At 40.8% G+C, this 57,671-nt stretch carries 47 protein-coding genes (1 of these 47 running past the window's edge); 15 read left to right on the forward strand and 32 right to left on the reverse strand.

The features are described 5' to 3' along the window. The coding region (locus BM192_RS21075) for an ISAon1 family transposase N-terminal region protein (RefSeq protein ID WP_074964110.1) at positions 1-275 on the reverse strand (275 nt) is incomplete at its 3' end. 120 nt (positions 276-395) lie between these two features. On the opposite strand from BM192_RS21075, the gene BM192_RS19585 reads away from it, so the two are divergent. The 7 genes from BM192_RS19585 (at position 396) to BM192_RS19615 (ending at position 10,791) form a co-directional block, all read left to right on the forward strand. Beyond that, positions 396-1,256 carry an HD domain-containing protein gene (locus tag BM192_RS19585; RefSeq protein WP_037443036.1) on the forward strand — a complete coding sequence of 287 codons (861 nt, stop codon included), beginning with the start codon at positions 396-398 and terminating at the stop codon, positions 1,254-1,256. 375 nt (positions 1,257-1,631) lie between these two features. Next, on the forward strand, positions 1,632-2,459 hold the full coding sequence (locus BM192_RS19590; protein WP_037443034.1) for a siderophore-interacting protein: 828 nt from the start codon (positions 1,632-1,634) through the stop codon (positions 2,457-2,459). A gap of 220 nt (positions 2,460-2,679) precedes the next feature. Next, entirely contained in the window at positions 2,680-3,240 is a 561-nt protein-coding gene (locus tag BM192_RS19595) for a sigma-70 family RNA polymerase sigma factor (protein WP_074964111.1), read from the forward strand. Between the two features lie 23 nt (positions 3,241-3,263). Beyond that, positions 3,264-4,418 (forward strand): FecR family protein, encoded by a 1,155-nt coding sequence (locus tag BM192_RS19600; RefSeq protein ID WP_051760112.1) that lies wholly within the window; start codon positions 3,264-3,266, stop codon positions 4,416-4,418. A 76-nt stretch (positions 4,419-4,494) separates the two neighbouring features. After that, positions 4,495-8,019 carry a TonB-dependent receptor gene (locus BM192_RS19605; RefSeq protein ID WP_234797592.1) on the forward strand — a complete coding sequence of 1,175 codons (3,525 nt, stop codon included), beginning with the start codon at positions 4,495-4,497 and terminating at the stop codon, positions 8,017-8,019. Positions 8,020-8,047: 28 nt separating this feature from the next. Beyond that, positions 8,048-9,820: a RagB/SusD family nutrient uptake outer membrane protein gene (locus BM192_RS19610; RefSeq protein WP_037443055.1), complete on the forward strand. Its 1,773-nt coding sequence runs from the start codon at positions 8,048-8,050 to the stop codon at positions 9,818-9,820. A gap of 32 nt (positions 9,821-9,852) precedes the next feature. Further along, entirely contained in the window at positions 9,853-10,791 is a 939-nt protein-coding gene (locus tag BM192_RS19615) for an endonuclease/exonuclease/phosphatase family protein (protein WP_316931013.1), read from the forward strand. Between the two features lie 58 nt (positions 10,792-10,849). On the opposite strand, the gene BM192_RS19620 is transcribed toward BM192_RS19615, so the two are convergent. The 4 genes from BM192_RS19620 to recJ are packed head-to-tail and all read right to left on the reverse strand — an operon-like array spanning position 10,850 to position 16,088. Next, positions 10,850-12,070 (reverse strand): GAF domain-containing sensor histidine kinase, encoded by a 1,221-nt coding sequence (locus BM192_RS19620; protein ID WP_037443030.1) that lies wholly within the window; start codon positions 12,068-12,070, stop codon positions 10,850-10,852. Between the two features lie 40 nt (positions 12,071-12,110). Continuing rightward, the gene (locus BM192_RS19625) at positions 12,111-13,625 is read right to left on the reverse strand and encodes a GH3 auxin-responsive promoter family protein (RefSeq protein WP_037443026.1); all 1,515 of its coding nucleotides are present in this window, start codon (positions 13,623-13,625) and stop codon (positions 12,111-12,113) included. A gap of 16 nt (positions 13,626-13,641) precedes the next feature. Continuing rightward, on the reverse strand, positions 13,642-14,376 hold the full coding sequence (gene lptB, locus BM192_RS19630; RefSeq protein WP_037443024.1) for an LPS export ABC transporter ATP-binding protein: 735 nt from the start codon (positions 14,374-14,376) through the stop codon (positions 13,642-13,644). Positions 14,377-14,381: 5 nt separating this feature from the next. Then, positions 14,382-16,088: a single-stranded-DNA-specific exonuclease RecJ gene (recJ, locus tag BM192_RS19635; protein WP_037443022.1), complete on the reverse strand. Its 1,707-nt coding sequence runs from the start codon at positions 16,086-16,088 to the stop codon at positions 14,382-14,384. Between the two features lie 180 nt (positions 16,089-16,268). Here recJ and BM192_RS19640 point away from each other — a divergent pair, with 180 nt between their 5' ends. Then, entirely contained in the window at positions 16,269-17,036 is a 768-nt protein-coding gene (locus BM192_RS19640) for an MBL fold metallo-hydrolase (RefSeq protein WP_037443020.1), read from the forward strand. A gap of 9 nt (positions 17,037-17,045) precedes the next feature. Here the strand turns inward: BM192_RS19640 and BM192_RS19645 are convergent, their stop codons facing one another. The 4 genes from BM192_RS19645 to ahcY form a co-directional block, all read right to left on the reverse strand. Then, positions 17,046-17,441: a response regulator gene (locus tag BM192_RS19645; RefSeq protein ID WP_234797593.1), complete on the reverse strand. Its 396-nt coding sequence runs from the start codon at positions 17,439-17,441 to the stop codon at positions 17,046-17,048. A gap of 137 nt (positions 17,442-17,578) precedes the next feature. After that, positions 17,579-20,464, reverse strand: coding sequence for an aminomethyl-transferring glycine dehydrogenase (gene gcvP, locus BM192_RS19650; RefSeq protein WP_037443018.1), 2,886 nt, complete (start codon positions 20,462-20,464; stop codon positions 17,579-17,581). Between the two features lie 72 nt (positions 20,465-20,536). Further along, positions 20,537-21,256: a pyridoxine 5'-phosphate synthase gene (locus BM192_RS19655; RefSeq protein ID WP_037443016.1), complete on the reverse strand. Its 720-nt coding sequence runs from the start codon at positions 21,254-21,256 to the stop codon at positions 20,537-20,539. A 359-nt stretch (positions 21,257-21,615) separates the two neighbouring features. Beyond that, positions 21,616-22,932 carry an adenosylhomocysteinase gene (gene ahcY / locus BM192_RS19660; RefSeq protein WP_037443014.1) on the reverse strand — a complete coding sequence of 439 codons (1,317 nt, stop codon included), beginning with the start codon at positions 22,930-22,932 and terminating at the stop codon, positions 21,616-21,618. Between the two features lie 171 nt (positions 22,933-23,103). Between ahcY and BM192_RS19665 the strand changes: the two genes are divergently transcribed. Both BM192_RS19665 and BM192_RS19670 read left to right on the forward strand, forming a co-directional pair. Continuing rightward, complete coding sequence (locus tag BM192_RS19665) at positions 23,104-23,670, forward strand: hypothetical protein (RefSeq protein WP_037443012.1); 567 nt, start codon at positions 23,104-23,106, stop codon at positions 23,668-23,670. A gap of 186 nt (positions 23,671-23,856) precedes the next feature. After that, entirely contained in the window at positions 23,857-24,267 is a 411-nt protein-coding gene (locus tag BM192_RS19670) for a BrxA/BrxB family bacilliredoxin (RefSeq protein WP_037443010.1), read from the forward strand. A gap of 117 nt (positions 24,268-24,384) precedes the next feature. Here the strand turns inward: BM192_RS19670 and cdaA are convergent, their stop codons facing one another. Together cdaA and folP are read right to left on the reverse strand one after the other, a co-directional pair. Further along, a complete protein-coding gene (gene cdaA / locus BM192_RS19675; protein ID WP_037443008.1) occupies positions 24,385-25,176 on the reverse strand; it encodes a diadenylate cyclase CdaA in 792 nt (263 codons plus the stop codon). Between the two features lie 29 nt (positions 25,177-25,205). Next, positions 25,206-26,063, reverse strand: a complete 858-nt coding sequence (gene folP, locus BM192_RS19680) for a dihydropteroate synthase (RefSeq protein WP_081857540.1) — start codon at positions 26,061-26,063, stop codon at positions 25,206-25,208. Between the two features lie 56 nt (positions 26,064-26,119). Here folP and BM192_RS19685 point away from each other — a divergent pair, with 56 nt between their 5' ends. Genes BM192_RS19685 through BM192_RS19695 form a run of 3 tightly spaced genes read left to right on the forward strand, consistent with a single transcriptional unit; the run spans position 26,120 to position 28,360 of the window. Then, the gene (locus BM192_RS19685) at positions 26,120-26,662 is read left to right on the forward strand and encodes a DUF1599 domain-containing protein (RefSeq protein ID WP_157282907.1); all 543 of its coding nucleotides are present in this window, start codon (positions 26,120-26,122) and stop codon (positions 26,660-26,662) included. Between the two features lie 28 nt (positions 26,663-26,690). Continuing rightward, on the forward strand, positions 26,691-27,842 hold the full coding sequence (locus BM192_RS19690; RefSeq protein ID WP_037443002.1) for a BT_3928 family protein: 1,152 nt from the start codon (positions 26,691-26,693) through the stop codon (positions 27,840-27,842). Positions 27,843-27,853: 11 nt separating this feature from the next. Continuing rightward, positions 27,854-28,360, forward strand: a complete 507-nt coding sequence (locus BM192_RS19695; protein ID WP_037443000.1) for a shikimate kinase — start codon at positions 27,854-27,856, stop codon at positions 28,358-28,360. Here BM192_RS19695 and BM192_RS19700 read toward each other — a convergent pair. The 15 genes from BM192_RS19700 to BM192_RS19770 form a co-directional block, all read right to left on the reverse strand. After that, positions 28,357-28,755 carry an acyl-CoA thioesterase gene (locus BM192_RS19700; RefSeq protein WP_037442999.1) on the reverse strand — a complete coding sequence of 133 codons (399 nt, stop codon included), beginning with the start codon at positions 28,753-28,755 and terminating at the stop codon, positions 28,357-28,359. The two genes, BM192_RS19695 and BM192_RS19700, sit on opposite strands and share 4 nt — an antisense overlap. Before the next feature lie 64 nt (positions 28,756-28,819). Next, positions 28,820-29,665 (reverse strand): tRNA pseudouridine synthase A, encoded by an 846-nt coding sequence (locus tag BM192_RS19705; RefSeq protein WP_234797594.1) that lies wholly within the window; start codon positions 29,663-29,665, stop codon positions 28,820-28,822. Beyond that, the gene (locus BM192_RS19710; protein ID WP_037442997.1) at positions 29,634-31,598 is read right to left on the reverse strand and encodes a beta-N-acetylhexosaminidase; all 1,965 of its coding nucleotides are present in this window, start codon (positions 31,596-31,598) and stop codon (positions 29,634-29,636) included. Before BM192_RS19710 ends, BM192_RS19705 begins: the two co-directional genes overlap by 32 nt. Positions 31,599-31,652: 54 nt before the next feature. Next, the gene (gene dacB, locus BM192_RS19715) at positions 31,653-33,065 is read right to left on the reverse strand and encodes a D-alanyl-D-alanine carboxypeptidase/D-alanyl-D-alanine endopeptidase (RefSeq protein ID WP_037442995.1); all 1,413 of its coding nucleotides are present in this window, start codon (positions 33,063-33,065) and stop codon (positions 31,653-31,655) included. A 110-nt stretch (positions 33,066-33,175) separates the two neighbouring features. Continuing rightward, positions 33,176-34,168 (reverse strand): aspartate-semialdehyde dehydrogenase, encoded by a 993-nt coding sequence (locus BM192_RS19720; protein WP_037442994.1) that lies wholly within the window; start codon positions 34,166-34,168, stop codon positions 33,176-33,178. Positions 34,169-34,479: 311 nt separating this feature from the next. Then, on the reverse strand, positions 34,480-35,349 hold the full coding sequence (locus tag BM192_RS19725) for a sugar phosphate isomerase/epimerase family protein (protein WP_037442992.1): 870 nt from the start codon (positions 35,347-35,349) through the stop codon (positions 34,480-34,482). A 9-nt stretch (positions 35,350-35,358) separates the two neighbouring features. Continuing rightward, positions 35,359-36,243, reverse strand: a complete 885-nt coding sequence (locus tag BM192_RS19730) for a hydroxypyruvate isomerase family protein (protein ID WP_037442990.1) — start codon at positions 36,241-36,243, stop codon at positions 35,359-35,361. A 1-nt stretch (position 36,244) separates the two neighbouring features. Further along, on the reverse strand, positions 36,245-37,486 hold the full coding sequence (locus BM192_RS19735; RefSeq protein WP_037443042.1) for a nucleoside permease: 1,242 nt from the start codon (positions 37,484-37,486) through the stop codon (positions 36,245-36,247). Between the two features lie 28 nt (positions 37,487-37,514). Next, positions 37,515-38,216 carry a 3-keto-disaccharide hydrolase gene (locus BM192_RS19740; RefSeq protein WP_037442989.1) on the reverse strand — a complete coding sequence of 234 codons (702 nt, stop codon included), beginning with the start codon at positions 38,214-38,216 and terminating at the stop codon, positions 37,515-37,517. 12 nt (positions 38,217-38,228) lie between these two features. Then, complete coding sequence (locus BM192_RS19745) at positions 38,229-39,686, reverse strand: Gfo/Idh/MocA family protein (protein WP_037442987.1); 1,458 nt, start codon at positions 39,684-39,686, stop codon at positions 38,229-38,231. Between the two features lie 37 nt (positions 39,687-39,723). Then, entirely contained in the window at positions 39,724-40,122 is a 399-nt protein-coding gene (locus BM192_RS19750) for a c-type cytochrome (protein WP_037443040.1), read from the reverse strand. Between the two features lie 113 nt (positions 40,123-40,235). Beyond that, positions 40,236-41,297 (reverse strand): sugar phosphate isomerase/epimerase family protein, encoded by a 1,062-nt coding sequence (locus BM192_RS19755; protein ID WP_037442985.1) that lies wholly within the window; start codon positions 41,295-41,297, stop codon positions 40,236-40,238. A 4-nt stretch (positions 41,298-41,301) separates the two neighbouring features. After that, the gene (locus BM192_RS19760) at positions 41,302-42,462 is read right to left on the reverse strand and encodes a Gfo/Idh/MocA family protein (protein WP_037442983.1); all 1,161 of its coding nucleotides are present in this window, start codon (positions 42,460-42,462) and stop codon (positions 41,302-41,304) included. Further along, the gene (locus BM192_RS19765; RefSeq protein ID WP_037442980.1) at positions 42,462-44,162 is read right to left on the reverse strand and encodes a GMC oxidoreductase; all 1,701 of its coding nucleotides are present in this window, start codon (positions 44,160-44,162) and stop codon (positions 42,462-42,464) included. Before BM192_RS19765 ends, BM192_RS19760 begins: the two co-directional genes overlap by 1 nt. Positions 44,163-44,181: 19 nt before the next feature. Further along, the gene (locus BM192_RS19770) at positions 44,182-44,790 is read right to left on the reverse strand and encodes a gluconate 2-dehydrogenase subunit 3 family protein (protein WP_037442978.1); all 609 of its coding nucleotides are present in this window, start codon (positions 44,788-44,790) and stop codon (positions 44,182-44,184) included. A gap of 277 nt (positions 44,791-45,067) precedes the next feature. Here BM192_RS19770 and BM192_RS19775 point away from each other — a divergent pair, with 277 nt between their 5' ends. Together BM192_RS19775 and BM192_RS19780 are read left to right on the forward strand one after the other, a co-directional pair. Further along, positions 45,068-46,015 carry an NAD-dependent epimerase/dehydratase family protein gene (locus tag BM192_RS19775; protein WP_037442976.1) on the forward strand — a complete coding sequence of 316 codons (948 nt, stop codon included), beginning with the start codon at positions 45,068-45,070 and terminating at the stop codon, positions 46,013-46,015. A gap of 17 nt (positions 46,016-46,032) precedes the next feature. After that, positions 46,033-46,758: a YebC/PmpR family DNA-binding transcriptional regulator gene (locus BM192_RS19780; RefSeq protein ID WP_037442974.1), complete on the forward strand. Its 726-nt coding sequence runs from the start codon at positions 46,033-46,035 to the stop codon at positions 46,756-46,758. 292 nt (positions 46,759-47,050) lie between these two features. Here the strand turns inward: BM192_RS19780 and BM192_RS19785 are convergent, their stop codons facing one another. The 6 genes from BM192_RS19785 to bglX form a co-directional block, all read right to left on the reverse strand. Then, the gene (locus BM192_RS19785) at positions 47,051-48,403 is read right to left on the reverse strand and encodes a serine hydrolase domain-containing protein (protein WP_074964112.1); all 1,353 of its coding nucleotides are present in this window, start codon (positions 48,401-48,403) and stop codon (positions 47,051-47,053) included. Between the two features lie 773 nt (positions 48,404-49,176). After that, positions 49,177-49,968 (reverse strand): carboxylesterase family protein, encoded by a 792-nt coding sequence (locus BM192_RS19795; RefSeq protein ID WP_074964114.1) that lies wholly within the window; start codon positions 49,966-49,968, stop codon positions 49,177-49,179. An 82-nt stretch (positions 49,969-50,050) separates the two neighbouring features. Further along, positions 50,051-51,766: a RagB/SusD family nutrient uptake outer membrane protein gene (locus BM192_RS19800; RefSeq protein ID WP_037437912.1), complete on the reverse strand. Its 1,716-nt coding sequence runs from the start codon at positions 51,764-51,766 to the stop codon at positions 50,051-50,053. 122 nt (positions 51,767-51,888) lie between these two features. After that, positions 51,889-54,078, reverse strand: coding sequence for a SusC/RagA family TonB-linked outer membrane protein (locus BM192_RS19805; protein ID WP_212611589.1), 2,190 nt, complete (start codon positions 54,076-54,078; stop codon positions 51,889-51,891). Then, a complete protein-coding gene (locus tag BM192_RS21080; protein WP_212611590.1) occupies positions 54,075-55,106 on the reverse strand; it encodes a TonB-dependent receptor plug domain-containing protein in 1,032 nt (343 codons plus the stop codon). The genes BM192_RS19805 and BM192_RS21080 overlap by 4 nt, the downstream gene beginning before the upstream one ends. Positions 55,107-55,470: 364 nt before the next feature. Beyond that, positions 55,471-57,671, reverse strand: partial view of a beta-glucosidase BglX gene (bglX, locus tag BM192_RS19810; protein WP_037437909.1) — the 3' portion only. Its footprint extends 94 nt past the window's final position; the window shows 2,201 of its 2,295 coding nt (coding positions 95-2,295); its start codon lies off the right edge, out of view; the stop codon is at positions 55,471-55,473.

Genomic DNA, 57,671 nt, shown 5'->3' on the forward strand with positions numbered 1-57,671 from the left:
TAAGCAACCTTGTTTGTGCTGGTATTTAGCCAGCGTCGACGTTTGATATGAAGAAATACCTTGTGGCCTCGAATGGGGAAATCCTGTACGGTGATGGTGGAAAAAAAACCTTTAGATAGTAATTTCTCTCCATCAGGCACATTTGGAGTAGTATTAACTTCCTGCAAGTCCAAATGAAAAACGTCTTCTTCTTTCCGAACTCCCTTAAGTTCAAAAAAGTCAAGAATAAAATCTGGTAATAGTAAGCTTATTAAAGAATGGTAACCGTCCTGCATCAAGTAAGAAATCTAAAGCAACAAAGCTAAAAATATAAGAACTGATCCACAAGTTTTTGACTTGATCCGTAAAAATCGATCTTTCATCACCACCATTTTTGGAAGCATTATATTTGTATTATGATGACAAGCGATATTTTTTACGGTAATTTCGAACTTGAACCTATATTAGGTGATCTCATAAATTCAGCACCAGTTCAAAGATTAAAAAATGTTCATCAGGGAGGTGCCACTTTTTTGGTCTCTCCAAATGCTGGTCACAGTAGGTATGAACATTCTATAGGAGTTATGCTTCTTGTGAGGACACTAGGGGGTAATCTGAAAGAACAGGTCGCCGGCCTCTTACACGATGTTTCCCATACCGCTTTTTCCCATGTTATCGATTATGTGCTGAAACAGAAGGGAGAAGATTATCATGAACAAATTTTCGAAGAAGTAATTGCAAAATCCACTATACCGTCCATCCTCTCTAATTATGGATTCAGCACTTCTGTGCTCGAAGACCCCGGGCATACCTTGCTTGATATGCCTCTTCCTGCTCTGTGTGCAGACAGGATAGATTATACTATCAGGGATTTATATCATTTTGGTCTTATCGACATTGTTGAAATACATAACTTTTTAAATGAGCTTGGTGTTCAGGACGGCAAGATCGGTGTGAAGAGCGAAAAAGCAGCTTCATGGATTACCGGTAAATATCTTCAGCTCAATAATGAATATTTCAGAAAGCCAGAACATATATTTGCCAATACCAGGGTTTCTAAATTGATCGCTCTAGGACTGGATAAAGGCGTTATCGTTTTGTCTGATCTCTGGAGAGATGATCCTGCAGTTTTATCGATGATAAAGTCCGATCCGCATCTGAACGTAGAACTTGAAAAAATAAAAGGCCTTGATGGATTCAAAAGTTTTTCGGACTCTGGGTCCGGGATTGTATTCAAAGAAAGGACACTCGAACCGATGCTCATTAATGCTACCTAAAATCTTCAAGAAGAAAATTTGAATCCTGGAAAAGAGGATAAATAACAGATCGTAGTATTTCAAATGATAATTTACGCTGGTAATAGTCATAATTTTCCTCCGTGCTGTTTCGTATTGATAATCAACTCAATTGTAGTTTTATTGTCATAGAATCAGTTAATTCATTTAGAACCTTTCTAAATAAGAATATTTTTACAAGATTTGCTCTCGTTAAAAGGTGATACAAAATTTATGCGTTTACATTATGCAGAAGGGTTTACCCAGCCCTGGCATCCATAGGCCATAAGAAACAAGCCCTGTTTACCCATGCCGAAAGGGCATGGGTAACGCAGGCACTATTAGTCTGGATTTCCCGGGCTAAAAAAATAGAGAACGATGAGTGAACAACAAAGTAAACCAGCGGTTATTCAGGCTGAATTGATCTTAAAATATAAAAAATATATAAATCCGCATTACATCAGAGTGACGCTGACAGGCGATGACGTGCCTAAATTTGCAGAAGTAACTGTTGGCGTAAATAATAAAATATTTATACCTCCTGCAGGAGTTGAACAAGTATATTTTCCAGAGTTCGATTATGAGAAAGGCACATGGAACCATCCACCAGAAGCTTTAAGGCCGATTGTACGTACTTATACGCACCGGGGGATCGATCTTGAGCGTAAAGAAATGATCATCGATTTTGTTGCGCATGGTGATCAGGGGCCAGCATCTGCCTGGGCTATAAATGCCCGGCCTGGAGACAAACTGGGGGTTGCCATGAAAGCAAAAACGAGTCATCTGTTTCCTGAGGCCGACTGGTATTTGCTGGTTGCAGATGCGACAGGCATACCTGTAATAGCTGCCATTCTTGAACAATTGCCGGCTACAGCTTCTGGAGTAGTTTTTATCGAAGTTCATGACAAAGCCGAAGAACAAGACTTGAGTACGAAAGCAGACATGCAGATTAACTGGCTGCATCATCCGAATCCAGGTGAAAATACAGTGCTTTACGATGCTGTACGTGAACTAATATTACCTGAACTTCCAACAACACGTTTCGGATATGTTGCGGCAGAGTACAATGCCGTTAGAGATGTCCGCCAATATCTGAGAAAGGAAAGGGGCTGGACTTTAAATGAGTTATATGCCTATGCATATTGGACTTATGGTATCACTGAAGACGGATCTGTTCAGTCACGTCAACAGGAGCAAAAGAGTTAACAGGGTTAAAGATAATTAATTATAACTTTTTAATCTGCAGTTGCGAGGGAATTCTACCTCTCGGCTGCAGATTTTTTTTGTACCAAAATACTTACATATATCCTGTTCTTCAGCTCTTTCACAGGTTTGCATATGCTGGTTTAATGTTATATGTTTGAAATGCAACCAGCTGTAGTTATTCTTTGCACCGGTAAGACACCTATTAAATCAACCAAATATTTTGAATTCTGAATACTTTAACGAGTCGGAAGCTGAGCGTTCACTAGATCAGTTTAGTGCAGCAGATAAAGCTGACCTTAAAGTTTTCTTTTTTAAATATTATAAGTTACTCTGTGTACAGGCGTTTTATCTGTTGGATGATGAAATGGAAGCCGAAGATCTGGTACAGGATCTCATTATAAATTTCTGGCAAGAAAATAGATTCAGACAAATACAAACCAATTTTAAGGCTTATTTACAACAGGCGGTGTATCGCAGGTGTCTTCACGTAATAGACAAACGTAAAGTACGGCTGTCCAGAATGGACGATTATGCGCACAATTATTTAAATCGGGAATATTATCAGGACGGTATAGAGCGTAAAGAACTGGCAATGATTCTGGATTCTGCTTTGAATGAGTTACCACAACAGAGATTTGAAGTGTTTAAACTGGTTTGTATGGAAAATAAAAAATATCAGGATGCAGCAAATGAATTGGGAATTTCTATCAACTCCGTAAAAACGCATCTTAAATTAGCCATTAAGGGGTTACGGAAAAGACTGTTTTTTCTCAAAAATTGAAAATAATATGGTTATAAAAAGATATGTCGGAGGATAAAAGAGATCTTGAGCTTTTATTTATAGAGAAATTTCTCGGAACTCTTTCCGTTGAGATGGATCAGTATGCAAATGACCTGATCGCATCTTCTGAAGAGGCTGCGGAGCTTTGGGAACAAGTACAGGTTAAATTAGGATCTTCGTCGTCCAGCCATCGCATAGCACAATTCGATCCGCAATCGCGCTGGGAAAAATTCGAATCAAGAATTGAAGAAAATAGACATAGTAAACCAAAAAAGCGACGACTCCGGGTTTTTATTCCTTATCTGTCAGCGGCAGCGCTTGTACTCCTTATCCCATTTGTCTGGCTGTATTTTATCAAAAAAGAATCGGGTGACCAGGTTCCTGTACTAGCTGATACGGTGTTGCCTGCAAAACAAGGCGTACTCTTAAGTATGGAAGATGGTCAGGTGCTAAAATTGGATAAGGGAACTATGGATATGAACCTGAATCAGGCCCGAATAAAAGTCGAAGACGGTAAACTTAGTTATGTGCCTTCGGATATGGCAATTGCGGAACGGATAACCACACTCTCTGTTCCAGCGGGACAAGATTATAAAATTGAGCTCTCAGATGGAACTGAAATTTGGATGAATGCTTCTTCGTCTTTAAAATTCCCCCTCCGGTTTAACGGTAAGCAACGGGAAGTAACTCTGGTTGGAGAAGCATACTTTAAAGTTCAAAAAGACGCGAACAGGCCTTTTGTAGTTCATACAGAAGGGAATCAGGTGATTGTGATGGGTACCTCTTTTAATATCAATGCATATAATAAGGAGGATTATGTTGCTTCATTGGTGGAAGGGAAGATTAAGGCTGTGAAAGGTAATCAGCAAATTATGCTTGTTCCTGGTAAACAAGTAATTATGGAAAACAACCAGATGAAAGAGCAGCCCTTCGATCAAAGCCATATTCTATCCTGGATGGACGGACTTTATTATTTTAATGATAAGCCGTTGGTTGAACTTAGTGCTGTAATCGAGCGCTGGTTTAATGTAAAAGTGATAGTTAGCCAAGCTATTAAAGGCAAACGCTTTACCGGCGCCTTCGAGAAGAATAAGCCGCTAAATGAAGTGATGACTAACCTGAGATTATCAGGTGATGTGAAATCAAACCTCAAAGCAGGTGTCCTTTATCTGAACTAATTTTTTTTATTTCGTTTCCTCTTCACCCGTTCTTTCCTATTTCCGGTCTTATAATAAACCAATATAGACCAGATTTATGAAGAAACTCAAACTAAACACCGGGCCGCGGTACATGTTGCTGCTGCTGTTTTTACTCATCTTATCTTCTGCAACCCGCAGCCAGGGGAAAGATAAGATTACCCTTGTAAATGATCATATCCGGTTGACGGATGTATTTTCGATCATCAAAAAACAGTCTGGGTACACTGTTTTTTATAACAATGAAATTTTGAATGATAAAGAGACGGTCCGTGCAAATTTTAAAGGCGCAGACTTGGATCAGGTTATGAATCAGGTGCTTTCTGGAAAAGAACTCAGCTGGGTAAAACAAAACCAATTTATCATTATTAAAAAAAAAGAGCCGGCAAAACAGGATAAAAATATAGCTATCCTGCCTTCAGGCATCATCAGTCAACAGCTTACTATTAGTGGTACAATCGTCGATGAAACAAATCAGACTTTGCCAGGAGTAAGTGTTAAAGTTAAAAATACAGCGACTGGAGCAATGAGTAATTCAGATGGAAAATATACCATCACCGCCGCACCTAATGCTGTTCTTGTTTTTTCTTTTATCGGATATATCAGTCAGGAGATTACGGTTGGCAGCCAGAAAACAGTTAATGTGAAGCTGGTTCCTGAAACATCAGACCTGAACGAAGTGATTGTCGTTGGATATGGTACTACACGTAAGGAAAATTTAACCGGTGCCGTTGACCAGGTGAGCGGGGAGGTTTTCGAAAACCGTCCGATCACCAATATCGCTCAAGGACTTCAGGGCGTAATTCCAAATTTAAACCTTACACCCGGTGATGGAAAACCAACTTCGTCGCCTTCATTTAATGTCAGAGGTACAACCTCTATCGGGCAGGGTGGAAGTGCACTGGTTTTAATTGATGGGGTAGAAGGTGATCCCTCTTTACTGAATCCAAATGATATCGCTAGCGTTTCTGTATTAAAAGATGCAGCTTCTTCCGCAATTTACGGTGCGAGGGGTGCTTTCGGTGTCGTGTTAATTACTACTAAGAACCCAGTAAAAGACAAAATAAGTATCACCTATTCGAATACTTTTTCAACTAAAAAACCGACTACTGTTCCGGATATGGTAACCGATGGTTTTCAGTGGGCCACCATGTTTAATGAAGCGTTCTCCGCGTGGGATAACTATTCCACGACGCCGCAAAATGTAAACAAGACTCTTCGTTTTTCACCTGAATACCTGAAGGAACTCGAACGCAGATCTAACGATCCAAGCTTACCTAAAGTAGACATCAACCCGAATACGGGCGAGTATGTGTATTATGGAAGTACGGACTGGTATCATGAGCTCTATAAGGACCGTACCTCCTCCATGGAGCATAATCTTTCGTTATCTGGTAGCAGTGAAAAAGCTAGTTTTTACCTGACCGGAAGGATGCTGAATCAAAATGGGATCTTCCGTTATAATTCCGATGATTATAAAATGTATAATATCCGGGCTAAGGGATCTATTCAACTAACACCGTGGTTGTCCCTGAATAATAATACAGATTTCTCTAACGTACAATATCACAATCCACTGAATGTTGGAGAATCCGGCGGTATCTGGAGAAATATGGCTGATGAGGCCCATCCGCTCTCTCCACTATTAAATCCCGACGGATCGCTTTCACACTCTTCCGCATATACTGTCGGAGATTTCTACTACGGCAAAAATGGAATTAATACTAATAAGAGACAAATTAGAAGTACAACCGGACTTGCTGCTTCTTTCTTCGATAATAAATTCCGTGTAAAAAGTGATTTCACCCTGCAGTATAAGGATGATAATGAAGAGCGTATCCGTGTCCCTGTTCCATACAGCAGAATTCCTGGTGTAAAGGAATATGTGGGGAACAATTATAACGACCTGCGCAATACACGCCGTGAGACGGAATATGTCGCTACCAATATTTATGGGGAGTACGAGAATACTTTCAAGGGTAAGCATTATTTCAAAGCGATGGCAGGCTACAACTACGAGTTGTCTACTTATAAACGTGTAATGGCACAGCGTAACGGGCTGATTTTTGAAGATGCTAAAGACTTGAATCTGGCACTTGGACAGTCTGTTCTGGCCGAGGGTGGTTATGAACGCTGGAATGTGATGGGTGGTTTCTACCGGTTGAACTATTCATATGATAACCGTTATTTACTGGAGGTAAACGGCAGGTATGATGGTTCGTCCAAATTCCCTTCTAATGAGAGATTTGCATTTTTTCCTTCTGTATCTGCAGGATGGCGGTTGTCTGAAGAACATTTCTGGAAAGTATCACCTGATATTATATCAAATGTTAAACTCAGGGCTTCTTATGGGGCGCTGGGCAATGGTAATATTGCATCTTATATGTTTCAGGAGCAACTGAAAATTAAACAATCTGACAGAATCCTTGAAGGAACCAGGCCTCAGCAGACAAGCAAGCCGGAAGTTATTCCTGCGGGGCTGACCTGGGAAACTTCCACAACAAATAATTATGGTTTAGATTTCTCTTTACTTAAAGGGCGTCTGAGTTTTACCGGAGATGCTTACGTGCGGAAAACTACAGATATGTTTACCATTGGGATGACTCTCCCAGGGGTATTTGGAGCTACTCCGCCTAAGGGGAATTATGCCGATCTGCGTACGACCGGTTGGGAAGTCTCCGTAGCCTGGAGAGATCAGTTTAATATTTCTGACAAGCCTTTCAGTTATAATATACAGGTTGCACTATCTGATTATAAAGCGAAGATATTAAAGTATAATAATCCTGAGCGCCGATTGAATGACTATTACACCGGGCAGCGTATAGGTGAGATCTGGGGTTATGAAACGGACGGCTTCTTTAAGTCGGCCGAAGATATTGCTAGTTCTCCAAAACAGAATATCTTCCGTTCTTCTTCCAGTGGAGTATGGTTACCTGGAGATATCAAGTTTAAAGACCTGAACAACGATGGTGTGATTGACGATGGCGACAATACCGTAGATTCTCATGGCGATAAAAAGATTATTGGAAATAGCGAGGCACGCTATCGCTTCGGAATTAATTTCGGTGCAGAATACAGTAATTTCTTTTTTAGTGCATTCTTCCAGGGTGTTGGTAAGCAGGATTGGTATCCGAGTGCGGAGTCAAATACTTTCTGGGGACAGTATAACCGGCCATATGGTGACGTCCCTAAATATCAGTTGGGAAATATTTGGTCTGAGACTAACCCGGATGCTTATTTTCCAAGATACAGATCAAGATTAGCTTCCAATTCACAGGGAACTCTCGTCGCGAAACAGACCAGATACTTGCAAAACCTGGCTTATATCAGATTAAAGAGTATCCAATTTGGTTATAATCTACCTAAAAGCTGGCTTACACGTGTTAAAGCCGGTTCAGCAAGGATCTTCGTTTCCGGAGAGAATTTATGGACGTATTCGCCTTTCTATAAGCTAACTAAAGATATTGATATTGAAAGTACGGGGAAATCTGACCGTGATCTGACTGGTGATGATAATTTCGGTGATGGTAATAATTATCCAATCCTGAAAAGCATGACTATTGGTCTATCAATTACTTTTTAATTCTTCAGGTAATTCAAATAAAAAAAACATGAAAAAAACATTCATACTATTATATATAGCACTGGTGGCCGTATCCTGTAAAAAGCTGGATCAGAAGCCGATGGATACGGCTACACCAGAGGCCGTATTTAACAATGAGAAAGGTTTGCAGTTATATTCTAATTCATTTTATAATATCTTGCCGGATGCCGGTGGAGTACAGCGTGGAGATGCAATGTCAGATTTTGCGGCCAGGCGGGAGCTTCCTGAATTTATAAGGCCTGGTGCATACAGCGCCAGACAAAGTACCGGATGGGATTGGGGAGACCTGCGTAATATTAATTATTTCATTGAAAAATGTAACGACCCTGCAGTTCCGGAAGTAACGCGTAAAAACTATATCGCGATTGCCCGTTTTTTCAGGGCCTGGTTTTATTTTGATAAGGTAAAACGTTTCGGAGATGTGCCCTGGATCAACAAAACTTTCCAGGTGAATGATCCCGACCTGTTTAAAGCACGTGATCCAAGAACACTGGTTATGGATTCCATTCGTCAGGATCTGGACTATGCAATCGTAAATCTGCTGAAATCAGATGATCCTACCCGTACAAGGATTACTAAATATGTTGCCTATGCTTTCAAGTCCCGGGTATGTTTGTTTGAAGGTACTTTTCGTAAATATCATACAAACTATAACCTGAGCACGACTGCCGATACCTGGTTACAATATGCAGCCGACGCTGCAAAGGAAGTAATGAATGGTGCAAATCTAAACATCAGTGAGGCTGGTGGCAAAGATGTAGCTTATCGTTCTTTATTTACAAGTAAAGCACCTGTAGCAACAGAGGTAATGCTTACTAATGTGTACGATGATGCGCAATCTCGCTATAATGACGCAAACTGGTACTGGACAAGTGCTACCTACGGTGATCGGGTAAGTTTGATCCGTACTTTCGTGAATACGTACCTGAATGTCGATGGTACGCCATTTACCAGTAAACAAGGTTATCAGACGATGTCGTTCCTGGAAGAGATAAAGAACAGAGACCTGCGATTGAAACAGACAATCCGTACACCAGGTTATAGCAGGATCAATGGAGGAGTTCGTGATGAACAACCGCCTTTGTTTTCTTATACTTTTACGGGCTATCATCCGATCAAATGGACATTAGATGATATGTATTATGATAGTGGCGAAAGAAATGATAATGTAATGCCAATTCTCAGATTTGCCGAAGTGTTGCTAAATTATGCGGAGGCGAAAGCTGAACTTGGCACACTCACTGATGCAGACTGGTCTAGTACTATTGGAAGACTGAGACAGCGGGCCGGTATTACAGGTGGGTTGAATAATATTCCGGTAATAGCAGATCCATATCTGAAAAGCACTTACTTCCCAAAGATTACCAGCCCGGCAGTTTTGGAGATTCGCAGAGAAAGAGGTATTGAACTTGTTTTTGAAGGTTTCCGTTTTTACGACCTGGTGAGATGGAAAACCGGGGAACTGATGGACCAGCAATGGAATGGGATTTATGTAACAGCTTTAGATCAATTGATGGATCTGAATGGAGATGGGAAACCAGATGTGTACTTTTACACCAGCAGGCCGGCTACTCAGGTACCGGGAGTAAGTTATGTTAATGTTGGAGCGACATCCGGTACGGCAGCTAATCCATACAGGTTAAGTGAAGGTAACAAAGGAGAAGTAAACTGGCTTTACAATGTAACCAGAAAGTGGGATGACAAATTCTATCTGTATCCGATACCTGAAGCTGACAGGTTAATGAACCCTGCTTTAGGACAGAACCCAGGCTGGAATTAAATTGGTCTGGCGTTAATTATTAATTTATAAAAATGAAAAGAATGACAAATCTGAAAAAACTACTGGCAATTGCAATGCTGCTTATTCTGCATTCAGTTGTGGTTTCGGCACAAACTTTTAATGTGGCTACTTATAACCTTCGAAATGATAATAAGGGCGACGTAGCACAGGGAGATGGTTGGGTTGACCGCAGGCTGCCGGTTGTTGCTGCTTTAATTCGTTTCCATGGTTTTGATGTTTTTGGAACACAGGAAGGTTTCTATCATCAGCTGACCGGATTGAAAAGCGCTTTGCCTGGATACGATTTTACTGGTGTTGGCCGTGATGATGGAAAACAGGGTGGTGAGCATTCTGCGATCTTTTATAATTCGAAGAAGTTTGATTTACTGGAGCATGGCGATTTCTGGTTGTCTCAGGATCCGACCAAACCTAATAAAGGTTGGGATGCTGTACTGCCAAGGATTTGTAGTTGGGCAAAATTGCAGGTAAAGGGAACTAAAAAATCCTTTTATTTCTTCAATATCCACTTTGATCACGTAGGTGTGGAGGCGAGAAAGGAAAGTGCAAAGCTGATTTTAAGCAAAGTTAAAGAAATGGCTAAGAATCATAGCGCAATTTTAACCGGAGACTTCAATGTAGACCAGCATAATGAAAGTTACCTGCTGTTAGATAATTCTGGTGTATTGAAAGACGCTTTTGAGAAAGCAGAATTCAAATATGCGGTGAATGGAACCTTTAATAATTTTAATCCAAACACCAAAACAGAGAGCAGAATTGACCATATCTTTTTGACTGATGATTTCGCTGTAAGTAAATACGGAATACTAACTGATACTTATCGTTCGCCAATCAAAGATAAAGAAGAAGAATACCGCTCAGGTAATTTCCCTAAAGAGGTATCGCTTAAGGATTACAGAGCAAGAATGCCGTCGGATCACTTCCCGGTTATGGTTACTGTATCGTTTAAGTAATTTGCCTAAAAACAAGAAAAGGTCTGTCATTGATAAAATGATAGACCTTTTCTTGTTTTTATTCTCCAGTTTGACTGATTGGAAAAGAGACAAAAAAGGAACTTCCTTTTCCTTTGCCCTCGCTTGTTGCCCATACATTGCCTTTATGACTTTCTGCAAGCATCTTTACAATAGACAAACCCAGGCCATAAGATTTTTCTCTCGCTGTGGGTGTGCTACTTAAGCGTGCAAATTTTATAAATAGCTTTTCCTGATCTGTTTCTGTCAGTCCCTGCCCCTGGTCACGGAATTCCAGAATGATTTGATTTTCTGACGAAACCTCTGCAGATATGTAAATTTTTGTTCCGGGATCCGAGTATTTTACAGCGTTGCCCAGCAGGTTGCTTAATATATCCATAATACGGATTTCATCTGCGGCTATAGCAACCTCAGGTATCGCAGGGGTAATGATTAATGTCTGGTTCTTTGAAGCAAGAGTTAATTCAAATGACTGGCGTAATTGATCCAGCAGGCCGCCAATCCAGATCTGTTCGTGAACCAGGCTGGTACCGGAGTTTTCACTTCTCGCATTTGTGAGTAACTGATCCAGGTTTTTCTCTATTCCTTTTGCGGCTTTTTCAATTCTGGAAGACATATCCTTAATCTTCTCCGGATCCATAACCCTGGTGCCCAGTAGCTGCGCATATAATGAAATCGACGTCACCGGATTCTTCATGTCGTGGGCCAGCCGGTGTAATCTATCGTCGTATGCTCTGACTATTTTACGGTTAACCAGCCTGGTATCCAGTTTTTCCATGACTACTTTGGAAAGAAGCTTCAGCATTTCAATTTGCGTATCACTTACGGTTTGCCGGGGCTGCTCACTAGCCACACAGACTGCACCCAGAATAAATCCGTCTGCTGTTTTAATCGGGGCAGCAGCATAGAAGCGAATGCCATCTTTTATATTGACATAAGGGGCTTTTAATAATTCAGGGAACTGGTGAGTATCGTGGAAAATTGCAACATCATTCGTAGAAATACAGAGCGCACAGAGGTCATTCTCCCTGGCGATGCGTTCCCCTTCCAGACTCCCGACCTTAGCTTTATAAAATACCTGGTCCTTGTCTACAAAAGTGACAAAGGCATCAGTCGTGTTAAAGATCTGGGCTGCCAGCTGGGCGATAGTATCAAAATCCGTTTCAGGAGGTGTATCCAGAATCTCATACTGATATAATATCTTTAGGCGTTGCGTATCATTGTCCGGGATCAGTTGCTCTGGTATTTGCTGTGTCTTCATAGATCTTGCTGTTATTTGCCTGCCTGTCCCGTATAAATATTTACAGATTCAGGAGGGGTAAAATTTCTTCGACATACTTTCTGTCATTGGCCAGTCGGGGCACTTTATGCTGTCCACCTAGTTTGCCTTTTGACTTCAGCCAATTATAGAACGTTTCTTTCGGTGCATTATGTACTTTTGGACGGCATAAAGCCATATTGTTAAATCTCTTGGCGTCGTAATCAGAATTTATTTCCCTCAAGGTCTGGTCTAATACATTGATGAATTTCTCAAAATCATCAGGTTGCTGGTCAAATTCTATAATCCATTCATGTCCGCCTGCATCTTTTCCACAAAAATAGATAGGGCAGGCAGTGTAATCTTTAAAGACAGCACCTGTTTCCCTGCAGGCTTTACTAATTGCCTGTTCGGCGTTATCAATGATTATTTCTTCTCCAAAGGCATTGATAAAATGTTTGGTTCTGCCCGTTATCTTAATTCGGAAAGGGGAGAGTGAAGTAAATTGAACAGTATCGCCAATCATGTATCGCCATAATCCGGCATTTGTGGAGATAACAATAGCATAGTTTTTAAAGAGCTCTACTTCATCAAGACCTAAAGTCGTTGGGTTTTCCTGCTCAAGTTTTTCCAGTGGAAGAAACTCATAAAAAATCCCATAATCCAGCATCAGCAACATCTCTTCCGACTGCACCTGATCCTGGATACCAAAGAAGCCTTCAGAAGCATTATACGTTTCCAGGTAATACATCTCATCACTTGGAATTAATTCCCTGAACTGATCTCTGTACGGGCCGAAATTTACAGCGCCATGAAAGTAAAGTTCCAGGTTGGGCCAAACTTCCAGCAGGTTGTTTTTACCGGTAATTTCCAAAATCTTTTTTGCGAGGACTATTGTCCAGGTCGGGACACCCGATATATTGGTTACATTTTCTTTAATTGTCGCCTCTGCCATTTTTTCCATTTTTTGCTCATAGTCATCCATGAGTGCGATGGAAATATTTGGTGTTCGATAATATTCTGCCCACATAGGCAGATTCTTAATTAACACAGCAGAGAGGTCACCATAAAATGAGTCTTCGCTCAGCTGGTTAATCTGGTGGCTCCCACCCAAAACAAGCGCTTTGCCGGTGAGAATCTGATTAGTAGGTTTATTATTGCAAAATATAGAAATGAGATCTTTTCCGCCTTTGAAGTGGCATTCTTCCAGTGCTTCTGTGGAAACGGGAATGAATTTGCTGCGGTCACTTGTTGTTCCGGAGGATTTAGCAAACCAGCGGATGTCCGAAGGCCACAGTAGATTCTGTTCTCCTTTTAACATTCTTTCGATATACGGCTTAAGCGTATCATAACTCTGCAGTGGAACTCTTTCCTTAAACTGAGCCGGATTTTCTATCGAACGGTAATCATATTTTTTACCCCATTCGGTATTCTCTGCACTGGAGATGAGCTGGTGAAACCATTCGTCCTGCACGTCTACCGGATATTTCATGAAAAGTTCGATCTGATGGACCCGCTTTTTCATATACCAGGTAAAAATTGAATTTACAATCGCCATTTTGCTTGGTTAAGAATTAAAGATTTTTACTGCGGAGTACGAAGTTCGAACCCAGATATACTTTTCTGACCATTTCATTCGCGGCAAGTACCTCAGGCGTTCCGGATTCCAATATTTTACCTTCAAACAACAGGTAGGCACGGTCTGTAATCGACAATGTTTCCTGTACATTATGGTCTGTAATGAGGATACCGATGTTTTTGTTTTTTAATTTTGCAACTATGGTCTGGATTTCTTCCACAGCAATCGGGTCGACCCCGGCAAACGGTTCATCCAGTAAAATGAAATTAGGACTTGCAGCCAGCGCTCTGGCAATTTCAGTTCGCCGGCGTTCTCCACCTGATAAAAGGTCTCCACGATTCCGGCGTACTTTGTGAAGACTGAACTCATCGATCAGCTCTTCTAGTTTTTCCTGGCGCTGTACACGGTCCATATCTGTCATTTCCAGGATAGCCATAATGTTGTCTTCAACTGAAAGCTTTCTGAAAACAGACGCCTCCTGAGCCAGATAACCAATGCCTTTTTGTGCCCTGCGGTACATGGCATCGTTTGTTATATCTTCATCGTCAAGAAAAATTGTTCCCTCATTTGGTTTGATGAGTCCTACTATCATATAAAATGAAGTAGTTTTCCCCGCACCATTCGGGCCTAATAAACCCACAATCTCTCCCTGACTTACATTGAACGAAACGTCGTTCACAACAGTTCGTTGCTTGTATTTTTTTATCAGATTCTCCGCTCTAAGATTCATCTATATTATGCTTGTAAAAGTCTTATTCCTTTAATATTCAGTTGCAAACGTTTCTGATCTTTCCAGACGTTTTCTTCTATCGTATAACAAATTGAAAATGGTCTGCCCTGTTGTAAAAGGGATTCCCATTCTGCCAGGCCAAACCCAATGCTCTCAAAAATAGCTGAATTTTGTTGTTTAATACTCAATTTCAGATGTTTTGTTCCTACAACGTATGGTTTTCCGACCAGAAATACTTCTTCGCTATGGAAAACCGGTGCAGGATTGAGTGGCCCGAAAGGGGCCATTTGTGCAAGTACACGTTGAAATTTACCATCGATTCTAGACAATTCAATAGCTGCATCTATTTGAATTTCCGGCGAAAGCATATCCTGCGTAATGGTTGCAGTGACATAATTTTCAAATCGTTCTGCGAATTCATGAATGTTTTCCGGTTTTATTGTCAATCCGGCGGCAAACTTATGTCCGCCGAACTGTTCCAGTAAGTCTGCACAACTTAGCAGTGCTTCGTACAGATCATAACCAGGAACCGATCTTGCCGAACCGGTAAGGAAACCATTTGAGAGCGTGAGAACAATGGTGGGTCTGTAATATTTTTCTGTAAGTCTTGAAGCAACAATACCGATGACACCTTTATTCCAGCGCTCGTTATAAACTACTGTTGTCTTTTTGCTGATCAGGAATGCAGATTCGTCAATCATAGCCAATGCTTCTGCGGTCATTTGCTGATCAGAAATTTTACGGTCAGCATTCTGCTGATTAATAAAATCACTTTGTGTTCTTGCGATTTCCTCTTCATCACATAAAAGCATTTTCACAGCCTGGTTTGCATGGTCCATCCTGCCTGCTGCATTAATACGCGGGGCTAGTGTAAAGACGACATCAGTTAAGGTGAAATCTTTATTTTTACCACAACTGTCCATCAATGCTTTCAAGCCTATGCAAGGGTTGGTGTTGAGCCGGATAAGTCCGTGAAAGGCCAGTATCCGGTTTTCCCCTGTCACTGGTACGATATCGGCGGCAATGGAAACCATAACAAGATCCAGATACCTGAGGTATAGGGCGGCATCCAGGTTATTTTTAATACACCATGCCTGTGCCAGCTTAAAGCCTATGCCGCAGCCTGCAAGTTCTTTGAAAGGATAGGAGCAGTCTTTTCTTTTTGGGTCCAGTACGGCCGCTGCATCCGGTAATTCGTCTCCCGGCAAGTGATGGTCACAGATAATAAAATCTATATCCAGACTGCTTGCATATTGAACTTTATCGTTTGCTTTAATTCCACAATCCAATGCAATAATAAGGGTGATTCCATTTTTTTTTGCATAATTTATTCCGGCCGTGGAAATGCCATATCCTTCCTTGTGGCGGTCGGGAATATAATACTCCATTTGGGAATAAAATTGCCTGAAAAAACTAAATGCTAAAGCGACTGAAGTCGTTCCGTCTACATCGTAATCACCGTATATCATTAGCTTCTCTCCGCTAAGAAATGCTTTTTCAATCCTGCTTATAGCAAGGTCCATATCTTTCATTAAAAATGGATCGTGCAGGGAATTAAGGTCTGGCCGGAAGAAGTCTTTTGCCTGCTGAAAAGTTTGTATATCCCGCGCTACCAGAATTTCGGCAAGGGCGGGATCTATATTAAGTTCACGGGCAAGCGTTAAACTGATTGATAGCTCATCAGGTTTAGCCTGCACCCATTTTTTATCCATGTTCAATTATATTTATTCTGGCTCTGTCACGGCTATGCAAGATCTGCTGCCTGAAACAGGGTTTTGTCTAATTATCCGGCCGATCAGGTATTCTGTCCTTTTCATTTAAACAGGTTCCCTATCTTTGTGATCAATTTGTAAATATATCATAAAATATTCTTTTGACTAATACATAAGCCCGTGCAAGTTTTTACATTATTTGAAGGTTCTTATTCTGTTGCAGCAGATAAGAAGTTTATTCCTTTTGACCCGCAAACAGACCAGGCTAAAGACCGGCCCGGTTCTCTTTTTATCCATGTTCAGCCGTTTTTGATTAAGCTGGGTTCCCATCTGTTACTGCTTGATACCGGCCTTGGTTATAGCAATGATGAGGGAAGAATGATCCTCCACGAAAATATAAAGAAAGTAGGTTTTGAACCCCAGGACGTTGATTATGTATTGATGTCCCATTTACATTTTGATCATTCAGGAGGAATGGTACACCGTACGCCTACTGGTATGGACCTTAGTTTTCCTAATGCTACTTATGTAATTAACCGGGGTGAATGGGAGTCTGCATTTTCCAAAACCTCCTCCTCCTATAGAACTGATATTTTTGATTTCGTACAGCGGAACGCTCAAATTCAATTTGTTGAAGACAGTGGCGATCTGACCTCTGAAATCAGTTATATACTTACCGGGGGGCATACACCCTTTCACCAGGCCTGGTTTTTCGATGATGGCCAGGATAAAGTGTTTTTCGGTGGTGATGTTTTACCTGAACCTGAAGAACTCGTTAAGAAGTTTATCGCTAAATATGACTATGACGGCCGCAGATCTATGGAGCTTCGGGAAGAATTTGGAAAGTCAGCGGCAGAAAATAACTGGCTTTGCCTGTTTTACCATGGCAAGAGCAAAACCACTGCCTTTGTAGAGCAGAATGAAGAGGGACACTTTAAGGTCGTTTAAAAACGATTCTTACACTTTTCCTTCAAATAGTTCTATAAGACGTTCAATAGAAAGGGGTTTAGAAATAAACCCTTTTACTGTTTTATAGGTTTTTGCTTTTTCAATATCATTTTCATAAACCGAAGAAGAAAGCATATACATATCGGAATCTTGTAAAATGCCGAGCTTCTCATAGACTTCCAGGAACTCCCAACCATTTAAAACTGGCATGTTGATATCAATGAGGATTAGATCTGGAAATGATATGTCATTTTGCTGCAGATCTTTTAGATAATCTATCGCCAGCTGACCATTTGTTTTTGCCACCATTTTCGCGTCATAGCCCGTCTTTTCTACAATTTTTTTAATAATGAAGATGTTGATATCGTCATCGTCAATGACCAGTAAATTAATTGGTGTACTCATCAATTTGTAGATTTTAATAATTATGGTTTATAATAAAGATATATAATAGAATGTCAATTCAATATTCATTTACGATTTTAACAGGCAAAAAAAAGACCACTTATTTAAGTGGTCTTTTTTTTGTTCGAAATATAGTATTATATAGCTGCGTCTTCTTCCATGTAACTTTCAATCGGAGGACATGCACAAACTAGTGATCTGTCTCCGAAGGAGTCATTTACACGGCCTACCGACGGCCAGAATTTATGTGCTGCTACATAAGGAAGCGGGAACGCTGCAACCTGTCTGCTGTATCCATGTGACCATTCGTCACCTGTTACTACTGCAGCCGTATGCGGTGCGTTTTTCAGTGGGTTATCTATACGGTCCAGCTGTCCTTGCTCAATAGCACTGATTTCACTTCTGATCGCAATCAGTGCATCACAGAAACGGTCAAGCTCATGTTTCGGCTCACTTTCAGTTGGTTCAACCATTAAAGTTCCAGCTACCGGGAATGAAACCGTTGGTGCGTGGAAACCATAATCCATAAGTCTTTTTGCGATATCAACCACTTCAATACCGTAATTTTTAAACTCGCGGCAATCCAGAATCATTTCGTGACCACAGCGGCCATTACTTCCAGAATACAGGACAGGATAGTGCTGTTCTAAACGTGCTTTAATATAATTTGCATTCAAAATAGCATAACGGGTAGCTTCTTTCAGGCCTTCTCCTCCCATCATTGCGATATAAGCATGTGAGATGATCAAAATAGATGCTGAACCCCATGGAGCAGATGACACAGCAGGGATTGATTTTCCTTTGTTAATATCAACTACAGCATGTCCCGGAAGATATTTAACCAGGTGTGCTGCCACGCCAATCGGACCCATACCAGGACCACCACCACCGTGCGGAATACAGAAAGTTTTGTGCAGGTTCAAGTGGCATACATCGGCGCCGATATTCGCAGGGCTGGTTAATCCAACCTGTGCATTCATATTCGCACCGTCCATATAAACCTGACCTCCATTTGCATGAATAACTTCGCAGATCTCTACGATACTTTCCTCAAATACACCGTGTGTAGAAGGGTAAGTAACCATGAAGCAGGAAAGATTATCTTTATGTTGTTCTGCTTTAGCCTTTAGGTCTTCTACATCGATATTACCCTGAGCGTCACATTTAACAATTACGATCTTCATACCGGCCATAGCTGCAGATGCAGGATTTGTACCATGGGCAGAAGAAGGTATCAGAGCAATATTACGCTGGAAATCACCACGGTCCTGATGATAAGCACGAATGACCATTAAACCTGCATATTCTCCCTGAGCGCCTGAATTAGGTTGCAAGCTCATTGCAGCAAATCCTGTGATTTCACTTAACCATCTGTCAAGTTCATTGAAAACACTGTAATAACCAGCTACCTGATCTGCGGGAGCGAATGGATGAATCTTAGAGAATTCTGCCCAGGTAACCGGAATCATCTCCGTAGTGGCATTCAGTTTCATTGTACAGGAACCCAATGCAATCATCGAGTGGCATAATGAAAGATCTTTTGCTTCCAGAGACTTGATGTAACGCAACATTTCATGTTCTGAATGATGCGAGTTAAATACCGGGTGAGTCAGGTATGCTGACTGACGCTGAAGTGCAGCAGGAATAACTGTTTCAATATGTTCTTCGGAAGCTAATTCTACACTGTCTGCAGCGATGCCTTTTACTTTCGAAAATATTTTGTTCAGTAATTTAATGTCTTCCAGTGATGTTGTTTCATCCAGGGAGATATAAGCTACTGTGCCTTTATAATATAAATTGATCTCGTTGTCGATACATTCTTTATGAATAGAGTCTTTCAGGTCACCCAGTTCAACCTGGATAGTATCAAAGTATACTTTATTCAATTGTGAATAACCGATTTGCGTTAAAGAATCTGATAATGCTACTGCCAGACCATGAGTTCTTTCTGCAATTAGCTTTAATCCTTTCGGGCCATGATATACCGCATAGAAACCAGCCATTATTGCCAGTAAAGCCTGAGCTGTACATATATTTGATGTCGCTTTATCTCTGCGGATATGCTGTTCGCGGGTTTGTAAAGCCATACGCAATGCATAATTATTTGCACTGTCAATAGTTACACCGATAATCCTTCCCGGAATAGAGCGTTTATATTCTTCCTTTGTTGCGAAAAATGCGGCATGAGGCCCACCGAAACCGATAGATACACCAAATCTTTGTGTTGTACCAACTACGATATCCGCTCCCCATTCTCCCGGAGGAGTCAGTAAGGTTAAACTCAGTAAGTCTGCTATTACAGTTAATTTTACCTGAGCATCATGAGCCTGAGTGGCAAAAGCAGTATAATCAAATACTTCACCATTTCCTGCAGGATACTGTACTATTGCACCAAAGTAGTCTGCTGTTGGGGTAAACGTTCTATGGTCACCGGTAACCAGTTCGATTCCAAACGGGTTCGCACGGGTTTTAAGAATGTCCATTGTTTGCGGGAAGATGAGTTCAGACACAAAGAATTTTCTTGCATCCTGATTTTTACGCAGACTAAACTGCATAAACATAGCTTCCGCAGCTGCTGTTCCTTCATCCAAAAGCGACGCATTCGCAATTTCCATTCCTGTTAGGTCAATGACCATAGTCTGGAAATTCAATAATGCTTGCAGACGTCCTTGAGCTACCTCCGCCTGGTAGGGTGTGTACTGCGTATACCATCCTGGGTTTTCCATTACATTTCTCAGAATTACTCCCGGGGTAATGGTATCATAATAACCTTGTCCGATATAAGATTTGAAAACCTTATTCAATGAAGCGGCTTGTTTGAGACTGGACAGATAATCTTTTTCAGATTTGGCTGCTGGCAGATTTAAAGGTTTTTTTAATCTGATTTTTGCCGGAACTGTTTGATCAATCAGTTCATCTACAGAACCCAGACCAAGGGTACTTAACATGGCGTCAGTATCTGCCAGGTCAGGGGCAATATGACGGTCTTTGAAGTCTTCTTTGTAATGAATGTTTAAGCTCATGGGGTGTAGCAATAAATTTGCGCAAAGGTACTAATTTTCATAGCTTTTTACTAATGGATAAGCCGCTTTGGTTTATACAGATAATTGTCTGGTGTACAATTGAATTGTGTTTTCCAGTCCAAGGTATATGGCATCACTAATCAGGGCATGACCGATGGAAACTTCCAGCAGGTTTGGTATGCTGGATGCGAAATACTTTAAATTTTCCAGATCCAGGTCGTGGCCGGCATTAATACCCAAGCCTAATTTATTGGCTGTATGCGCTGCCTGAATATAAGGAGCGATTGCTTTAACTTTGTCGCCTTTATAACCAGCTGCATAAGCTTCCGTATATAATTCAATACGGTCTGTCCCGGTTTGCTGTGCTGCTTCGATCATGTCCCTTACCGGGTCTACGAAAATGGAGACGCGTATGCCAGCTCCCTGAAAAAGGCTAACCATCTCTTTAAGATAAGTCTGATGCGTTACAGTGTCCCAACCATGATTAGAGGTTATTTGTCCCTCCGAATCTGGTACCAGTGTAACTTGTGCAGGAGCATTAGCCAGAACCAGATCTATAAATTTCTGCTCTCTGCAATTACCCTCTATATTTAGTTCTGTTGATATAACTGATTTTAAGTCAAATACATCCTGGTAACGGATATGTCTTTCATCTGGTCTTGGATGTACGGTGATTCCTTCTGCTCCAAATCTCTCACAATCCAGGGCAACCTTAATCAGGTCTGGATTATTTCCTCCTCTGCTATTACGTAAGGTGGCTATTTTATTGATGTTAACGGATAGTTTTGCCATAGACAAAGATAATTCATAATTCAGGAATGGGTATAATATTATTGTAAACAGGTGAAATTTGTAATTATCGCTATACGATAGGCTATGTTTCGTCATTGTCTCGAATCTTGTTCTATTTACCTCCAGTGTTCCTTCGTACTTCCTACAATTCCGATTGAAGGAAGTACGAAGGAAGTCCGAAGAAACAACGAACGAAGTGTGAAGGAAATGTTGACGAAACCAGCACAAGACTCTATTAACCTTTGGTTAATTTAACGGGGGCAATATAGGCGGGTCGTGTAAAGGCAAAACTGTTATATAAAAAAAAGGACGCAGCGAGAGCTGCGTCCTTTTATAGACTAAATCTTTTTCTGAGCAGATTAGTATCTGTATGCTTCAGCTTTAAACGGGCCGTCAACAGTGACACCGATATAATCGGCCTGGTGCTGATCAAGAACATCCAGCTCCACACCGATTTTAGCCAGGTGCAGACGGGCAACTTTTTCATCCAGGCTTTTTGGAAGAACATAAACTTTGTTCTCATATTTACCAGGGTTCATCCATAACTCCAGTTGTGCCAGAGTTTGGTTAGTGAATGATGCTGACATTACAAAGCTTGGATGACCTGTTGCACAACCTAAGTTAACCAGGCGGCCTTCAGCCAGTAAAATTACATCTTTACCATCTATGGTATATTTATCTACCTGTGGTTTGATTTCTACTTTTGTATCACCATAGTTCGTGTTTAACCAGGCTACGTCAATTTCATTATCAAAGTGACCGATGTTACAAACGATAGTTTTGTCTTTCATGGTTTTGAAGTGTTCGGCACGAACGATATCACAGTTACCTGTTGTGGTTACAACGATATCTGCTTCTTTTACCGCGTTAGCGAATTTCTTAACTTCATAACCTTCCATTGCCGCTTGTAAGGCACAGATAGGGTCAATTTCAGAAACGATAACCCTTACACCTTGTGAGCTTAAAGATTCTGCAGAACCTTTACCTACGTCACCATAACCCGCAACAACAGCAACTTTACCAGCTAACATTACATCTGTGGCACGACGGATCGCATCAACCAGTGACTCGCGGCAACCATATTTGTTGTCGAATTTAGATTTGGTTACCGAATCATTTACATTGATTGCAGGTAAATGAAGTGTACCATTTTTCATACGTTCATAAAGACGGTGAACACCAGTGGTAGTCTCTTCAGATAAACCTTTAATTGCAGCGATCAGTTCAGGGAAGCGATCGAATACCATATTAGTTAAGTCACCACCGTCATCAAGAATCATATTCAATGGCTGACGCTCCGGACCGAAATGTAAAGTTTGTTCAATACACCAGTCAAATTCTTCTTCGTTCAGACCTTTCCAGGCATATACCTGGATACCTGCTGCTGCTATTGCTGCTGCGGCATGATCTTGTGTAGAAAAGATATTGCAGGATGACCAGGTTACTTCGGCACCTAGTTCTACCAATGTTTCAATTAGCACTGCAGTCTGGATAGTCATGTGCAAACATCCGGCGATGCGTGCGCCTTTTAAAGGTTTGGATGGGCCAAATTCTTGACGTAAGGACATTAAGCCGGGCATTTCTGCTTCTGCTAGTCCAATTTCTTTACGGCCCCATTCTGCCAGTGAAATATCCTTTACTTTATATGGGATATAAGTGGTCTCTACTGATGACATATTGTTTTGTTTTAAATTGTTGATTATTAGATGTTTTAAATTAAATAAGAGTTGTGGTGCTTACTATTTCCCATCTTTAACAAAAACGATCTCTTTTATTTTTCAAAATTACACAATAGTTCAGCCAATTTCAAAAGGACGGAAAGAGGTTACATTAGGTTGAGAAACATTATGAAGTTAACCAAACCATCTATTGCAGCTATGGCTGTTATTTTATACTTTATCATAAGTTGCAACGAAACAGGTAATTTACAGGATACCAAACAGGAGAAATTAAAAAACAGCTATGCGAAAGACATAGTGAATACTTTTATTAAACAGTATATTAAATCAGATACAATCCGCATGTCTATGTCCTCAAACTTACCAATGTGGGGTCAATGTGCTAAGGAGACAAAAGATAAGTATAATCTTGACATTGATTTCGTAGACACATCTACATATCCGGACACTGTACTGTGGGATTCAAAAATAGTTCCACATGCGAAGCTTCTTACTATGAAAGAAGAAAAAGTTATATCGGGAGAGGATTCATACACTCACATTCAGGCAATTGATGATGAGAAAGATGCTTTTTATCGTTTTGGGCGGCCTGTTTTCTCTAAAGACATGAAATACGCTGCCATAGCAATATCGTTTTATTGTGGCATGCAATGCGGTAATGGTGCTATTTTTATTTACGAGCATACGAATAACGGCTGGGTTTTAAAAGAAGAAAGGTGCAACTATATCTCGTAGTAAAATAGTTCAGGAGGCTCAAAAAAGCTATTCTTCTGCAAAGGAGAATAGCTTTTTTTTTACCTGGAGATAAAACCAAAGTAATTTAAAGGTAAAAAACCCCGGGGGCAGGAATGAATGTTTTGATGCTATCAGGCAGGGGCTTACATTTGTATAAAAGAATACTCAAATTAAAGCTTAATATATATGTATCCAGAATATTTAGTAGAACCAATGCGTGCGGAATTAACGACTGCTGGTTTTGAAGAAATGAAAACTGCCGAAGATGTGGACAACGCCATTTCTGGAGCAGGAACAGTGTTTGTAGTGGTAAACTCTGTATGTGGTTGTGCGGCAGCAAATGCACGTCCTGCAGCCAGACTTGCAGCAGCAAATGAAAAACACCCGGATAAAATGATCACTGTTTTCGCTGGTATGGAAAAAGATGCAGTTGATCGTGCAAGAAGTTATATGATGCCTTTCCCGCCTTCTTCGCCAGCAATGGCTTTGTTTAAAGATGGTAAATTGGTTCATATGATCGAGCGTCATCAGATCGAAGGCCGTAATGCACAATTGATCGCCGATAACTTAATCGGAGCTTTTGATGAGCATTGCTAATCAAAAGCAGGCATACTGATTAGTTAACTAGTATAAAAAAGGCGGCTCATTTTGATGAGCCGCCTTTCCTTTTATAATGTGAATGCTTTTATACTGTGAATGTTTTTATACTGTGAATCAGAAATCTTTATTCAACAGCTTTTCCAACTCACCAAAAGATACGTTCATTCGTACGCGTCCCTGTTTAGCATAGGCGATTTCACCGGTCTCTTCAGAAACAATAACCGCTACAGCATCTGTACTTTCAGAGATCCCGATCCCGGCACGGTGCCTCAGACCGAATTGTGGTGGGAGCTTGTCGTTATCTGTTAGCGGGAGGATGCAGCTTGCATTCTTTATTTTGTTCTCAGAAATTACAACGGCACCATCATGAAGCGGGCTGTTCTTTTGAAAAATACTTTCCAGCAGCCGTTTAGATATCTTGGAGTCAATCACCTCACAGCTATTTGCGAACAGCTGATCATCGTAGTATTTAACAAAAACAATAAGGGCACCTGTTCTTGTCTTTTTCATGCTCTTGCAGGCATCAATAATGGGTTTAATCCGTACCAGATTGTCGCTTTCGGTATCTTTGCTTCCAAACAGATATCCCCACCAGGCTTTATTCTTCTGAAGAAATGTGTTTTTTCCGATCATCAGCAGGAATCTTCTGATCTCCGGCTGAAAGATTACGATGAGCGCAATGATACCTACGCTCATAAATTTATTGATAATCGTAGATAACAGCCGCATGTTCAATGCATCGACAACAAACCACAGAATAAGTATTATAAACATACCCAGCAGCAAGTTTACCGCAAGGGTGTTCTTAATCAGATTATAGGTGTAATATATCAGGAAAGCAACGAAAAGTACGTCGACAATATCCGTTACTGTGATCGTTAAAAAATCAAAGTCAAAGCCTTTCATAGCAGACAAGTTAGGTATTTTGGATTAAATTATGAGGCCTGCATTTTGCCGACCAGCTGGATACATTCCATTGCAGCACGTACATCATGTACCCTTAAAATTGAGGTCCCTTTTAATAATGCGATAGTATTTATTACCGTTGTGCCGTTAAGCGCTTCTTCTGCCTGTGTCCCCAGTAATTTATAAATCATAGATTTACGGGAAATGCCGGTTAATACCGGAAGTCCAAAAATATCCAGGTTGTGCATATAATTCAATAACTGATAATTATGATCCAGGGTTTTTGCGAATCCGAAACCAGGGTCAAGAATGATGTCCTGTACACCCAGTGCCTGCAATTCACTTATTTTCTGTGCAAAGTATCCGATTACGTCAAGTCCTACGTGCGCATATTCAGGTGCATTTTGCATATCCTGAGGGGTGCCCTTCATATGCATTAAAATATAGGGTACACCAAGTCCGGCAACTGTACTGAACATTTCTTTATCTAATGTCCCACCCGAAATGTCGTTAATCAGATGAGCACCTGCATGGATACTTTCAGCCGCAACCTTACTCCGGAATGTATCAATTGATAATCTTGCATGGGGAAACTCCCTGACGATCGCCTCAATGACAGGAATAATCCGCTTTAATTCTTCATCTGTACTGACATCAGCTGCTCCTGGTCTGGAAGAATATGCGCCCAGATCAATGAACCGGGCTCCTTCCAGCAGGCAGATTTCTACTCTTTTTAGCGCCGCATCCACGTTGCCGATTCTGCTTTCACCAAAAAATGAATCCGGCGTGAGGTTAAGGATTCCCATAACGCATGGAGTGCTCAGATCAAAGAGCTCACCTTTGATGTTTAGTGTTATTTTTCGGTTTAAAAACGTATCTTTAGCCATCATTTTGAACAAAAATACAGTATTTAAATAGCTTTAAACTAAATATTTTAATTGTTTTGGCCATCAACACCTCACAAGAATTCGACGCCGTAATCGCGGTATGCAGATCGCTTTTTTTACAGAAAACAAAAGACTACGGAACCGCCTGGCGGATACTGCGTGTGTCCTCACTTACTGATCAGTTATTTATCAAAGCTCAGCGCATTCGTACGCTCGAAGAGAAAAAGGTATCCAAAGTAGGCGAAGGAATTATTCCTGAATATATCGGCATTGTCAATTACTGTGTAATTGCTATGATACAATCAGATATGACCGCGGCCGATTCTTATGAACTGGACCCCGCAGATGTTGCTGCAAGATATGATCAGAAAATACAGCAGACGAAAGACCTGATGTTCGCGAAAAACCATGATTATGGAGAAGCCTGGCGCGATATGCGCATCAGCTCACTGACAGATTTAATCCTGATGAAGATACTTCGTGTAAAGCAGATTGAAGATAATCTGGGCGAAACATTGGTGTCCGAAGGTGTAAATGCAAATTACCAGGACATGCTGAACTATGCTGTTTTTGCGTTAATTAAAATGGATGTAAAATAGAACCGGCTCTTCCGGTAAATAACTTATTATGCAGAAAGCCGCACTTAACTATTCCAGAATATTCGTAGGGGTATTATTTATTTTTTCGGGACTCATCAAAGCTAATGACCCTCTTGGTTTTGGCTATAAGCTGCAGGAGTATTTTGATGTATTTCATATGCCCTGGTTATCTCCCTTTGCAACCGGTATTGCCATTTTTCTATGCATTCTGGAAATCGTTTTAGGTGCTTTATTATTATTTGGATTCTGGAGCAGGAAAGTCACGGCAGGTTTGCTTGGAATTATTATATTTTTTACCTTCTTAACGTTCGTCTCTGCAGCCTTTAAAGTCGTAACGTCCTGTGGTTGTTTCGGTGATGCCATACCATTGACACCATGGCAATCCTTTTCTAAGGATCTTGTCTTACTGGTATTGATTATTTATCTATTTATAAACAGGGACAAGATCCATGCAGTAACGGATAATCAAGGGAAACAAAGGCTCGGAGTAATAGGCGTAACGGCCTTGTCACTAATCTTTAGTATTTATACTTACACGTATTTGCCCGTTCTGGATTTTCTGCCTTATAAAGTAGGTCAAAGCCTCCCTGAAGCTATGAGGATTCCTGACGGTGCTCAACCCGATGAGTATGTAATTACCTATAAACTACATCATAAAGTTACCGGAGAAGATAAGGAGATGAGTGATAAAGACTATCTCAAAACCGAAATCTGGAAAGATAACAACTGGGAGATTGTTGGCGAACCAACACAGAAACTTATAAAAAAGGGTTATGAAGCCAAAATCAAAGATTTAATGATCAGTGATGCTTCTTCCACGGATTACACTAAAGAACTGCTGGAAAACCCATATTATAATCTGGTTATAGTAGCTTATTATTTGAAAGATTCTAACGAGCAAGCGATCCAGGAGATGAATGCCATAGCCGCACAGGCCGTAAAAGAATTTAACATCAGGACAGTTTTACTGACATCAAGCTCTGCTCAGGATGCAGACCAGTTCAGTAAGGAAAACAAGCTGACGGCAGAGGTGTTTTATGCCGACGCAGTGCCATTAAAAAGTATGGTCAGATCGAATCCGGGCTTAATGTTAATGAAGAATGGTGTTGTGATTAATAAATGGAGCCACGCCGGGCTGCCATCCTACGAGGCGCTTAAAACTAAATATTTCGAACAATAGTCTTTTCCGCTATGAGAATTTTTCTGATTGGTTTTATGGGCTGCGGTAAAAGCACCCTCGGCAGAAAACTGGCAACCAAACTAGGTTATGAATTAATAGACCTGGATCATCATCTGGAGAAAATTGCCGGCAGCAGCATCACTGCTTATTTTGCTGAACACGGAGAGGATTCTTTCCGCAGGCTAGAAAGTGAGACACTTAAAACCATGCATTATCCGGACAATTGTGTGATATCTACGGGTGGAGGTACACCCTGCTTCTACGATAATATGTCCTGGATGAATGAAAATGGAACAACTGTCTATATTCAGATGAATGCATTTTCATTAGCTAAAAGACTGGAAAACGGAATAACGAAAAGACCACTGCTCAGCGGCCTTTCTGAAGAAGAACTAATTCGCTTTATTGCGGGCAAACTGGAAGAGAGAAATCCTTACTACCAGCAGGCAGCGCATGTACTGAACGGAATTAGCCTCACAGCAGATTTAGTAATTGCAGCGCTCGAACCTGAGTGCTAATTATCTTCAGCTGCAAATTGTGCTTCGATAAACCTGATCTGTGTTTTTCCGTGTGCAACGGGAGTTCCATACTCATCGACGTTTACAAAGACCATTTTATCAATCGTAAGAATACTTTTTCTGGTGATCTTATTACGTACTTCACAGCGCATCGTTAAAGATGTGTTTCCGAAGGCCGTGGCGGTAATCCCCATTTCGATAATGTCACCCTGTTTAGCCGAGCTTACAAAGTTAATCTCAGAAATGTATTTGGTTACCACCCTCGGGTTACCTAATTGTACAATGGCATAGATTGCCGCTTCTTCATCTATCCAGCGTAATAAGCTCCCGCCGAACAAGCTGCCGTTTGGATTCAGGTCTTCTGGTTTGATCCATTTTCTGGTGTGGAAATTCATAATATTAATTTAAGACAAAAATAAGTCTTTAAATAATTTGAAATCTCAGATGTACGTCAATATATCAGATCGCTTTCCAGGTAATGTCCTGCTGTTTTTGCAATACCGCAGAAAAATCTACACGAGGTGCCAGATCCAGATAAGGATAGGTTACTTTAGACAGGTAAAGTCCCTGTGGATGCGCAGGTAGGATCAGTTCTGGGGTTTGTCTGGTTATCAGGTGGCTTTCAAACTCTTCCACCGACAACTGACCTTTTCCTATTTTCAGCAATTGTCCCATTATAATTCTGATCATTTTCCCTAAAAATCTGTTGGAAGAAATTCTGAATCTCATTTTTTCAGCCTTTTCATCAATAAGCAGGCTTGCAGAACGGACATAACACAAGGTATGCTCATACTTATCGGGACTGGTGCAAAACGCCCTGTAATCTTTATATTTGGGTAACAGATCCACTGCGGCTTTCATCTGATCCAGCCGAAGATCCTGCAGCAGGTAATAGGAGCTGAGTCCATTTAAGAAAGGGTCCTTGTATGTGTGCAGAAAATAATCATAGGAGCGCTGTACAGCATCAAACCTAGCGTGCGGAGTACCCTCCATCGGTATGATGTCATATACTGCGATATTCATAGGAAGGATCTTATTCAGCCTGAATATGAGGTCGAAATCCCATTGATCTTCCAAGTCGAAATGGAAGAAAAATTGACTGGCATGAACTTGCGCGTCAGTTCTGCCACACCCATTGATAAATACCGGTTTTTTAAAGATTTGCGTCAGTGCATTTTCAATCACACCCTGAACGTTCTGAACCTTTGCTTGTTTTTGCCAGCCATTATAGGTGAGCCCATTATAGCTGATATGTGCGAAATATCTCAATTCTTTATTTTTTACCTGCTCTTTTATTGAGTTCATCTGTAGAGATTGTTATCATCCGGCCTACAGGCTGTTTTCCTTTATAAGAGATGACGCGAAGTTGTACAGCATCTTTCGGAACCACAAGTTTTTCCGTATAACGCGGATAAAAATGATCCGGGTATGAATTATCAAAAGAGTAAAAAAGATCTAATCCGTCAATTTCAGTTTGTAGTTCAACCATTAATTGTCCGTCAGGAGTTCTGTTAGATTTGAATATCGGCTCAAAAACACTTGTTGCATATTTAGTTTCACCGATATCCATCCTTTTAAAATGCTGCTCCGTTTTGGCTATAAAATTAGACCAGTTCTTTTTAGCTTTTGGAGACCAAACTGATTCCGCAACTGCCAGTCCGCGCGGCCAGGTCATATATTCAGCATGACGCATGTTATATACCTGTTCTGTCCATAAATTGCCTTGACCACCAAGAATATATTTCGGATCTGCACCTGCTGGTACCGGGTCAAACTGGTAGGTTTTACTAAGCAGAACTGAGGAATACACCTTAGGCTCCACAATAGGATCTCCCTGCATCAGATCGAGGTATACAAAATCCTGAGGCGACATAACCACTTCATGCTTATTTCTCGATGCCCCAATTCCGTAACTGGCATTTCTCCAGCTCATAATTGCAGCGCTAGGTGGAATATTTCCATTCAGGACTTCATCCCAGCCCATAAATTTTTTACCCGTCGACTCCACGATCTGCTGTACTCTCTTTTCAAAGTATCCCTGTACCTGATGCATATCTTTAAGTCCTTCCTTCTGCATTAAAGCTTTAACTGCATCACTTTTTTGCCAAAAGTTTATCGGCGCTTCATCGCCACCCATATGGATATAAGGAAAAGGGAAAAGTGCGGCTACCTGGGTTATTACAGTGTCCAGAAAACTATAGACCTTTTCATTCGCAGGGCAAAGGGTATTATCGACCAAAGCGATGGGAGGAGCGCCCCGGGACCAATCCATAATCCTTTCACCAGATCTTACACGGTAATTTTCCGCGCCAGGAGTACAGGAGAGTTCTGGGTACGAAGCAATAATAGCGAGACTATGCCCCGGAACGTCAATCTCGGGCATAATTTCTACGAAACGTTCTTTAGCATAACTGATAAGTTCCCTGATATCGTCTTGTGTATAAAAACCGCCGTTTGTTCGGGGCTCGTCAGGTCCGGCAGGTGAGAAGGACCCGAAATTACCAGTTTTCTTTACATTCCATGCACCAACTTCTGTGAGTTTAGGCAGGCCTTTAATTTCAATCCTCCAACCCTCGTCATCGGTAAGGTGCAGGTGCAGGATGTTAAATTTATAGCGTACCATTCCATCGATATACTGCTTAACTTCAGCTTTTGTGAAAAAATGGCGGGCCACATCAAACATGAGCCCTCTCCACGCCACACGTGGATAATCGGTAATTTCAACAGCAGGAACTGTCCATTTTTTATCAGCTACCTCTTCTTTGCTTTCTATCTCTTTCGGAAAAAGCTGCAGCAGCGTCTGAACTCCGTAAAACAGGCCTGCATTTTTATTTGCCTTAATGACAATGTGCTGGGGTGTAACAGAAAGCTGATAGCCTTCATCTCCCAATTGACGGTTCTCGTGTGTATTTAATATAAGTTTGATAGACCCCGGCGTATTTCCAGATGATTCTGAAATATATTTCCCCGTTGGAACGGTGAGCCTGGTCTTTAAATAATCTACGATATTTTTGCTGTCGGCCGGAGCCTGAATTATAATTTGTTCGGGCAAAGTGAAATGGCCGTCAGCTTGTACCAGTGACACAGGTTCAGGAATTATAGCAAATTCTGGTGCTTTGGCTATAAACTTGCTGCTGCTGTCAACGGAATTGAAATTAGCATTTCCAAGTCCCATTTGCTGGCTATATGTAGTAGAATAAGTAAGTATACAGCAAATAAAAATTACGAATTTATGCATATCTAAGAAGGAAATTTGAACTTGTATTGAAGGTAAACGGCAGCAATTTATTAATTATTTGAGCGAGTTTAGTACGTTGAACAGTTTATTGTTAATACTACTGCCGCTGTAGTTGTTAATATTAATGACTATTACATAGCGTTTTCCTTTTCCGGCATCATAATATCCGGCAAACGCCGAGACATCTTTAATAGTCCCGCTTTTCAGCTTCATACCATTATTTACAGGAAGTGATTCATAAAAATCCGGAAACCAGCTTTCCTTTTGAGTTTGGTAGAGGACCTGGGCCATAGCTGATGCTGTAACCCTGTTAGCCGGCGACAGGCCACTGCCATCCAGTATATTTAATGCATTACGATCAATACCTTTTGTACTCCAGTAACGGATCACTTCTGCCGCACCATTTTCTGTTGTAGCCTCTTTACCTGCCTTCCATGCCAGTGTTTTTAGTAGGTTTTCGGCATAGAGATTAATGCTCTTTTTGTTTAACCAGTAAACTATCTCAGGCAGAGCAGGGGAATTAATAACCGCGAGTGTTTTGCCACCTACCGGAATCCTAAGGGTGTTTAATGCCATTAGCCGGTCAGTTGTAACTGAATTGGAAGATATGCCAATAAGCTTTAGCGTATCAGCAAGTCTGAAAGCTGCCTCGTACGCAGGGTCGGGTATAGCGGCCGAAACTCCGCTTTTTTTAATATCTGTGGCCCAGGTGCCCCGGAGATAGGCCGTTTGCGAATAGGGAGGTAGAAAAACATAAACATTGTCGCCGCTGCCAGCTTTCCCCGCTTTAAGTTCATTTACAATCTTGAGATAAGGCATTTCGGGACTCGTCCGGCTCAACAATACATTGCTTCCCGGTTTAAGCTTAATATCAAACTGATTTTCCCGCCAGCTCAGCGCAGAACTTCCTGCACCATAATAATTCCCCATGTCCTGCCATGTCCATCCGTCAGGCGTGCCCTGGGTGCCCCAAATACTGGCGTCACCTATAATCTGACCGTCAATTTTAGTTATTCCGGCGTTTTTAATCGCTTGTACCCAAGTTTCCAGTACAACTGTATTCTTCGATGACTGATAGCGGTCAGATCCCAGGGATGGATCACCGCCGCCACTGATTATTAAATTGCCAACTAGAATACCCTTTTCGTCAATTGATCCGGTATATTTGAGGATAGTCTGATAGCGGAAATCTTTGCCCAACAACGCAAATGCAGTAGCTGAGGTTATGGTCTTGAGTGTTGATGCCGTTGCTACCCCAATATTTTCGTTTCTACCATAGAGTTGCTTTCCTGTATTCCCATCTAATACGCAGATGGAACTTATCGCATACTTCGCCTGTGGATCAGAGCTTAATCGCTCGAATGCCTGCGCTAACCCAGTAGGTTCTGTCTGTGCAGATGCAGCTTCCGGGAAAGTAATCAGGTATTGTAAAAACAAGAAAAAAAGAAGTGATGTATTTTTAAACATGGTATGTATTTATTAGATAAACCTGGGGGATCGGTATCTGGTTATACAAAAAAATGTGGTGCCTTCGGGAACGAGTTCCTGATGACACCACATTTTTTGATTCTCTTTATTTAAATTAATCCTTTAGACAGGAGATATTCTGCAATTTGTACAGCATTGGTAGCCGCACCTTTACGTAGGTTATCGGCAACAATCCATAGATTTAATGTATTGTCCTGTGACTCATCTCTTCTGATACGTCCAACAAATACTTCATCTTTTTCATGTGCGTCTTTTGGCATTGGATATTTAAGATTCGCTATATCATCAACCACAATAATCCCTGCGGTGTTTTCCAGTGCAGTTCTTACTTCGGCAATATCAAAATCTTTTTCGAATTCAATATTTACTGATTCCGCATGTCCGCCCATAACCGGGATACGAACTGTGGTTGCAGTAACACGAATCTGATCATCACCCATGATTTTATTGGTTTCCTTGATCATTTTCATCTCCTCTTTAGTGTATCCGTTTTCTTCGAAAACATCAATCTGAGGAATAACATTCAAGTCAATCTGGTAAGGATATGCCATCGGTCCGTCTGTAATACCTTTACGCTCGTTCATCATCTGCTCAACGGCTTTAACGCCCGTTCCAGTTACTGATTGGTATGTTGAAACAACTACACGTTTAATTTTATAAAGATCATGCAGTGGCTTTAATGCAACAACCATTTGAATAGTCGAACAATTCGGGTTCGCAATAATCTTGTCATCTGCAGTTAATTCATCAGCATTAACTTCTGGAACAACTAATTTTTTTGAAGGGTCCATTCTCCATGCCGAAGAGTTATCAATAACAGTAGTTCCAACTTCAGCAAATAAAGGAGCATAGGTTAAAGAAGTACTTCCACCTGCTGAGAATAACGCCACGTCAGGTTTCATTGCAATTGCGGTTTCCAGGTTAACGACCTTGAATACCTTACCCTTAAAAGTGATTTCTTTACCAACACTCTTCTCTGATGCAACCGGAATTAATTCGGTTAGCGGGAAATTACGCTCTTCAAGCACTTTTAACATAACGGTGCCTACTAAACCAGTAGCACCTACAACTGCAATTTTCATGATCTGTATATTTGTTTTTTAATGGTTATGAAGCTGTTGGCGCTGCCGACGGTTTCATGATCTATATATTTGTTTTTTAATGGTTATGAAGTTGTTGGCGGGGCCAACAGTCTTTTTATTTGATTTTTTTAAAATGCGATACTCCCAAATATGGTGAAAAAATGCACATATTCAGCAGTTTGTAAATAATATTTCAGGAACTTTAACAGAAGTTGCTGTATTTAATTTTGGGAACAGCAGCGGGAAAGGAGGGGTTGGGGAGAAAATAACCTGCAGGCTAAAATAATAGCCTGCAGGTTAGAGAAAAAGAACTATAAAATTTCTTTTTTGATATAATCAGCACTTTGCTTAATACTTGCATACGGATCCATAGAAAAGTTTTCCTGTTCTACGATCAGATGTTTTAATCCAGCTAAGTTAGCGTGGCTGTATAACTTTTTAAAGTCAATAGTACCACTTCCAACTTCTGTGTTGATCGTATGGTCGGCCTTATCCATATCCTTAACATGCCACATTGGGAAACGACCTTTGTGATCAGTGAATAATTTAACAGGATCATTACCGGATCTTACTACCCAGTAGATATCCATTTCGAATTTAACAGCTTCAGGATCTGTTTCTTTTAGTAAGATCTCATATCCTGTTGTGTTACCTACAGGTGCAAATTCAAAATCGTGGTTGTGGTAAGCAATTTTAATTCCATTGGATTTAGCAATTGCTGCAGCTTCGTTTAATTTCTGAGCTGTTTTCTTCCATTGATCTTCTCCACCTCTAAGCGCATCACCTAAATAAGGAACAACAATATATTCACTGCCGATTGCACTGGCAGCTTCAATATCAGCTTTCAGATCTTCCTGATTTCCAGTCGCTATAAAGTTATCAAGGCCATAATGCCCGCTCGGAGCAGAAAGCCCATTTTCATCCAGTAAAGCCTTGAATTCCTTTGGTGTTAATCCCCAAAATTTGTCCTTCACTGAATAACCATATGTTTCAACCTCTTTATAGCCAGCTTGTGCAACTTTACCAATAACTCCACGTACATCTGCAGGCAGTTGTTCGCGTAGAGAATATAATTGTAAGCCAACCACTTTGGCCGGTGCAGCGCATGCATACGAAGGTAGGATCAATGCTCCCGCTGCAACAAGTCCTGCTTGTTTGAGAAAAGTTCTTCTTGAATTCATAATTATCTATTATTGGTCACAAATAGCGACTGCGTTCTTTAATGAGCGTAATCTGTCTTTTTGTTTCGGTATAAATTCCTGTGCAAGGTACCCCTTGAAACCGGTATCTAGTATAGCTTTGATAATTGCCGGGTAATACAATTCCTGCGTATCGTCAATTTCATTTCTGCCTGGAACACCGGCAGTATGATAATGTGCTATATACTGATGGTGTTTTTTTATGTTGCTGATTACATTTCCCTCATCAATCTGCATATGATATATGTCATAAAGCAGTTTAAAGTTTTCAGAACCTAGTCTTTTAGCGAGTTCAGCACCCCAGGCAGTCGTATCACATTGGTAGTCCTTATGGTCGACTTTACTGTTTAACAGCTCCATTACCAGTACTACTTTGTGTTTTTCAGCCAGTGGCATAATTTGCTTAAGACCATCTACACAGTTTTTTAACCCGGTTTCATCATCTTTTCCCCTGCGGTTCCCGCTAAAACAGATCAGATTTGTGTAACCTGCTTCAGCGACTAAAGGGATCATTTTAGTATAATTTGCGATCAATTGTTCGTGAAAAGCAGGATCGTTCCATCCGTCTACCAGGTTAATTTCTGCACCATTACACATGGGTGAATATAGGCCATGTTTTTTCAAAGTAGGCCATCCCTCAGGCCCTATCAGATCAACACCTTTTAATCCCATAGCTTTTACTGAAGCACAGAATTCGTCTAAAGGAATATCACTAAAACACCAGTGACAAACTGAATGGTTGATGTTTCCTTTCAATGAAGAAAAATCAGATTTATAATCTGATGCAAATGAAGGTAAAGCAGAGGAGACACCTAAAGCGGCAGTTCCTGCAATTACAGATTTGATCATATTTCTACGGCTTTGCGTATTTTCCATGTTAAGCAGCGTCTAATACAGATTCAGGTTTAGATTTATCGTTAAAGAAAACGGAAAATAACAAGAATACCACTAAAGCGATACCTGCAGGAATTATCCATACCATTTTCCAGTCGATAGAACCGTCAGCCAGTTTGTAACTGTCCGTAATCATGCCAGCTACTTCGAATCCAATCAGCATACCTACACCATAGGTCGCCAGTGTAATCAAACCCTGTGCAGCACTTTTGTATTTATCTCCGGCTCTTGAATTCGTGTAGATCTGTCCTGAGACAAAGAAAAAGTCATAACAAACACCGTGAAGAGCAATACCAATAAGCAGCATAAAGCTTAACTCTCCCGCATTACCGTAAGCAAATAATGCATACCGTACTGCCCAGGCTATCATACCAACCAGGATAGTAACTTTAAAGCCGAAACGTTTGAAGAATACCGGAATTAATAGCAAGAATAATGCTTCAGAAACCTGGCCAATTGCCATTTTTCCGGTGGGCTCGTTCACTCCAATACTAGAAAGGAAAGGGTGTGCATTCTGATAATAAAAAGCAAGAGGAATACAGATTAGGATCGCAGAGATAAAGAATACGGCGAAGTTTCTGTCTTTAAGTAAGCTTAAAGCATCCAGACCTAAAATATCAGAAAGCTTAATTTTCTCACCTTTAGCTACTTTTGGTGGTGTAGCAGGTAGCGCAAAGCTCATCAGACCCAACACCAGAGATGCTATACCAGCCATTAGGAATGTGTTTTTCAATAAGCCAGATTCCAGGCCTGTTTTCGAATCCCATAAGAACAGATAACTGATACATAATCCAGCAACGATCCAGCCGATAGTTCCCCAGAAACGGATAGTGGAGAATTCTTTCTCCGCATCTTTCATCTGGTTAAAGGAAACTGAGTTGACCAATGCGAGAGTTGGCATGAAGAGGATCATATAGCCTAATACATACGGGTAAAATACACTTACTTCTGTCGCATTATACATCTGGTACATTAAAACAGCACCAACTATATGCAGCACTCCAAGAATTTTCTCCGCATTAAAGAATCTGTCGGCAATTAACCCAATGATGAAAGGGGCAATAATAGCACCCCAGGATTGAGTAGAGAAAACTGCTGCAGTTTCAGAACCGCTTGCAGATAAGTTTTTATCCAAGAAAGTACCCAAAGTAACAAACCATGAGCCCCAGATAAAAAACTCCAGGAACATCATTGCGGATAACTTGACACGGGTAGTGGTGTTCATCATAAAGTGTTGTATGAATTTAAATAATTTATAATTCTTTGATCATAATATTACGGAACCAGACTTCATCGCCGTGATCCTGTAAAGAAATTTTACCTTTTTTAAATGTACCAAAACCTTCCCACTTCGCAAACTTACTTCCTTGAATTAAAGTTTTCCACGATTCGTCGAACTGAGTAGTTGAAACTGTTTTTACGCCGTTCAGTCTAAATTCAAGCGTTCCTTTATCGATGATAATTTCTGCAGTATTCCATTCACCCACTGGTTTTGCATTCTCAGAGCTGCTTACAATCAGGTCATAAAGGTCGCCAGCACGGTGTTTGACATTTTTGGCATCAGGATGTCCGTCATTGTCGATTACCTGCATTTCGGGACCTGTGCTATATGTTTGATTATATTTTCCAGGTTGTTCATGAATTTGGAACAGAATACCACTATTTGATTTTGGTGCTACTTTCCAGTCGATTTTCAGGTGGAAGTTTTCATATTCCTTATCAGTAACCAGATCACCATCGTCTTTTTGTTTAGCAGAAGGCACAAGGTGAATTGTACCATTATCAACCTGCCATCCTTTACCTACGAAAGTCTTTCCGTAAGTATGCCAGCCGGTCGTTGTTTTACCATCAAACAGGGGAGTAAATCCCTGTTTGATGTCGTTTGATTGATTTTTTGTTGTGCCACAGCCCATAACCGCTAAGATCATCAGCCCGGATAAGTATGAATATTTCATTATATTTTAAGATTAAACTCCTAATGACCAGCCTTTACGGTAGTCACGTTTTACAAATTGGTTAACAGCGTCAAAGTTGGTAACCTTCATTTGCTCATTATCCCATAATAATTTAATGTCACGACCTGGATAACTAGTTTTGCCCTGTGCATTTTTTACCTGCAGATCATTTGCACGAATTGCAAGATTTGCCATCAGTAAAGCTTCAGTAAGCGGACCTGCAATTTCGAAAGGAGAACTTAGTTCTTTCTTTCCATAACCAGCAATACAAGCTTCAACCCACTGCGCATAATGTCCATTTGCACCATCTTTTACTCTTGCGAATTTCTCCGGAACGCGGATATCTTTGTTGCGGCTTAATGGTAATAAACGTGGATCTGCACTATAAGTACTAGCCATCATCTTACCTTTTGTACCGATAAATAAAGTACCGTTTCCACCGTCGCCAAATACTTCATTTGCTTCCAGTTCTTCCGGTCTTGTAGGCTGAATACCACCGTCCATCCAGTGAACAGTAACATCACCTTTAGTTTTTTCAGTTTTAGGGAAAGTAAGCGTTACATGGCTTGACGGCGGGCAGCTGTCAGGGAAATAACCGCGTTTAAATTCATCAACATATACAGAGCCAACACTAGCCTGTACATCTTTTGCATATTTAAGACCTAGTGTACTGAATGGAGCTTCCAACAAATGACATCCCATATCGCCTAATGCACCGGTTCCGTAATCCCACCAACCTCTCCAGTTGAAAGGAACCAGTTTATCAACAAAATCTTTGTACGGTGCTGTATTTAGCCAAAGATCCCAATCCAGGGTAGATGGAATTTCTGCTTTATTTGCTGACCATGGAATACCCTGAGGCCAAACCGGTCTGTCAGTCCATGCATAAACTGTATGTACATCGCCGATAAGGCCAGCATCATACCATTCTTTCATTTGGCGTGGCCCATCGTTAGATGCACCTTGATTACCCATTTGAGTGACTACCTTAAACCTTTTAGCAAGCTCGGTGAGCTTCCTTGCTTCGTAGATATCGTGAGTAAGAGGTTTTTGTACATAAACATGTTTGTTTAACTGCATAGCTGCAGATGCAATTACCGCGTGACTGTGATCTGGTGTTGAAACACTAACAGCATCGAAGTTTTTATGTTCTTTGTCAAACATCTCACGATAGTCCTTGTAGAACTTAGCTTTCGGGAAGTTCTTTACAGAAGCAGCAGCACGTTTGGTATCTACATCGCATAAAAATCCAATATCAGCTTTTCCACTTTTGGCAAAAGCAGCAATATCAGATTGTCCTTTACCACCAGCACCTACACCTGCGACTATTAGTCTGTCACTTGGTGCTAAAAAGCCTTTTCCGCCCAGTACATGACGTGGAACAATCATAAATCCTGCACTGGCTACCGCCGCAGTTTTAAGAAAGGAACGTCTTCCTGAATCAGGTTTATTCTCAGTGTTTGTTTTCATATCTTTTTATATTTGGTTAGGGTAGGGATTGTTTAACTTATTTCTTCAATGACAAGATCCAGGTTACCATTTGTTTAGCATCATCTTTACTAACATTCGGGTGAGGAGTCATAGGAAGATCGCCCCATTTTCCCTTACTTCCATTGATTACAGATTCAGAAAGAATATCAATATTTTCATCATTTGACGCATACTTATCGGCAATATCTACATAAGCAGGGCCGATTACTTTTTGCGTTTTGTTATGGCAGCCGATGCAATCATTTTTTGCAATCAGTTTTTCTCCTGGCAAAACCGGGCCTGTTGTTTGCGCACTGACTGTAGCAGAAGGTTCTGCAGAAGTGCTTTGAGTAGTTTCTTTTGCGGAATCAGAGTTGCCGCCGCATGACGCTAAAGCCAGGCCGATAAAGCCAACAACTAATAATGTCTTTTTCATAATAGATTTTTTTATATTAAAGGTGTTAAGCTGTATACCAACATACAGTTTCAATTGTGTGTTTTAAAAAATAGATAAGTCTGCAAGGCAAAAACCTTGCAGACTATGAATAATTATTTAGAATCCAGACCTAATATCTGTCGGTTTACTGTTTCGTTTGCCCCGGTAGCGGCAAAATCGTCAAAAGCTCTGTCAGTAACAGGGATAATGTGTTTGGAGATGAATTCTGAGCCTTCTCTGGCGCCAGTTTCCGAATCCTTGATGCAGCATTCCCATTCCATTACTGCCCAGCCCTTGAAATCATATTGAGACAGTTTACTGAAAATTGTTTTAAAATCTACCTGTCCGTCTCCCGGAGATCTATATCTTCCGGCACGGTCAGCCCATCCCTGATATCCTCCGAATGTACCTTGTCTACCTGTTGGATTAAATTCTGCATCCTTTACGTGAAATGCTTTTATTCTTTCATGGTAGAAATCGATATACTGGATATAATCAAGTTGTTGTAACACAAAATGCGATGGATCATATAATAAGCAGGCGCGGGGATGATTATTTACTTTTTCAAGGAACATCTCATAAGTGATGCCGTCAAATAAATCTTCACCAGGGTGAATTTCATAGCAGACATCCACACCACACTGATCAAATTCGTTTAGAATAGGCAACCATCTTTTGGCCAGCTCTTTGAATCCTTCTTCAACCAGACCTTCAGGTCTTTGCGGCCATGGATGAAACATATGCCATAATAAAGATCCGCTAAATGTTGCGTGTGCATTCAATCCAAGATTTTGAGAAGCCTGAGCCGCATATTTCAATTGCTGAACTGCCCATTCCGTTCTGGCCTTAGGGTTGTTTTTCACACTATCCGGCGCAAACGCATCGAATACCTGATCGTAAGCAGGGTTTACTGCAACAAGCTGTCCTTGTAAATGGGTAGAAAGCTCTGTGATTTCCAGTCCAAAAGAATTTACTTTTCCTTTTAATTCATCTGCATAGGTCTTACTTTCAGCAGCCAGCTTAAGATCAATAAAACGGTTATCGAGGGTTGGCATTTGAATTCCTTTGAATCCTTTATCCTTTGCCCACTGACAAATCCCCTCAAGAGAATTGAAGGGAGCTTCATTACCAATAAACTGCGCCAGAAAAACTGCAGGTCCTTTAATTGTTGTCATTTCTTTATATTTTAAAATCAGACCATTTCTGATCCGACCCTGCCGAAGCAACTACATTTTCAATGAATGCCATTCCACGAACTCCTTCATCCACGCCCGGAAAATCAAGCATTTCAGGAGTCGGATTTTCACCTTTAATCTGCGCTTTGATTGTCAATGCAAAATTCCGGTAAAGATTAGCGAATGCCTCCAGGTATCCTTCAGGATGTCCAGATGGAGTTCTTGTATTAAATTGGGCAGCCGCCGATAAATAACCATTTCCTGTACGGTAAAGCTGCGTAGGCGCATCAAGCCACTTAACCTTTAAGGTATTTGGCTCTTCCTGATGCCATTCCAAACTCCCTTTTTCTCCGTATACTTTTATTTTAAGTGCGTTTTCTTCGCCTGCAGCAATCTGTGAAGCGATGAGTACACCATTCGCACCATTGTCGAATTTCAACAGAATGTTTCCGTCGTCATCCAGTGCACGGCCATCTACCACAATGTTAAGATCTGCACATATTTTCGTGATTTCCAGACCTGAAATATATTCCGCCAGCTGAGCTGCATGTGTACCAATATCACCCATACATCCGCTAATTCCGCTTTTTGAAGGGTCCGTACGCCACGCAGACTGCTTATTACCATCTTTCTCGGAAGGAAGACTAAGCCAGCCCTGAGGATATTCCACCATGATTTTTCGAATCTGACCAAATTCACCATCCTTTACCATTTGACGGGCCTGCTTAACCATTGGATAACCAGAGTAAGTATAGGTAAGACACAGAGTTAATCCAGTCTCTTTAACTTTTGTCTGAAGTTTTTTTGCTTCCTCAAGGGTTAGGGTTATTGGTTTATCAATCACCACATGAAACCCGTGCTCTAATGCAAGCATAGCAGGTGCGAAATGTGCAAAATTAGGCGTAACTATCGTTACAAAATGCATTCTTTCAGATTCCGGCAAAAGAGATTCTTTTTCAATCATCTCCTGATAAGAACCGTAATTTTTATGATCAGGCAGGAATAATTCCCTGCCTGATTCTTTTGCTGTTTCCGGATTAGAACTCAGTGCTCCGCAGCTCAATTCGATTAATCCGTCAATATTAGCGGCAATGCGGTGGACGGCACCAATAAAGGCATTTTTTCCCCCACCAATCATTCCCATTCTTAACTTTCCTACCGCCATTAAATATTTCCTTTTTTAAGTTCTGAAACTGCATAGTCTGCAGCTCTTGCTGTTAATGCCATAAATGTAAGTGACGGGTTCTGGCAAGCAATAGAAGGCATGCAAGAACCATCGGTTACAAATACGTTATTCACCTCATGCATCTGATTCCATTTATTCAATACAGATGTTTTAGGGTCATTACCCATTCTTGCAGTACCACATTCATGGATAGCCATTCCTGGAGTAGAACCTGCATCGTAAGTTTTAACATTTTTAAGACCAGCGGCTTCTAACATTTCAGCTGCGTCATTCATCATGTCTTTACGCATCTTCTGTTCATTTCCTTTAAACTCACAGTCAATTGCGAGTACAGGAAGACCCCATTTATCTTTTTTAGTTTTATCTATATAAACTCTGTTCTCATGGTATGGAAGAGATTCTCCAAAACCACCCAATCCCATTGTCCACACACCTGGTACAGTCATTTGATCTTTAAAGTCGCCACCAAAAGCTAATTCAGCAACATCTTTATGCCATCCGGTACGGCTTGCACCGCCCTGATAACCAAAACCTCTCAGGTAGTCACGTTTGTCGTTACCCATATTTTGGTAACGTGGAATATAAATACCATTCGCTCTTTTGCCATAAGTGTATTTATCGTCAAAACCTTCAGCCTCACCATTGGCTCCATTACGGAAATGGTGATCCATTAAGTTATGACCAAGTTCTCCACTTGCATTACCCAATCCGTTAGGATGTTCCGCAGAAGTAGAGTTCAACAGAATTTGCGTAGTACCTAAAGTAGAACCGTTAACAAAAACAATTTTCGCATAGAATTCAATATTTTCTTTGGTTTCCGAATCAACTACCATTACGCCTTTTGCTTTTTTGGATTCCTTATCATAAATGATATGATCAACCAGAGAGAAAGGGCGAAGTGTTAAATTACCTGTCGCTACTGCTGCAGGCAGGGTAGAAGATTGTGTGCTGAAATAGGCACCGAAAGGGCATCCTCTGGAACAAAGATTACGGTATTGACAGCTACCACGACCACCATGAGGAACCGTAAGGTTAGCTGTACGTCCGATCGTCATAATTCTGGACTTAGCCCATTTGTCCTCGATACGTTTTTTAACGGATTTCTCCACACAGTTCATTTCCATTGGAGGTAGGAACTGTCCGTCTGGCAGTGCTGGCCAGTTTTCATTTTGACCACTGATACCGGCAAAACGTTCTACATAGTCATACCATTGACTGATATCTTTAGAGCGGATAGGCCAGTCGGTACCATGACCGTCTTTTAAATTGTCTTCGAAATTCAGATCGCTGAAACGGTAACTTTGTCTTCCCCACATCAATGATTTACCACCTACATGAAAACCGCGGTACCAGTCAAATCGTTTAACCTCTGTATAAGGACAATCTAAATCGTCTACCCAGAAACTTTCATTAAACTCGGTATAAGGATAATCACGGGTTTGAACAGGGTGTCTTTTTTTCTGTTCTTCAGTTAGACGGCCACGGTGCTCAAATTCCCATGGCTTTTTCATCGCTGTAGTATAATCTTTTATATGTTCGACATTTCTGCCGCGTTCTAGCAACAATACTTTAAGACCTTTTTCGGTTAATTCTTTTGCTGCCCAGCCTCCACTAATTCCGGAACCGACAACAATAGCATCATATGTATTTTGTGCTTCTGCTTTTGTATTTAAATTCATTTCTAAGTTTCTAATAGGTTTAAACGTAAACTCTCTGACCAGGTTTCAAGTCCACACAACCGTCATAACGGCCAGGAATTTCCACATACTCGTAAGCCTTAGTAGCGCCAATTTCAGAAGTGAAATAGCCTAAAAGCGTCAGGTCTCTGGCCATAGCAAAGAAATTAGGATTTTTCTTCGGCTCTTTGTTAGCAGCTTTGTCTTTCTCTGCCTGCTCATTGTCTTTTTTAAGAGTTTCAATAGTTTCGTCCCTCAGTTTGCCAACAAGTTGTTTACGTTCTTCAGCTGAAATTTTCGCGAATGAATTATTGAACTCTTTTTTTGATCTGGCTTCCAGATCGTCCAATCCCTTTACAAAAACATCTTGAGCGTCTTTAGGGTAACACTCAGCCATCATCATGGAAATAAATGGCCCGACACCAGCAGCCTTTGCTCCAGGCGTCTTAGTCGTAGGAATAATAGTATCAGCCAGCTCGGTAATTACCAGATCCTGTTCTGAAGAAAAAAGACTTGCTCCTTTTTTATCAGAAGGTGGATTACAGCTGTCAAGAAATACTCCGATTGTAGTTGCAGATAATGCCCCTCCCATTAAAAAGGCAATGTTTTTTACTGCGTGTCTTCTATTCATACTTATAATTGGTTATTTTATGGTGTTTTTTGTACACTATCAACTTTTAAAAATAGAAAAAAAATATCCTTAGGACATAGAAATATACGATTTATTTCTGATATCATATTTTTGTTACATCCTATAATTATTCTAAATAAGCAGATAGTTCCAACGGATCAATATAGTGATATTTAGCACACCCATCTCTCATTTTTTTTAAGTATAGACTAAGATGCACAAACATTTATGAATAGGTTTCGATCAATTTTTTACCTTTGCCAAAATCAATTGATCAATGACTGAAAAAATACTGGTACTAGGCTCTAATGGGCAGATCGGAACTGAACTGGTTACTGCACTAAGGAATACTTATGGCGAATCAAATGTAGTTGCCTGTGATATCCGTCGTCCTGATTACGACATCAAAAACTCCGGACCATTCGAATTTGTGAACGTACTGGAAAAAGACACGCTAAACACTATATTCAATAAATATAAGCCTACGCAGGTCTATTTGCTTGCAGCATTGCTGTCGGCAACAGGAGAGCAAAATCCAAAACTGGCCTGGGATCTGAATATGAATGGCCTGCTCAATATCCTTGATCTGGCGATTGTGTACAAAACGGCTAAAGTTTACTGGCCAAGTTCAATCGCTGTTTTTGGGCCTAATTCACCCAAAGATAATACAGATCAGTTCTGTGTTATGGATCCGAATACAGTATATGGAATCAGTAAGCTTGCCGGTGAACGCTGGTGTGAATATTATCACCAGAAATTTGGTCTGGATGTGAGAAGTATCAGATATCCTGGCCTGATCAGCTGGAAAGCAGCGCCTGGTGGAGGGACAACAGATTACGCTATCCATATTTTTCATGACGCCCTTAAAAAGGGTAATTATGACTGTTTTCTTTCCGCGGAAACCGAATTGCCCATGCTCTACATGGATGACGCGATCAGAGGTACAATTCAATTGATGGACGCACCCGCGGATCAGATCTCTATCCGTTCAAGCTACAATTTTGCAGGCCTGAGTTTTACACCTGAGGTACTTGCATCGGAAATAAGAAAACACATTCCGGATTTTAAGTTGTCTTATACAGCCAATGATCCAAGACAACAGATTGCCGATAGTTGGCCGCGTTCCATTAATGATGAGATTGCCAAAAATGACTGGGGCTGGAAACCGGAATTCAATCTGTCAAAAATGACTGCCGATATGTTAACAAATTTGAAAAATAAATAACTCCAATATTATAGACAATGGGAAGAGCATTTGAGTTCAGAAAAGAGAGAAAATTTAAGCGTTGGGCGAAAATGGCGGTACAATTCACCCGAATTGGGAAAGAGATTGTAATGGCTGTTAAAGACAACGGACCAAACCCCGAAACCAACTCCCGTTTACGTACAGCTATTCAAAATTCCAAGGCAGTAAACATGCCTAAAGACAGGGTGGATGCTGCAATTAAAAGGGCTTCTAATAAAGATGAGAATGGCTACGAAGAGCACGTTTACGAAGGATATGCACAACATGGCGTTGCCATATTAATCGAAACAGCAACAGATAATACAAACCGGACAGTAGCTAATGTACGCAGTTACTTCAGTAAAACCGGCGGCTCATTAGGTAAAACTGGATCACTTGATTTTATTTTCAACAGGAAATCTATCTTCAGATTCCTACCTGGAGAAAAAGACCTCGAAGAATTGGAGTTTGAATTGATCGATGCGGGTCTGGAAGAATTGTATCTGGAGGCAGATGAAGAAGGTCAGGACATCGCTGTTGTTCAAACTGCCTTTGAGGATTTTGGTAAAATGCAGAAAGCGCTGGAAGACCTTGGACTGGAATTGAAAAGTGCCAAGTTGGAAAGAATCGCATTATCAACAAGCCCTATTTCTGAAGAGCAAGCGGTTGATGTTTTCAAATTGATTGACAAGCTGGAAGAGGATGATGATGTGCAGGCGGTTTACCATAACATGAGTGAGTAAATAGAAGTCAATGCCGGTGATCGGTAAATAAAAAAAGCAGATATGTTTTAATCGGGCTACAGCAAAGCTGTGAGGCCCTTTAAAACATATCTGCTTTTTTTATTTGAGTAATTCTCCAGGTAAGGCGATCAATGCGATTGTTTAAATTTCCTTTGGACGAAGTTAGAAAGGTTTTTTTTTGGATTGTTTTTAGGTGAACTGATTTTTTGATTAAAAACGACCTTTTTTTGGATTGCTTTGAGGTGAGCAGGGAGGAGATATGTTGGGAAGCGCCGTTTTAGGGATGGTTTTATTACATTTTTTGTCCGCTTCTGGTTTTACCGTTAACGGATATTTTTATTATGTAGGAATTAGTATGCTGTGCTTTTTCAAAGGTTATTTCGAAGTTTTCCTGTTCTTTCAGAAAGAAATGAGTGGCATCTGTGGCAGACATTTCTGCCCTCGGACCCTGTTTTGGATAGGCAACTAATGCACCTGCTTCAAGTTTAATCTCCAATTCTAAATTGGATTCTTTGATTTGATATGTTCCCAGATACTTTTTAAGCTGGTCTTCGTGTAATTTTACGGCATTTTTTGCATGAGGCAGCGTGTAGGGCTGCTTATAAAGGATTGCTACGATCATTTTAGTGATATTGTCCAGGCCAGGCGTTTCGGTATTGTCGAGGAGTATGATGCAAATATTATCATCAATGATTCTTGCCAGATTACTTCTGAAACCCCAGAAACCGCCACTGTGTGAAACTATCCGTTTATTATAAAGGGAATCAACAGTCCAACCATAGCCGTAATTATGAAATTTATTCGGGCTATACATTTTCTCCGCCATGGCTTTGCTGATTAATCGGTTAGCATTAAGCGCTTCATGCCATTTAAAAAGATCCCCGACGGTAGAATAAATTGAACCCGCTGCGTATAGAACGGTAGAATCGGCAATTGGAGCTACTTTAGTATAATCTTTTCCAGAATCGGAATAATAACCGGTTGCTTTTACAGAGTCATTTAAATTTGCATAGTCGAAACCACTATTTGCCATATCTAAGGGTTTGAAAATGTAGGCGCGTATGGCCTGATCATATCTCATCTTAGTGATTTTCTCAATAATATAACCTAACAACATATATCCTGAATTCGAATATTTCCAATCTGTGCCCGGCTGAAAGTCAAGCTTTTTATCCTTAAAAAGCGAAAGCATTGTTTTCTGATCCGCAGGTTTGCTCGCTGCATTGTACATAAAGTCCGCATTTTGCACATAGTCATAGACTCCAGAGGTGTGTGTAAGCAGGTTTTCAATGCTAATGCTGTCAGCGTGTGGGAAGTCGGGGAAGTACTTACTTAATCTGTCATCCAGCGAAAGCAGTTTAAGTTCCGAAAGTTTCAGAATCATCACAGAAGTGAAGGTTTTTGTAATGGATGCTGTCAAATAGACTGTTTTTTCGTCATTAAATGTTTGCTTCTGGATGTCCTTTACTCCATATCCCTTTTTCAGCAATATCTTACCTTGTTTTGAGACTAGAACAGAACCGTTAAATTCCTTAATACTTGCGTAGGCAGTTATCAATTCATCTATTTTTTGAGTATCGGTTTGCGCCATTGCCATATCTGAAAACGTTATTAACAGATATATTATCCCAATTATATTTTTCATAAAATTTCATCTATCCTGATGGTTATCATTTTCTTGAACAAGAATAAACTATCCAGAGGAATCCACCAGAGAAATGTGACCAAACTATTTAAAAAAGGGACGGAAACCCTGAACAGAAAGCTCTTCGCCATCTAGATTATCCCCTTGGAAGATTCAAAAATTAAAAACAATACTGTTTTAACTATCCCCATTGTAATATGGACCGAGCTGGAATAGGAATTATAACCTGTTAAATAAAAAAGTCTTTATGTTTTAAAGGGCCTCACAGCTCTGCTGTAGCCCAATTAAAACATAAAGACTTTTTTATTTAAATGACTAACCTTTTTCAGCCTAGCCACACAAAACATCATGGATTCCCTCGGAGCATTCAATTCGTTAGACCCGCCCAACCAGAAGAAGTTGCTGAATTAGTAGGGTTTCTAGTCTCACGGCGTGCAGGCTACCTGGCCATAACCGAATTTATCGTAAACCGAGGCACAATTCCAACCACATAAAAAATAAACATTTATCTAATAGCAAACCGAGGCACAATCCCAATTACATAAAAATAAATACTTATCTAATAGCAAATTATATATGCCTGTCCTGGAACCCTAACAAAATCCACCACTATTTAACCGATACATAGATTCGTCTCCAAATCCGGACAAACCCTGTCAAAGAACCAACCCGTTGATAAACCCAAAATAAAAAAGTCTTTATGTTTTAAAGGGCCTCACAGCTCTGCTGTAGCCCGATTAAAACATAAAGACTTTTTTATTTTGTAGAAAAATCTATCTGGTTTTCTGATGACTGAACAACCATGCTAACAGCTCCGGTTCAGCAAACGCACTATCCCAACTATTATGATTGGCTTCCGGATAAACCGTAAATTTAACTTCTTTACCTATAATTTTAAGCTGGTTGGCGATAGATTTTGAAAATGCAGGATTGACAACATCATCTTTACTACCATGGAAAATCCATAGCGGAACATTCTTATATTTTTCGACATTAGCCACATTGTCGCCCCCACAAATACTGAATGCTGCGGCAAACGTTTTCGGTTTACGTCTCAGGATTTCATAGGTACCCATTCCACCCATAGAAAGACCACCGACATAAACCTGATTTAGGTTCACGTATGGTTTTTTTAGTGTTTGATTTACTAATCCAAGCAGGGCGTGCATAGATTTTGTCGGTTTTCCGCCCTTTTGGAAGTCAAATCTTTCGTTAGACCCCGTTGGGGCAATGATAACATTAGACCAATAGCTGCTTTGGGCACATTGCGGAAAGATAATTATTGCTGGAAAGTTCTTTCTAACCTCTGATTTTAAAAATAGATTGCCACCGTGTGTTAGCTGGCTGCTATTATCACTTCCTCTTTCACCCGATCCATGAAGGAAAAATAAAACAGGATATTTTTTGGCGGGGTCAAAGTTCTCCGGCATGAGAATTCTGTAGGCCAGTGTATCCTTACCTTCTGTATAGATTTCCTTTTCATATTTACTAAATTCCTGAGCCTGACAGCTTATGCTAAAAAGCAGGGATATGATAAAGCAGGCGAAGCTATGGAAGTATTTCATCGGAGCTAAATTTAAAAGACCCGCCTGTTTACCAGACGGGTCTTTGCAAAAATAAGAATTAATTAGAATTTAATATCGGGTTTTAATAACCTGTACTTTGTTTAAGCACTCCACCACTACGGTCAATTTGTTGCTGAGGGATTGGGAAGTGCGTATCACGTGCTTCAATGGTTAAACCTTTCAAATAGTTAAAGTAGCCACCTTCGAAGCCAAAATAGCTTTCCAGTGTTTCTTTAGCAATACCCCAACGTACCAGATCATAGAAACGGTGTCCTTCCATGGCTAACTCCAGTCTGCGCTCGAAACGAACTGCATTTCTTGCATAGGTTGGGTTAGGGAATGAAGTATACTGTCCAACTTTGTAGTTCGCTGCAGGTGCACCACCAATAGTTTTTCCCGGAAGAAGTGCAGCGCGGGCGCGTACCGCATTAACCAATGTCATAGCTCTGCCCAGATCACCCGTTTCAACTGCACATTCTGCAGCCATCAGGTAAACGTCGGCTAAACGAATCAGGTTTACATTCAAACCTGTAATGTTCGTATTACCAGGACCTGTACCACTTGCAATTTGTGCCGCTTCAATCGTGTTTTTGTAATTTACGAAAGGTCCGCCATTTGACGCATCACGAATCCATGAGTCACCAGCCATAATACCCCAGTCACGGAAAGGAACCCCTCTTCTGCCCATAGTATAATCAATCCTTGGATCAAGCGCCAGTGTTTGGTCTACCTTGTAAGCTGCTTTTTGAGCTGCCGTTAAACCAAAGTCAGATTTGTAAGGGTTGGTTCTATAAGAACCGTCCAGTAAAGGAAGTCCGTTAGCATCAACTTTATAGGCACTAGCCAGATCAACAGAAGGTTGAAAAAATCCACAGCAGGCGATTGGTAAACCATTTCCATAAGGGAAGTTCAGCATATCACCTACATTACCATTTTCACCACCAGTACCATCTGTACCAACAGAGTGTTGAACCGTAACGATTGATTCCGGTCCGTTTTCTTTAGTGATATCAAAGTTATCAGTGAAAGCGAGCGTATTTAATGCCGGTTTGGCAAGAATTACAGCATTCAGTTGCGCATAAGCCTCAGGAAATTTCTTTTGATAAAGTAATACCTTACCTAAGTATGCCTGTGCTGAGTACTTGTCCATGCGGCCAATTTCACCTTTTGGTTTAGCTGTTCCAAGGTTTGCAACTGCAAATTCAAGATCGGCCTGAATTTCAGGATAAATATCCTTGTCATTCGGAACAGTAGGTGTTGTTGTAGTCTCAGAGATATAAGGTACATCTTTGAATGCACGTACCAGGAAGAAATAATAGTGAGCGCGCAATAAACGTGCTTCAGCCTGAATTTCTTTTTCTCTCTCTGCACCAAACTTAGTACCACCGTTACCGGCTTGCAGCGAAGTCAGAATCTTCAGCGTGTTATTTGCCCGTTGGATGCCTTCAAAACATCTGTTCCACATATTCTCCAGATTATCATTAACGCTGGTAGGCGAGTGTTGCTCAAGCGCATTCATTTCTGGCTGATCCCCGTTACTGGATCCTTTATGGGCGTTATCAGAAGTAACTTCTCCGAGTATCCATTGACTTGGACCGGCTCCGTAGTTTCCCCAGGTACCATCTATGTTTCCATTGAGTAGACCATAAGTACCGATCAGTAAACCTTCAACACCGTCCTGGCTGGTTAGCTGTTCTTCGGTTAATTCTCCCTGCGGTTTTTTATCCAGAAAGTCCTTCGAACAGGAAAGTATACTGAATAATAATATGGTGACTGCTATATATTTTAAGTTTTTCATCAGAATATATTATTTGATATTAATTTAATAAAGTGTTTATGAGCTATTTTTTTCAATCTGCCTATATCCATTTTATCTGATTTGATTGTTTAGTTATGGTTAGCTTTTAGTAAGATTCAGGCCTAGAAACCCAGGTTTACTCCAATTAAGAACTGACGCGGAATCGGATAAACTCCACGGTCTACACCAGGAGCTGAGAAAGTGTCAAATGATTGACCAACTTCCGGATCAAGTCCTGTGTATTTGGTAATTGTAAATAAGTTGGTCGCGCTTACATATATTCTGAGCTTGTTAATTCCTGTTTTTGTTTTGGATGCATTTTCCATAGGAATGGAATAACCAATCTGCAGATTTTTCATTCTGAAGAAGCTGCCATTCTGCACATAATAACTTGATGAAGCATATTCCAGGGTAGATCCACCTACATATGAAGATGGAATCTGGCTATCAGGATTAGAAGGGCTCCATGCATTTAATAAACGGGTACTTCTTGCTCCGTCAAAACTTGGGAAATCTGTAAAATAACGATTAACATCATATAGGTCATTTCCTTGAGAACCATTGAAGAAGGCGGCGAAATCCCAGTTTTTATAGCTGGCATTGAATCCTAATGAATACAGAAAATCAGGATTAGGATCTCCGATAATAGTTCTGTCTTCAGGTGTAAGTGCACCATCTCCATTGACATCTGCATATTTGAATCCACCAACACGAGCTCCTTCATATGACGGACTATTTTTCACATCATCAGCGTTCTGATAGATTCCAGCCACTTTGTAACCATAGAATGAACCAAAAGATTCTCCAACTTTCAGAAGACTGGTTGTAAGACTTCTATAGAAACCGTAAGGCTGCTCACTAACGTCATCAGAAAGTTTAACGATTTTGTTGACGTTTCTGGAAATATTAGCCATGATATCAAACTTAAATGGCTTGTCGTTGTTGCGGCCGTAATGATAAGCCAAGGCAAGTTCAACACCTTTATTCGACATATCGCCAATATTTACGTAGGGCGAAGTACCGCCACCTACCGCCGTCGCCGGAAGAGGAACCCGGTACAGCATATCTGATGTTTTCTTGTTATACCAGTCAAATGATCCGTCAAATACACCGTCAGCTAAGGTGAAGTCAACTCCAAGATTTAGTGATTTCAAAGATTCCCATTTTACACCGGTATTAGCATAGGAGTTTTGCCATACACCTGCAACGATTCCATTGCCACCACCCATACCATAGCCTGACTGGATAATGGAATTGCGGTATCTGTTCAGATATTGATTCGCGTCAATACGTTGGTTACCGGTTTCACCGTAACCTGCGCGGAATTTTAAATCTGTTAACCAGCTGACGTCTTTAAGGAAATCTTCTTCAGAGATTCTCCAGGCCACACTTGCAGCAGGAAATACCCCATATTTATTCTCCGGACCGAAGTTGGATGATCCATCCCTTCTAACTGTAATGCTAGCCAGGTAACGATCGTTATAGGCGTAATCTGCACGGCCAAAGAGCGAGAATAATGAACCTAAAGCACCAAAACTTCCGTTAGAGATAGCGGATGCACCATTATTCAGATAATAATAATTTGGATCTCCAAGCAGGAAGAAGTCGTTTCTTGCGGCGGTAGTCTCTCTGCTTGATGATTTGATGGCTTCAGTACCAAGCAAAATACCTAAACGGTGTTTCTCATTGAATACTTTGTTGTAATTTAATGTATTTGTCCAGGTCCATTCGGTTCTGTAGCCGTTGACTTCGGTTAGGCTATTGGAGGTATTACCTTCCGAGAACTCCAGATTGGGGTAACGCATTTCTATACGACTGTAATTCTCATAACGTAAACCAAAGCTGGTTCTGGCAACAAGACCGTCTATGATATCTGCTTCTGCGAATACATTACCGAAGAAGAAATTACTTTTGCTCAGATTTCCTTTTTGTCTGTCCAATACAGCAATTGGGTTTTCTGCATTACCTAAACGGCTACCACGGCTACCTGCATAATTACCCTGTATATCATAAACAGGAACAATCGTTGGCATACGATATGCCCAGCCGATGGGACTACCTTCACCTTGGTCTTCACCCGCAGTTGCCGTGTTTACGCCCATACCGTAAGCTTCACTATAGGAATATTGTGCATTCTCCCCAAAACGGACTTTTTTGATGTTGGTGTTAGAACGGAGATTGTAACGTGTAAAACCAGTATTTTTGATGGTACCTTTCTGATTCAGGTAACCTCCGGTGAATGCATATGTTGCGTTTTCACTACCACCAGTACTACTTAACTGATAGCTTTGAACGGGGGCTGGTTCTGTCATCTCTTCAAACCAATTGGTTCCTTGTTTATTAGCTTTGGTAATCTGATAAAAAGTTTGGTATCTCTGGTGTAATTATATTTCGACGGATCTGCATCTGCAGCAGTTACATCCTGACCATTTGCACCACCTGCTACCAGGTATTCTGGAAGTGTCGGCGTAGAACCGCTTCCATAATTTGCACCGGCGTCAATGGGAAGTCCTGCATTGGTATATCCATCGAAGATATATTGCGCATATTGTTGTGGGTTCATCATTTTAGGGAATGTACTTTTTCTAGGTGCCGAAATACCTACATAAGCATCTAAATTGATTTTAGGAGGCCCTGCAATTCCTTTTTTTGTCGTAATAATTACAACACCGTTATTTGCTCTTGCTCCATAAATTGACGCTGAAGACGCATCTTTCAGTACCTGAAGACTCTCAATGTCATTTTGGTTTAACCAGTTAAGATTACCTTCATAAGGTACTCCGTCCACTACATAAAGCGGCTCATTGTTATTAATTGTACTGTTACCACGAATACGGATTTGTGGCGTAGAACCTGGCGCACCATCGTTGACGATCTGTACACCCGGGGCCTTACCTTGTAAGGCTTCTACTGCGCTGGCAGCCGGTTGTGCTTTCAGTTGTGCTACGTCAACAACCGCTACTGAACCAGTAAGATCTTTCTTCCGTTGTGCGGTGTAACCCGTTACAACGACTTCAGTAAGATCATTAGAATTAGATTGAAGTGTTACGTCAATTGATTTTTGCTGGCCGACGGTAACTTCGCGTGTTCCGTATCCAATAAATGAAATAACCAGCACATCAGAAGGACCGGCCTGAATAGCAAAAGCACCATTGGCATCGGTCATTGTTCCGGAAGCTGAATTTTTGATTTTCACCGAGGCACCAATGACTGGCATCTTGTCGTCACTTGCGACGACTTTTCCGGTAATTCTGGTTTGCGCATGCACCGAAAATGCGATACACAAACTCATGAGCAAAAGAACGGAGGCTCTTTTGAAAAGGGGTAAAATTTGTTGCATAAGATTTAATTTGGTTAGGGTTAAGATTTTTAAAGATGTTACATAGTGTTACTCGATAATTGGTTTAGGGGGTCAATTCTTTTTTCGAAAATATTCCGGAATAAGAACCGGATCGGAAGAGCTAGTATATACAACTATATAACACGTTTTTTTTGGCTTGAGCTTGCCGGGAGAAACGGGCGTTAATTATATTTGGTTAAATCTAATTTATGTAATGAATTCATTACTTGCAATAGCTAAATCTATTTTTTTTAATTACGGGCTAAATAATTTCCAATATTGTACTTTCAACACTAAGCAACCCAAAATTTTGAAACAAAAAAGCCCCCTGAATTAATCCAGGGGGCTTTACGCGAAATATAAATTAGTTTGACAATTTAAATGTTGCCTGACTGACATCACGGCTATTTGAGCCAATAAACACATTGAAGTCTCCTGGCTCAGCAACGTGCTTAAGCTCAGAATTATAGAATCGGAGCATTTCTTCGTCGATTTTGAAAATTACCTTTTTAGATTCACCTTTTTTGAGGAATATTTTCTGGAAACCTTTAAGTTCTTTAACCGGTCGGGTAACTGAGCCGTAAATATCTTGAATGTAAAGCTGGACAACTTCATGTCCGTCATATTTACCTGTATTTTTGACTTCCACTGCAGCTTCCAGATTTCTACCTTTCTGCAAATCGGTACGATTCAGTTTAACAGGTGAAATACTGAAAGTTGTATAGCTTAAACCGTATCCGAAAGGGTAAAGCGGATCGTTTGAGCTGTCTATATAGCGGGATACAAATTTTTCATTCGATACGCCGTTGTATGGACGACCAGTACTTTTATGGTTATAATAGAGCGGAATCTGTCCCATATTTCTTGGGAAGGTTGCTGTTAATTTTCCGGCAGGATTATAATTACCCATTAATACGTCTGCAATTGCATTCCCAGCTTCAGTTCCGGCAAACCACGTTTCCAGGATGGCTGGTATATTTTCATCTTCCCAGGTAAGTGTTAAAGGACGGCTGTTCATTAATACAAGAACGATAGGTTTACCGGTTTCCTTTAATGCTTTCAATAATTTCTGCTGATTCGGTAAAAGGTCCAAATTCGTGCGGCTTGTAGCTTCTCCACCCATAATTGCGCTTTCTCCTAATACTACTACAGCAATTTCTGCTTCTTTTGCAGCCTTCACTGCATCTAAAATCAATTCATCCGGGGATTTTGAATCTGCATGGATTTCTGCACCATTTGCATTGATCTGTTTTAAAATATGAGGATCATCAACCAGGTTAGCACCTTTAGCATAAACGATTTTAAGGTCTGGCGCCATATTTTTTAGGCCAGTCATTACACTGACGGCTTTTTTCCAGTCGCCGGCAGCACTCCAGTTACCGATCATATCACGTTGGTTATCTGCCAACGGACCGATCAAAGCAATTTTAGCGTTTTTGCGCAGTGGGAGAAGTTGATTCTCATTTTTTAATAAGACCATTGAAGCAGCGGCAATTTTTCTTGCATCATTTCTGTTTGCTGCAGATAGAATTTCAGTTTCCGCTCTTTTCTCGTCCACATATTTAAACGGATCGGCAAAAAGACCCATTCTGTATTTCATTTCAAGGATTCGGCGGCAGGCCAGGTCAATTACGTCAATACCAATCTTCTTTTCATCCAAAGATTTTTTTAGAGTTTTTAGAAATCCCTCACTGACCATATCCATATCTGTTCCTGCTGACACAGATCTTGCGCTTACAGTTTGCAGGTCACCTAATCCATGTGCCACCAGCTCACTCACACCGGTATAGTCACTAACAACAAAACCTTTAAAACCCCATTGGTTTCTGAGCAGGTCTGTCAATAGCCAGTGGTTAGCAGTTGCCGGAACACCGTTAATGTCATTAAAGGATACCATCACCGTTTCTGCACCAGCATCAATAGCTGCTTTATATGGAGGAAGATATTCATTGTACATTCTAATCGGACTCATGTCAGTAGTATTATAGTCTCTTCCCGCCTCCGCTGCACCATATAACGCAAAGTGTTTCACACAGGCAAGGATAGCATCTCTATTGGCCAGACTGTTAGTTTGATATCCCTTAACCATAGCCGCACCGATCAGTCCGCCCAGGTAAGGATCTTCACCAGAACCTTCTGACATTCTGCCCCATCTTGGATCCCGGCTAATGTCGACCATCGGCGAGAAAGTCCAGTTTAGTCCGTCTGCACTTGCTTCACGTGCAGCGATCCGGGCACTTTTTTCGATCAGGTCCATATCCCATGACGTGCTTAGCGCTAAAGGGATAGGGAAAATAGTTTTATGTCCGTGAACAACGTCATATCCGAATAACAATGGAATTTTTAACCTGGAATTGGTTACAGCACGTTGCTGCAGTTTTCTAACCGCCTGGGGAGTGAAAGTATTGAATACACCCCCAACGAGTCCCTGGTCAATTTTTTCATCGACACCTTCACTTAGTATTGGTCCGGTCACATCAAATCCGACAGCAGGTAAATTTAACTGTCCGATCTTTTCCTCGATAGTCATTCTAGACATGAGTTCATTGACAAAAGCGTCCATTT

This window comes from Pedobacter antarcticus, assembly GCF_900112985.1.
GTDB lineage: Bacteria > Bacteroidota > Bacteroidia > Sphingobacteriales > Sphingobacteriaceae > Pedobacter > Pedobacter antarcticus.

Coding starts and splice junctions, on each gene's coding strand:
- BM192_RS19585 (WP_037443036.1), top strand. CDS start 396: ATGATGACAAGCGATATTTTTTACGGTAATTTCGAACTTGAACCTATA.
- BM192_RS19590 (WP_037443034.1), top strand. CDS start 1,632: ATGAGTGAACAACAAAGTAAACCAGCGGTTATTCAGGCTGAATTGATC.
- BM192_RS19600 (WP_051760112.1), top strand. CDS start 3,264: ATGTCGGAGGATAAAAGAGATCTTGAGCTTTTATTTATAGAGAAATTT.
- BM192_RS19605 (WP_234797592.1), top strand. CDS start 4,495: ATGAAGAAACTCAAACTAAACACCGGGCCGCGGTACATGTTGCTGCTG.
- BM192_RS19610 (WP_037443055.1), top strand. CDS start 8,048: ATGAAAAAAACATTCATACTATTATATATAGCACTGGTGGCCGTATCC.
- BM192_RS19615 (WP_316931013.1), top strand. CDS start 9,853: ATGAAAAGAATGACAAATCTGAAAAAACTACTGGCAATTGCAATGCTG.
- BM192_RS19620 (WP_037443030.1), bottom strand. CDS start 12,070: ATGAAGACACAGCAAATACCAGAGCAACTGATCCCGGACAATGATACG.
- BM192_RS19625 (WP_037443026.1), bottom strand. CDS start 13,625: ATGGCGATTGTAAATTCAATTTTTACCTGGTATATGAAAAAGCGGGTC.
- lptB (WP_037443024.1), bottom strand. CDS start 14,376: ATGAATCTTAGAGCGGAGAATCTGATAAAAAAATACAAGCAACGAACT.
- recJ (WP_037443022.1), bottom strand. CDS start 16,088: ATGGATAAAAAATGGGTGCAGGCTAAACCTGATGAGCTATCAATCAGT.
- BM192_RS19645 (WP_234797593.1), bottom strand. CDS start 17,441: ATGAGTACACCAATTAATTTACTGGTCATTGACGATGACGATATCAAC.
- gcvP (WP_037443018.1), bottom strand. CDS start 20,464: ATGAGCTTAAACATTCATTACAAAGAAGACTTCAAAGACCGTCATATT.
- BM192_RS19655 (WP_037443016.1), bottom strand. CDS start 21,256: ATGGCAAAACTATCCGTTAACATCAATAAAATAGCCACCTTACGTAAT.
- ahcY (WP_037443014.1), bottom strand. CDS start 22,932: ATGTCATCAGTAGAGACCACTTATATCCCATATAAAGTAAAGGATATT.
- BM192_RS19665 (WP_037443012.1), top strand. CDS start 23,104: ATGAAGTTAACCAAACCATCTATTGCAGCTATGGCTGTTATTTTATAC.
- BM192_RS19670 (WP_037443010.1), top strand. CDS start 23,857: ATGTATCCAGAATATTTAGTAGAACCAATGCGTGCGGAATTAACGACT.
- cdaA (WP_037443008.1), bottom strand. CDS start 25,176: ATGAAAGGCTTTGACTTTGATTTTTTAACGATCACAGTAACGGATATT.
- folP (WP_081857540.1), bottom strand. CDS start 26,063: ATGGCTAAAGATACGTTTTTAAACCGAAAAATAACACTAAACATCAAA.
- BM192_RS19690 (WP_037443002.1), top strand. CDS start 26,691: ATGCAGAAAGCCGCACTTAACTATTCCAGAATATTCGTAGGGGTATTA.
- BM192_RS19695 (WP_037443000.1), top strand. CDS start 27,854: ATGAGAATTTTTCTGATTGGTTTTATGGGCTGCGGTAAAAGCACCCTC.
- BM192_RS19700 (WP_037442999.1), bottom strand. CDS start 28,755: ATGAATTTCCACACCAGAAAATGGATCAAACCAGAAGACCTGAATCCA.
- BM192_RS19705 (WP_234797594.1), bottom strand. CDS start 29,665: ATGAACTCAATAAAAGAGCAGGTAAAAAATAAAGAATTGAGATATTTC.
- BM192_RS19710 (WP_037442997.1), bottom strand. CDS start 31,598: ATGCATAAATTCGTAATTTTTATTTGCTGTATACTTACTTATTCTACT.
- dacB (WP_037442995.1), bottom strand. CDS start 33,065: ATGTTTAAAAATACATCACTTCTTTTTTTCTTGTTTTTACAATACCTG.
- BM192_RS19720 (WP_037442994.1), bottom strand. CDS start 34,168: ATGAAAATTGCAGTTGTAGGTGCTACTGGTTTAGTAGGCACCGTTATG.
- BM192_RS19725 (WP_037442992.1), bottom strand. CDS start 35,349: ATGAATTCAAGAAGAACTTTTCTCAAACAAGCAGGACTTGTTGCAGCG.
- BM192_RS19730 (WP_037442990.1), bottom strand. CDS start 36,243: ATGGAAAATACGCAAAGCCGTAGAAATATGATCAAATCTGTAATTGCA.
- BM192_RS19735 (WP_037443042.1), bottom strand. CDS start 37,486: ATGAACACCACTACCCGTGTCAAGTTATCCGCAATGATGTTCCTGGAG.
- BM192_RS19740 (WP_037442989.1), bottom strand. CDS start 38,216: ATGAAATATTCATACTTATCCGGGCTGATGATCTTAGCGGTTATGGGC.
- BM192_RS19745 (WP_037442987.1), bottom strand. CDS start 39,686: ATGAAAACAAACACTGAGAATAAACCTGATTCAGGAAGACGTTCCTTT.
- BM192_RS19750 (WP_037443040.1), bottom strand. CDS start 40,122: ATGAAAAAGACATTATTAGTTGTTGGCTTTATCGGCCTGGCTTTAGCG.
- BM192_RS19755 (WP_037442985.1), bottom strand. CDS start 41,297: ATGACAACAATTAAAGGACCTGCAGTTTTTCTGGCGCAGTTTATTGGT.
- BM192_RS19760 (WP_037442983.1), bottom strand. CDS start 42,462: ATGGCGGTAGGAAAGTTAAGAATGGGAATGATTGGTGGGGGAAAAAAT.
- BM192_RS19765 (WP_037442980.1), bottom strand. CDS start 44,162: ATGAATTTAAATACAAAAGCAGAAGCACAAAATACATATGATGCTATT.
- BM192_RS19770 (WP_037442978.1), bottom strand. CDS start 44,790: ATGAATAGAAGACACGCAGTAAAAAACATTGCCTTTTTAATGGGAGGG.
- BM192_RS19775 (WP_037442976.1), top strand. CDS start 45,068: ATGACTGAAAAAATACTGGTACTAGGCTCTAATGGGCAGATCGGAACT.
- BM192_RS19780 (WP_037442974.1), top strand. CDS start 46,033: ATGGGAAGAGCATTTGAGTTCAGAAAAGAGAGAAAATTTAAGCGTTGG.
- BM192_RS19785 (WP_074964112.1), bottom strand. CDS start 48,403: ATGAAAAATATAATTGGGATAATATATCTGTTAATAACGTTTTCAGAT.
- BM192_RS19795 (WP_074964114.1), bottom strand. CDS start 49,968: ATGAAATACTTCCATAGCTTCGCCTGCTTTATCATATCCCTGCTTTTT.
- BM192_RS19800 (WP_037437912.1), bottom strand. CDS start 51,766: ATGAAAAACTTAAAATATATAGCAGTCACCATATTATTATTCAGTATA.
- BM192_RS19805 (WP_212611589.1), bottom strand. CDS start 54,078: ATGACAGAACCAGCCCCCGTTCAAAGCTATCAGTTAAGTAGTACTGGT.
- BM192_RS21080 (WP_212611590.1), bottom strand. CDS start 55,106: ATGCAACAAATTTTACCCCTTTTCAAAAGAGCCTCCGTTCTTTTGCTC.